The organism is Streptomyces alfalfae (genome assembly GCF_004127445.1).
Lineage (GTDB): Bacteria > Actinomycetota > Actinomycetes > Streptomycetales > Streptomycetaceae > Streptomyces > Streptomyces alfalfae.
Genome location: NZ_QEXM01000013.1, coordinates 1 through 57,469 on the forward strand (window position 1 = coordinate 1; position 57,469 = coordinate 57,469).

Consider the following 57,469-nt stretch of genomic DNA (forward strand, 5'->3'; position numbering starts at 1 on the left):
CGCCCTAGTACTGCAACGGTGCTTGCCGTGACTGGTGGCCAGGTCAGGGGATGTGTCCGCGTTGTTTGTAGTGACTGGTGCGGGCCTGGTGCTGTCGTCGTCGGCGCCAGGTCGACCAGTGCAGGATGTGCTCGACGGGTGTGGGCCGGCGGTTGGTGAGGCGGGTGATCAGCCGTCGTACCTCGGCGAGGCTGAGGTGGATGAGCTGGGAGGATCCGTTTCTGCTTTCCCTGCGTCCAGCTCTCGGGCTCGCAGGACGGTCAGGCAGGCACGGGCGGCCATGGCGAGGGTGATGTGGCGGTGCCACCCGGGATAGCGGCGGACTTGGTAGTCATCCAGTCCGCATTCCTGCTTGGCGCTCTGGAAGCACTCCTCGATGGCCCACCGGCTGCCCGCGATGCGGATCAGGTCATCCAGCGTGGTTCCGGCGGGGCAGTAGGCGATGTAGTAGGAGATCTCCTGCGGTCGGGCGATGCTGCGGCGGGCGATCACCCAGTGGCGGCGGTCGGGCCGGTGCCACGGTCGCACCTCGACGCGTGCCCAGTCATAGATTCGCAGGCCGTGAGCCCCGTTGCCGCAGGAACGACGTTTCCATTTCTGCCGGGCAAGGCCGTTGAACAGGTCGTGGACGGGATGGTCGATGGCCCAGCGGGTGACCACGGTGTCGTGCCGGGTGGTCGCCATGACGTGGAAGACGTCCGCCCGCTCCAGCTCGGAGCGCCAACCTTTGCTGAACCCGTAGGCGGCATCCGCGGTCACCCACCGAAACGGGATCTTGTCCGCGATCGCGCGGCGGACCATCGCCTTGGCCATGGCCACCTTGGTCTCGAAGGCGACCTCGTCGCCGATGCCGGCCCCGTGGCATCTTTCGCGGTCGTCGGTCCAGGAGGTGGGCAGATACAGACGCCGGTCGATCAGCGTCCGCCCGCGGTCGGTGGCATAGGCGAGGAAGACGCCGACCTGGCAGTTCTCCGTTCGCCCGGCGGTTCCGGAGTACTGCCGCTGCACCCCTGCCGACTGCGTGCCCTTCTTCAGGAAGCCCGTGTCGTCCACGACCAGGACGGCGCCGGGGTCGCCGAGGTTGTCGACCACGTACTGACGCACATCGTCGAGCACCTCGTCAGCGTCCCAATCGATCCGGTTCAGCATCCGGTGGATGCGGTCCGGGCCTGCGTGGCCGGCTTCTTCCGCCAGCGTCCAGCCGTTTTTCCGCTGCAGCGGAGCGATCAGGCCCCGCATATAAGCCAGTGCGGACTCCCGCGGCTCCGACCTGCTGAAACGGTGCACGAACCGCCCATGCACAGCTTCCAGTTCGCCCGCCCACAACCTGACATCAGCAAGGTCCCCACCCATAACCACACCAACGACCAACCTGGCCACCAGTCACGGCAAGCACCGTTGCAGTACTAGCATGATCACTGCGGCGGGTTGACCGGCGCTCCCATGAATGACGTGCGCAGGTACTCGTGTACAGCGGCTTCGGGAATGCGAAAGGACCGGCCGGAGGGGCCGGAGCGGATGGACGGCAGGTGTCCGCTCTGCACCAAGCGGTAGATCGTCATTTTCGACACCCGCATGATCGAAGCCGTCTCAGCGACGGTGAGGAGGACGGGCGCGGCCTGTGCTGCCAGGCGCGTGGCAACGACCCTGAGAGCCGCTCGTAGTTTCTGCGACGTAGCGGCGTCGAGTCCGTCCAAGGGCAAGAGGCTGAGGGCTTCCATAGCCTCGGGCAGGTCGTCGATCGCTTCAGTCCCTTCATGGGCATGAAGGCGGGCCATAGCGTCACGCAGCCTGCGCAGGCCGGTGTCGTCGCTGGTCAAGGAGTCGAGCGCGGTGAGGACCTCAGTGACGTCCTGCTCCGATACTGGGTTGGTTTTGTGGACGATGGTGTTGCGCAGATGGGTGATGGCGCGGATGGCTTGGGCGGTGCTCTGCGGGGTCCGCTCCCGGAGGCGTCGTGCCGCGTCAGTGCCTAGCGATGACGCGTTGAGCAGTGCGGTGAATTCGTCGTCTCGGCTAGTCATCACGGTCCCCCTTCCTCTTCTGCTTGGCTTTGGTTCTCCAGCGGTAGAGCGAGCCTTCGACGGCTCGGACAGTCGTGGCGTCGACCAGCTCGCGGATTTCGTCTTGTGAGTAGCCGTCCAGGGTCAGCGCGACGATGGCTTGGACGCGCGGGTCGGTGATCTCCCCCAGTTCGTCCAGGACGCTCAGGTTGCCCAGGACCTCCTGGGCGACGCTGAGTGTGCTGACGGGTGGGCTGTAGAGCTCCTTCTCCCGGCGTAGGGCGCGGTGCTGGCGGGCCTCGCTAGCCCTGTGGCGGCGGAACTCGTTGGGGAAGTCGTAGGCGCACGCCCCCATGAAGTAGGTGGTGATGCTTGCTCCGCCTTCGGGGGTCCATCCCTTGTCAACCAGGGCCTGCTGGCGGAAGCGCGGCAGGGCTCGGGCGATGGTCATGGTGGCCAGTTCCTCGCGCAGGTCGCTGTCGGCGGCAAGGTCCTCCAGATCGAGTTCGTGGGGGCTGAGATTGAAGCCGCGCTGGGCGACCAGGTCGAAGATGTAGCCGGAGTGCATCCAGCCGCGCAGGACAGAGATCCCGTAGCGGACGAGTTCTTCCACGAACAGGTCGTAGCGCGGGCCGGTGAAGCCGTCCTGTTCGAGCAGGGCCACCAGGCGTCCGTCGGCCAGCCGGCGGTCGATGTTCTCTTGCAGCCGCCGGGCGGTTTTGGCCTGGCGGCCGTTCATGGCACGCACGTCCTGCGGGGTGACCGGGGCACCGAGCAGCCGCTGCGCGTCGTGCGGGCCGTCGTTAGGTTGTAGGTTGCGGGCGCGCGCGGCCGCGACTTCCTCACCCGCGCCGTCGCCCTGCATGCCCTCCCCTTCCGGTTGTCGTCTCCGCCCCCTTTAGCTGTGCAAGGGGACGGCTCGCCACCAACCGCGCCAGCCCACTCGCAAGCTCCCGGGCCGCCGCGGCCGGCGCCGAGACGACCCCTTGTAAGTGCGCCCCCCGCGGCCACCCCACGGACTTTTCCAAGATTCTTTTGGGGCCCTCGGAGCCGGGAAATCAGGCCGTGGGGTGGGGCTCGGACGGGCACTTACGAGCGGACGTCACATCATCAACCTCTGGGGAGAAATAGTGAGTTCGCCCGCGCCGACGCCGCAAGGGCCGGCCCCGTTCCTGACGATCCACACGGCCGTCGTCCTTCTGATCGCGGTCGTCATCGGCCTGGTCGTCGGAGGGCTCACCTTCCTCAGCGGAGGTGCCGTGGCCGCTGCCGTTCTGGCCGGTCTGACCGCAGCCGGTGTCAGCGTCCCCGTGCTCCGCTCACTCATCGGCTGAGGTCCGGCCACGGTCTTCATCGATCTTCCGAAGGAGGCACCGTGGATCAGCTCCCCGCCGGGCTTCAGGACAGGGCGCTGCTCCTCGAGGTCTTCCGCCTCACCGGGGGATGATCAGATCGGTGAGCTGCCCCGCGGTTGGCATCCGCCCACGGTTGACGACGACCGCGACGAAGAGGACCACGACCGGCAGCAGAGGGATGAGAGCTGCGTCGGGCAGGCCGAGGAACGCTGCGCCAGCCATCACCAGGACGACCGTGAGCCCCACCACGATCGCCCGCAGACGCTCTCTCGGTGCGGCCGGAGTCACGCCTGCGAGGTGGTATGCGTCGAGAAGGTCGTCAATACGGCCCTCGGCGTAGCGTTCGGCGATGGTCAGGAGCATCACGGTTAGGGGCGCGTAGCCTGCATCATCCGGCGCTGTCCCGAGAATGCAGAAACTGGCAGGCAGGGCCCGGGCGATGCGGGAGAACTGACGCTACGGACTGTGGGGGCGCCAGCCGTGCGGGCTGGTCGCTTGGGGGGCGGACATGGGACAGATCGAGCAGGGACTGGAGCGCGCGTTGCGCACCCGGCCCATTCCCTCAAGCACTGACGCCCGCCTACGTTTTCTGCTGGCGAGGAACCGGGGTTCCACCCGGAAGGTGGCCACGATGCTGGGGGTCTCGCAGCGCACTGTGCAGCGGTGGGTGTCAAAGAGAGCCGAGGCACGTCGTCCGCCGGGTCCGATGCAGGTCCGGGCGATCGAGGAAGCGGTTCTGGCTCGGTGGCAGCCCCGGGTACGGGCCCGTCGGCGTGCCCAGGCAGAGGCGGAGGGCTTCGTCTTCCATACCCGTGCGCGATTCGGATTCGCGGCTCCTGCGGGGTCCTCGGACGACCCGCGGGTGCGATGGATCACCCAGGACCTGCCGGGAGAAGTAGCCCGGGAACTGTTCGCCGCCCGGGATGCCGGCGCAGGCGAGCAGCAGCAGACGGTGATACTCGCCCGTGCGCTGGGACACGCCTACTTTCGCGAGTGGGGCCGCCGCGCCCACGGCCTGCACGTGGCTTTCAGCGACGTCGAGTTCGCCGACTTCTCGATCGGCTGAGCCTGGCCCATCGAGCGAGCACTGCAGGGTGGTCAGCGTCGCGACGGCCTGGCGCGCCTGGCCGGTATCGCTTCGTACCTCTCGGCTTCCTGCCGCTCGCGCCAGTCCCACTCCACACATCCGACCGGGCCTTTGCGGCGGGCTGTTGGCGGCTGGGGCGGGCGCAGTCTGGCCGTCTCTGCCATGCGCAGTAGGTGCCCGCGGTCACCTGGCGCGGCGAGCAGCTCCTGGTCCTCGCCGGAGAGGAGCCGGGTGAAGCAGGCCGCAGCCCGCAGGAAGACGCCTGCCCAGGGCGGCACGGGGTAGGCGGCGCAGCCGTCGGTGTAGCGGGCGCGGTCGTGCAGGGCGAGCGTGGCCGCGGCAGTGTCGTAGTCGCGGGGGCGGGCGGTGGCGAGTTGCTGGAGGGAGGCGCCGGTGAACAGCGCGGCGGCGACGGCCGCGGCCAGGCGAGGATGTGCGGTCGCCGCGTGCAGCCGGTGGGCGACTCGCTGGGCGGTGGGCGCGGTGAGAGGAGCGGGCGGTGGGCGGTGCCGCCAGGCGATCGGCGGTGGCCCGCACGGGTCGGCGCAGGGGCGGGGGCTGTCGTAGGAGACGAGGCGTTCCAGTGCGGGCAGGGTGAGCCACCGGCCGGTCGGCCCGGCGGGCTCGTCTGCGAGTGGGGGTTCGGTGACCGGTGTGCCGTGGTAGTGGCGGCGGGCTGCGTCGAGGTCGGTGGTGAGGGAGTAGTCGGCCGTCTGCAGGGCCTGGTGCAGGGCGGCGGGAAGGTGGGGGGCGGTGGCAGACCAGGGTCAGGTGGATACCGGTGAGGGCACGCAGCTCCAGGAGGCGAATTGTGCGGCGGGTGGTGAGGCGGTGGGCGCGCAGGACGGTCAGCCGGGTGACGGGCAGGGCGGTCATCCAGGCGGCAGCGGCTTCCCAGGCGGGCTGACGCCCGGCGGGGAAGCGCCCGGTGAGCAGGGGCGGTTTGCCTAGGGCGGCGAGAAGGTCGTGGGCGAGGCCGGTCTCGCTGGTGGTGCCTGGGCCGGGGGGCAGCGTGATCCGGCCGGACGGCGGATGGTGGGCGGCCAGGGCGGTGTGGATGTGGATGACGTCGTCATCGCGGTCGATGACCACGATGACGGACGGCGGCCGCGCGGCGGGAAACATGGCGGTGTGGTGGTCAGCCAAGGCGGCTGAAGGCCCAGCGCAGCAGCTCCTGATCCACGCGGGGACGGCCGGTGCGTGCCAGGGCGGTGCGGGTGTGCGCGGTCAGCTGGGCCCAGGCGCGGAAGTTGCCGTGCGCGGCATGCTGGTCGGCGAAGGTGATGTCCTCGGGGTCGGCATCGGCCCAGACCGGGTGGAACAGAGGGATGACGTCGAGGACCTCGTCGGGGGTGAGGCGGGTGAAGTGCTGCCAGATGAAGATGCGGGAAGAGAGCATCGGTTCGCGGCGCAGCACGGTGTGGCAGCCCTCACCGCCGACGAAGATGATCGCCAGCTGGGTGGAGGGCTCGTCCCACAGGTAGCGGAAGTACTCGAACGCCTCCCCGTTGAGCCACTGTGCTTCGTCGACGAGGAAGGTACGGGGGCGTTCGGCCAGGGCCGTCTTCAGCAGACGGTCGAACTCGCTGGGGTGACGCGGTGGCTCGCCGGCCAGGTCGAGCGCGGTGAACAGTTCGTAGCGCACCGCGCGGGCGGTGGGCCGGGCACGGAAGGTGATCTTGCGGACGTCCTCGTGCGGTTCGAGTGCGCGCAGGCAGGTGTTGACGGCGAGGGTCTTGCCGAAGCCGGCGCCGCCATGGATGCACATCATCGCGCGGGCGGCGACCGTGTCGGTGATGTTCTCCCGGGCGGTGAGCAGGGCGCGGGTGGTGACCACGGATGCGTCGGGCAGGTCGACGTACTGGTAGGTGGCCGCGGTCACGAGGCGTCTCCGTCTTCATCGGTGGTGGGAGGTGCGGCCCGCCGGTGGCGGCCGTCCGGGGCGGAAGCACCGTCACGGCCGTACGGGTACCGGATGGGCGGGCCTGGCGTGGTCAGCGCGGCCAGGGAAGCCGGGGTGCGCCAGTCGGCCGGGGGCGCGGCGGGCGGGATGAGGTCTGGCATCGCGAGCTGCGCGAGGTCGGTGTCGGCAGCCTGGGCGAGTTCTGCCTCGGCCTGCGCGGTGGTCAGCGCGCCGAGCCGCTGAGGTGCCTCGGGCTGGGTGGCAGCGGCGTAGCGCTCGCGCTGTGAGGTCTCCAGGTCCTTCTTCAGGCGGCGTGCGCGAGCGGACCGCGCCCTTCGTACGGCGCTGATCTGTTCGTCGGTGGCCTGGTCGGCCAGGTCCGCGGGGCCCAGATAGCGGCCGGTGGCGGCGTGGTAGACCTCGATGCGGTGGTCGTGGTGGGGCATGAAGCGGATACGGACCTGGATCCCGGCCTGGCCGGTCATCCACGGCCCCACATAGTCGCGCCTTTTGAAGCGGATGCCGCGGGTGGTCAGCGTGCGGGTGCCGGTGTCCTCCAGGGTGAACGTCCACAGATCCGCGGCCGGCACGTCCCGCAGCGGGGTGGGATCGTCCTGCCATGCCTGAAGCGGAGTCTTGCCTCGCAACGGCGCCGGGCGGTGCTCGGTGTTCCACCAGAGCGTCCAGGCCAGAAGCTGGGTGGTGAAGTCCTCGAAGCTGAGCAGGACTTCGTCCTTCGGACGGGAGGAGCGTTTGCCGGGGCGCGGCTGGCGGGCGTAGCCGGGCAGCGCGGCCAGGAACATGCTCTCCACCGCCCGGTTCAGGCCCTCCACGGTGCCCTTGAGGTGAGGGGTGTAGGCAGGCAGGTCCTCCACCGTCACGTCGAGGAGATCGAACGCTGCGGTCACCGTCCGGGACAGGAAGTCCTTGCCGCGGTCCACCCGCACTTTCTCGGGCAGGCCGCCGAACGGGCCGTAGGGGTCCTCACGCAGGACCGCGGAGCGCAGCGCGGCCAGCACCGACTCCCGCGACGGATGCACCGGCGTGACCGCGACACCGGTGATCGCGTTGGTCGCGCAGTCGGTGAACCACGTGATCCACGGCCTGCGGGCCTTGCCGTCGACGTCGACCAGCACCGGGGCCTGCATGTGGTCGGTCTCCCACACCTGGTTGCGCCAGCCCCGCGGCCGGGCCAGGAACACGTCGTGCTTGCGCGCCGCCCGTTCCCCTCCCGCAAGTCCGGCCCGCTCCCCCGGCGTGAGATCACGGCGGATCGCCCGGTGCAGCGTCGTCAGCGACGGTGCGCCTGCAGGCGAAGACTGCCTGGCAGCACGCAGAACCAGTTCGCGGTGGACCGCCCGCACGTTCCCCTTCCACAGCGCCAACAGCCCACGGACCTCGGGCGTGACCGTGAACCTTGCATCGACCCGGGAGCGTGCGCCGGGGTTGGCGGCCGCGGTCTCATCGCTCTGAGCGGTGGCCAGCCAGCGCCACACCGTGCGCTCCGACACTCCAAGCGCGTCCGCGGCCACCCGTACATGGACTGCTGTCAGCTTCTTCCCTGCCCGCAGTGCGAGCAGCCGCCGCACGGCCGGACCGCGCAGCGCCGTCCTCGACGCCGCAGGCAGTCCGCCGTCTGGGCGGATGGCGTCGCCGTCCTTCATGTCAGCTCCCCTCACGCGGGTGGGACGTCATGTGCTTGCCGGTGGCCGGGGAGCAGGCGATCGCCCTCCCGTCTCTTGCAGGAGCGCTCCGTTCACAGTGGCGGCGCGACCCGCTTAAACAGCCGCCTCAGCAAGGCCCGATCGATGGATGCATCAGCGGTGGTGAGCAGCGCGTTCTGCAGGTGCGCAGTCAAAGCGGCCCACGTGCGGAACGTGCCGTGCGCGCACGAGTGGTCGATCCACGTCAGGTCCGGGGCCGGGGCGGTGCGCCACAGCGGATGGAAGCCGGTCACCACACTCGCCACTTCCGCTCCGGTCAAGCGTGGAACCTCCTGCCACGCCACCACCCGCGATGCCAGCTGCGGCAGCCGGGACAACGCCCGCTCGCTGCCCGCCCCGACCAGCACCAGCATGATCCGGGTGCCGGGGTGGTCCCACAGGCTCTGCAGGTACTCCAGGCACGGCACGGGCAGGCGCTGTGCCTCGTCGACCACCAGCACCCGCGCCTCACTCAAGGCCCCCGTGACCGCGGCGTCGGCCAGCGCCGACGTGTGCGGGAAGCGGCCCGGCAGCGGCAGCGCGTCGAATACCGCACGCCTCATGCCGGCCACCGACGGGCGCACCGGTACCGGCACCCACGTCACCTTCCAGCCCGGGGGCACTTCGCCAAGCGCCATCCGCACGGCCGCGGTCTTGCCCCGGCCCGGGTCGCCGAACACACACGCCGCGCCCTGGGTCGCCATCGCCTGCCCGACCGCCTCGGCCACCGCCCGCACCCACGACGTCCGCACCAGCCGCGCGCCCGCCGGCAACGCCACACCCGCCAGCGCACCGCTCTCCCCCACCGGCAAGCCGCTGGTCGCCTCTGGTACGAGACGCGGCAGCCGGCGCGCAGCCACTTTCGCCGTGCCTGCCTCACTCGGTCCGGCCAGGGCGAGGTCAGCCAGTGCCTGCCGCGTTTGCTGCTCATCCCGCTCCCGCCGCGCCACCGCGCGGTCCGGCAGGACCCTGCCGGCCTGAAGGTCCCGGCGCACCACCCGGTGCAACGACGCCAGGGAGGGCACCTCGCCCCCGGCCGCCTTCAGATGCCGGTGCAGCGCCGCAACGTTCCCGCCCGCCTGAGCCAGTGCCTCCCACATCTGGTCGGACAACTCCAGCCGGGCCCGCGGCCTGCGCTCGACACGGCCCTCCGTCCGCGCCGCATCCAGCCAGCGCCACACCGTGCGCACATTCACCCCGCCGACCTGGGCGCCCGCACGCACATGTGCCGTCGTCAACGCCCCGGCCGCATCCAGCTCCAGCAGCCGGGCAACCAGCACCGGCCTGGACACCCTCAACCCCGCCGTGACCTCACCCCACGCGCCCGGCTCTCCCACCCCACACCCTTCCGCCCGCGGACACCAACACCCACCACGGTGCAGCCGCGCAGCCCAAAAAGGATCAGAAGTGCCGTTCTCAAGACAGTGGAGTGGAGCGGGGTGTACCGCCCCGTGACAGCCGCGGCCGCCGCACGCACCGCCCCACGGCAGTGATCCCGCCCTTCCTCAACACCCCACCAGCGAAAACGCCCAGTTCTGACGTGCCGTCACTGACACCCAACCACCGACACCAAACCGGCACATCGCACGTAGACCAGGCCCGCGCGCACCAGCGTGACCTCGGGGGCCACCCGGTTGCCCGACTTGTCGGGTAGTGTCCACCGCTCTTTGCAGGTCTGGGTGTTGTAGGCGACCACCGAGTCCACGCCGGTGCAGATCGTCGTGGAGCGGTCGTCACAGTCGCAGCTGTCGGCCGCCATGATCCCGTCGTAGGTTTCGATGCGCTTGCTGCTCGCAGCGTCGAGCAGGACCGACCCGTCCCTGCTGTCCTCACTGCTCACATACCCGCCCACGATCACGGTGCCTGGGCTCGCCGCGTTCAGTGTTTCGGCGGATACCTCGTCGATGGCCCACTTCTGGCTCCCGTCGGCCGGATTCAGCCCCACCGGGCGCATGTCGCCGTCCGCCTGGTCGGCGCAGGACGGCCTTTGGCACCGTCACCGCAGGAACGTCGTTCCCATGCCTCGTCGGGAGCGTCGGCGATGGCCTGGTCGATACGCCCGAAGGGAGCGTGCAATTGCTGTGACTTCGGCACGGCCAGGACGTAGCCGACACCGGCTTCCTCCAGGGTTCGGCGCATGCGCCATTCCTGTCCGTAGGCGCAGTCGCCCGTCACCCAGGCGATGGGAAGGGGCGAAGCAAGAGCCCGCAGGATCATCGCGCGGGCCAGTTCTCCCTTGGCCGCGAAGCCACGACTGTCAGGAACTTTCGCTGCGCGGCACCGGCCCGCCCCCGCGGTCCAGGACTTGGGCAGGTATAGCTCCCGGTCCACCAGAGCCCTTCCCCTTGAGGAGGCATACGCGGCGAAGACCCCGATCTGGCAGTTCTCGGTGCGGCCGGCCGTGCCCGAGTACTGCCGCTGCACGCCGGCAGAGGTGATGCCCTTCTTCATGAAGCCGGTGTCGTCCACGATCAGTACCCCGTCCGGGGTGCCGAGCCGCCCGGCCACGTACTGCTGCAGATCATCCCGGACCGCGTCAGCGTCCCAGGAGGCACCGTTCAGCAGATGCTGGAAGTCGGCCGGTACGCGGTGGCCTGCATACTCAGCCAGCCACCGAAGATCCACCCGCGAGAACCGGCCCGCCACACAGGCGAAAACCGACTCCAACTCGCCAGCCCACAGGCCAGCTTCACCCATCCCCACCACGCCTGGAACAACGAGGTCGACCAGCTCAGGCAACGATTACTGACTGGAGTACTAGGCCGACTCGGCTGGCGTCTCAGATGATCTGGTCCGTCAGGATTCGTGCACCGGGCTCACCTGGCCTGGCGGGGTCTCACGCATCTCAGGCGGTGGGGCCTTTCGAGGGTCAGGGAACATCTCTGTCGGATCGTGGGCCCATCCCGCTTCTGCCCTGGATCCTCGAACCTGGCCGCCGTCGAGTTCCGGCCGGGCTCGTGGTGGTGAGTGTTCCGGGCGGTTTCACCCGGAACGCTCACCACGCCAGAGCGGCAGTTGGCTTACCTGGCGAGTTCAACCGGTTCGTCAAGTCTCGTCAGCTTCCGCGGGTTCCTCACCAAGTAGACCCGGGTGATCTGCCCGTTCTCCACCGCGAGACTCACCGCCGTGGCCAGCTCGCCGTCGATCTCGATCCGGCCCGCAGGTGCTCCGTTGAGCCACACGGCCGTCGTCGCGAGCGGGGCCGCTTCCGCCCGGTTCGTGCGCGCGAGCACCTGCGCCACGAGTTCTACCCCGTGGATCGGAGCCAGAGCGGCGGCCGCAAGCCCGCCACCGTCGGCGATCAGGACCACGTCCGGCGCCATGACCTCCACAAGTTGCTGCAACTGCCCGGTATGCAACGCGAGCAGGAACCGCTCCACCACGGCCTGCTGCTCCGACCGGCTCACCCGCACCCGCGGCTGCCGGGCCGCCACATGCTCGCGCGCTCGCCGTGCGATCTGCCGCACCGCGGCCGCGGACTTCCCGATGGCCTCGGCGATCTCGCCGTACGGCAGCTCGAAGACCTCGCGGAGCACGAACACCGCCCGCTCGGTGGGCCCGAGCGTTTCCAGGACGGTCAGCATCGCGATCGAGACGCTCTCCGCGAGCTCTACGTCCTCGGCGACATCAGGGCTGGTGAGCAACGGGTCCGGCAGCCACTCGCCGACATAGTCCTCGCGGCTGCGTGCCAACGTCCGCAGCCGGTTGAGCGCCTGCCGCGTGACGGTCCTGACGAGGTACGCCCGCGCGTCGCTCACCCGCGACTGGTCGACGCCTGCCCACCGCAGCCAGGACTCCTGCAGCACGTCCTCCGCGTCGGCCGCGGAACCGAGCATCTCGTAGGCGACCGTGAACAGCAGGCTGCGATGGGCGACGAACGGGTCCTCGGTCACGCTACGCCGGACGTCTGAGGACGCCCGGCCAGCGGGATCTCGCAGGCATCGGAGTAACCCTGCGAGGTGATCCCATGCGCCGTGTTGCACCTGGTCGCCAGGTTGGCGAAGCCGATGAACACGGTGAGTTCGACCAGCGCCGCCGGGCCGAGCCGGCCGAGCAGACTCGCCGACAGCTCATCGGTGACGGTCGTCGGCGTGTTCGTCATGGCCTCGGCGTACTCCATTACCTCCCGCTCCAACGGCGTGAACACCTCCGACTCCCGCCAGCGCGGCACCTGGCTCGCCTTGGCCAGGTCCAGGTTCTGGTTCAGCGCCGCGAAGTAGTTGATGTCGAGGCACCAGCTGCAGCCCACCTGTGCCGCGACGGCCATGTGCGCGAACGTCTTGAAGCTCGCGTCGGCCGCGTCCCAGGTGGCCACCTTGGCTGCGAACTCCTGGTTGTCCTCGGCGAGCTTGGGGTTGTTCCACAGCACCTCGTTGGGCTCGGGCACGGAACCGAGCTGCTTGATCAGGTTTTCCCGGAGCTCGGCGGGGAGCTGGGCCTTCGGGACGCGTAGCGCCATGGTGTTCTCCTTGGACGTTTGCCTGTTTGGCATGAAGACACCGCTGTGCCCACGAATGTGACAACCACCATCGCCACTGCGCATGGGTCGCCAGCGCGCATAGACCGACCCTCGGCCGCGCTCAAACAGCAGTGACCAGAAGGTCATTCTTCTGTGGCGGGTCAGGAGGCCGGGGCCGTCCGGTGAGGACCACAGCGTGCTGGTCGTCGGCTCCGGCCAGGCGGCCGGCTCGATCTCTTTCTTGCGGCGCCCCTGGCTGCGGGGCCGCATGGTCCAGGGCCAGTAGTGCTCGGCTTCCTCCAGGAGCAGGACCCGCTGTCCGCTGTATGCCCAGGCCGCCGCGATCCCGCCGACCAGGTGGTAGAGGGAGCGCTTCGCCAGGAACCGCAGGACGTGCGGTGGGCGCGGCGTGTCGTTGGTCGCCGCGCGGCGCAGGGCTTCGGTGTGCTTGCCCCCGCTCTGGCTCGCCCGGCGGGCGCTCTGCGTGGCGGTGGACTGGTTCTTCGGCATGACGTACTCCTCTGCCGGACCAGGCCACGCCCCCGGGACCGGCGCGTACGACTGTCGTAGATCACGACGGAACGCAGAACGGTTGGGAGCGGGCCCGCAGGACCTTGACCTCCGCTTCCGGCGGCGTGGCTCCGGTCCGACTGGGGCAATGTCCCTTTGATAGGGGCAAAGCCCCTTCGATAGTGCGACTATCGCACCGGTTTGATTGCTCCATTTCGTCCCACCTCTGGCCGTGGTCCACTGGAAGTCGGCCGTCCGCCAACTTGGTGGCAATGCCTCTCGAGCACCCGCGGGCGCGAGAGTCGCGGCCCGGGACGCCCGGCCCTTCCGGGCGCACAGTGGAGGTGCCGATGGGACGGTCACACCGACCCAAGCAGCAGCGTCCGTGGTGGCAGAGGGTTCGTGGAGCTTGCGTCATCGTGGCGGCCGTCATGGCGGCTGGTGTGTGGACGCTGCGTTTCGTGCGGGAGTCCCTACTCCTGTACGGCGCGGGTCCCTGGCTGTGACCAGGGACCCCGCAACCGCATGACGCGTGGGCCCTCAAAGGTTGGACGCCACAGGGGCCCGCGCCGCTTTTTCACCATCGCACGCGGTCTTGGGCAGGCGCTACCTCACCCGCGCCGTGCGGGAGACGGAGGTATCGCCTTGGTTCCTGCGGCAGAGCACAGCGAGATCCCCACGCCAAAGGCGCGGGGAAAGGGAACTTCCGAGCCACGACAGCTGACGGGGACACGTCCGCATGCTCGGTCACCAGAGGTGCTCCTTCATGCGGGAGCGCCCCCCCCGTAGAGGTACCGGCGGGCTGGCACCGCCTTCAGGCCGCTGCCGACGGACCGACTGTCTCGGCGGCCCGGCGGTATTCGGCGTTGATGCGCTGGGCCTCTTCGAGCTGGTCCTCGAGGACGATGATGCGGCAGGCGGCCTCGATCGGCGTGCCCTGGTCGACGAGTTCGCGGGCGCGGGCGGCGATGCGCAGCTGGTAGCGGGAGTAGCGGCGGTGGCCGCCATCTGAACGCAGCGGGGTGATGAGGCGGGCTTCGCCGATGGCGCGCAGGAAGCTCTGGGTGGTGCCGAGCATCTCGGCTGCGCGGCCCATGGTGTAGGCCGGGTAGTTGTCGTCGTCGAGACGGCCGAACGAGTCGTCTGCTGTCATTGCACCTCTCTGTGGAGCACATGGAGGGGCCCGGATGCCGTACTGGCATCCGGGCCCCGAAGGAACTGCTACACCATCTGCCGGCCCTGATGCTGCGCCAGCCTTCTGTTTCCGCGTGCCCGACCTGGATGCTGTCGGGGGTGCGGGGATCGCGGTTGCTTGACCGGAGACCACCTCACTATCGATGTCCTGCGGTACCCGGACTCGAAACTTCCGCCCGGGCGATCCTGATGGTGCCTCGTTCCTCCGCTCTTCCCTCTGGTTCAAGCACTTACCAAACGGGAACTGCACACTTCTGATCTTGCAAACTGCTTGTACTACTGGTGGCCTGCGCTAGCGCCACTTCGGCAGCCAGCCCCGTCGCCCGTCCTGCGTCTGCTCTGGCTTAGAACCCCGCTGCCGAACCTCCCGGTGCGCGCGCCCGCAGCCGGCGCCTTCACCGAGGTACTGCTCACTGACTTCACTGCTGGGTACCGCGGTACTTCTCACGGCGGCCCCTGATCACTGCGGGCCGCCCGGTCCGGTCACCAGTCCCGTCGCCATCCTGCAACTGCTCTGGCTCCGACACTCCGTCACCGCACCGTCCTGCGAACTGCAACTGCGGGTACTGCTGCCCGGCAGTTCATCTCTGCCGAGCCCTGCGGTCCTTCTTGGTTACGAGAGAAACCATAACCACACCACCACCCAATGTCTACTGTGACCGCCACAGATTTCTGCGCGTTCGGAGATGAGGTAATCGACATCGAACAGCGGACACTGAAGGGCGCAGAGGCGGCCCCCGCCAGGTCGGCCGCCACCGGCCGGGGCACAAGCACGGACAGACAGGCCGGGCATCGGTGGTCCCGAGAACAAGGTGGTTACTGACCTTCAAAGCGTGGTGTCGTCAGGGCTGACGTCTCATGGTCCCTGCGGTATGCCGACTGCATGAGGTGTGCACAAGGGGGCGGGCTGACCGACGAACGGCCATCCTTCCGCGAGAAGTTGAGGATGGAGGCGGCCGAGCGGTTCCGGCAGGGCGACGAGAACCCGATCATCGCTCACGACCTGCGGGTCAGCGTCCGGTCGGCACAGCGGTGGCGCAGGGCCTGGTCGCAGGACGGTCCGAGAGCCCTGGCCTCGAGGGGCCCGGCATCGCTGCCGCTGCTCGGCGACGAACTGTTCGCCGTGCTGGAGGGGGAGCTGGCCAAGGGGCCGGTGGCACACGGCTGGCCGGACCAGACCTGGACCCTGTCGCGGATCAAGACGCTGATCGGACGCCGCTTCCACAAGAGCTACACCGTGCAAGGGGTGGCCGCCCTGCTCAAGCGGCACGACTGGAGTTGCCAGGTCCCCGCCCGGCGGGCGATCGAGCGGGACGAGAACCTGGTGGCCGGCTGGGTGAAGGAGACCTGGCCGAGCGTGGAAGGACCGTGGCGGTGCTCGACGCCTGGCTCGTCTTCGAGGACGAAGCCGGATTCTTGATGACGCCGCCGACCACCCGCACCTGGTCCCGCCGCGGCCACACCCCAGAGATCCGCGTGCGGGGCCGCTCCCGCCGCCGCTTATCGGTGGCCGCCCTGGCCTGCTACAAAACCGGCGAACCCTCACGACTGATGTACCGGCCCTACCCAGACGCCCGGCCCGACGGGCGCAAAAGCTTCTCCTGGAAGGACTACCGCCACCTGATTCAGGCTGCCCACCAACAACTCGGCGGCCCCATCGTGCTGGTCTGGGACAACCTCAACACCCATCTCTCCGCCGACATGCGCCGCTACATCGCCGACCGCGACTGGCTCACCGTCTCCCCACTGCCGCCCTACTCACCCGACCTCAACCCGGTCGAAGGCATCTGGTCCGTCCTACGACGCACCACCACAGCCCACCACGCCTTCGCCGACCCCGCCGACCTGAACACCGCCGTCCGACGCGGCCTCCGCCAGCTCCAGTACCGCCCCGACATCCTCAACGGCTGCCTCACCGGCACCGGCCTCCGGCACCAGCCACCATGACGACATCACGCATGCAAGGTCAGTAGGAAAGCAGCCCTTGGCCCAGGCGGCTGATCGAACCCGGCCATCTCACCACCTGCCTCTGACATCACAGCCGGTGAGCCGCCACACGAAATGGGCCAGAGCCGTCCAGGGGCGCCAGCCGTCGGCTGAGTTCGAGGACCTTCTCGATGGTTCGGGGGCCTTCGGCGGCACGGAAAACGGGGGCTGGACGGGCCCCGGGCCCGATGAGCACGCCGGTCTGCCCCTCCAGTGAGGCATCGGTGGCCGCAAAGACGGACGGCGAGGCGGCCGCCGACGCGGGGCCGGCGGTGGCGCGTGTGAAGGTCCGGCGCACCAGCGGCCACAACAGGCGCAGTGGCGGGGAGACGATCTTCGGTGAGGTCATAGTGCCGTCGGTCATGCTGGTGGCGGCGCCGGCCCGCACGATGGATCTCATCCCTCACTGCAACTTGATCAGTCCAGGCCAGCCCACCCGCTTCTGATCACAACAACCGCTCCCGGACACTCGCCGCCCTCGCCGCGCTGGGCATGGAGTGGGCGGGCCCCGTCCCGGCGCCCGAGGCCGCCTCGGAGCCGCCCGTTCAGGAGTCGCCCGCCGCGCAGCCCGCGCCGTCGGCGGCCCCGGTGAAGCGGGCGGTGCGCGAGCACCACGAGGAGTGTGACGAGGAACTGTACGAGGGCGGGAACTGCACCTGCTGGTCCATCAAGCGGTTCGGGCCGCCATCCGAGCGCGAGGCTACGGGGACGACTTCTGACCACTCCCCCATCCCCCTGAGACCCCGGGCCTGCCGAGAGGGCCCGGGGTCTCGTGCGTCACGGCGTGACGGTGCGGGCCGCTACCAGCGGCGCGGGATGGTGACCCGGACCTCCGCCAGGACGACGCCGGTCACCGGGTCGCGGTGGACCGGGACGTAGAGGCCGGCGGTGTCGCCGACCGTGAACCAGCCGCCGGACCACCGGGCGGCGGTGGTCTTCAGCCCGATCCCGGCGAGCGGGCCGCCCGCGAAACGCACGATGGTCATAGCCATACCTCCTCCGGCGGGACTTTCCCGCCTCACCCCTTGGTGGGGCTCGCCGCCCGGAGGACAGCACCAGGGTGTCGGCGACTTCCGTCCCGGCCCGGCCGCCGGGGCCGACGGCGGGGGGCGCGGCGGGCCCGGCCGCCGCGCAACCGGATGAGCGCGCCCCGGTCCCCGGCCGCGGCCGTACCGCCCATCCGCCCGTCCTTTACTCCTTCACTCCAGCCAGGAGAGATGGGCAGAGCGGCCGCAACGGGGATGTCAGCACCCCGGCCACGGCGACACCGGGTGGTGACCAGCGCGAACGCGAGGGAGGCCCGCCGGGGTCCCGCAACTCGTGGCGCAACCTTCAGCGCAACGCCCGGCGCAACCCCGGGTGCAACGTCGTGCTCCTGGTGGACCGGGGCGCCCGGGTCAGGCGGCCCGGACGGCTCTGTGGGCGCGGACCAGCTGGCGCAGCTCGGACCGCGCGGCCGGCACCGAGGGCGCCGTCTCCCAGTGCGGGTGCCACCACAGCCGTACGGACAGGAGCAGCAGGCGGCGGCGCAGGGCGGTGGTGTCGCGGGGGCGGGGTGCGGCGAGCGCGTCGTAGGTGGCGTTCCAGGCGGCTTGCGTCTGCACCAGGTCGTCGGGGAAGTCGGTCGCGTCCATCCCGCCATTAGATCGCTTGTTCGAATTATGTGTCACTTCGGACGCGCCGCCGCCGTGGCGTAGCCGGTGTCCCGTGTCACCGAACTTTGACGCGTGCCATCGAACCTCGACGGACGCGAGTTCATGTCATCGAGGATTGATCGCGCTGGTCAAAGCCCTGACAGCGATCATCCGGCCCCATCCATAACCGCGCCACCACACCACCGAAGCGCCGACCGCCTCACGGCAAGGGCATTTCCTGCTCAATCCAGTTCGTGATCGATGGGTGTGAGGGGCGCCAGCCGAGGTCGTGAGCCCGGGTGGCACGTACGCGGCTGTTGGCGCCGAGGGCGTACCGGGAGAAACCCTCCCCCCACGTGGCCGCGGCGGAATCCAGATCCCACGGCTCCACCGGCCCCAGACCCAGCCGATGGGCGATCGCCTCACCGATATCGGCGAACGAGGCGTCCTCACCGCCCTCCACGAAGTAGAGGCCCGTGGCCGCGGGGTCGGTGAGCGCCAGGTGGTACAGGTCGGCCATGTCATCGAGGTGCACTGTCGACCAGCGGTTCAGGCCGCGTCCGACGACGCGGACGGTCTTGCTGGCCTGGGCCTGTGTGACCAGCGGCGGGATCAGCACGGTCTGCGGGCGCGGTCCCGTGCCGTTGCCGTAGATCAGCGAGTTGCACAGCACCACCGAACGCACTCCCGCCGCACCGGCATCGACGACGGAGCGGTCGATGGCGTACCGGGCCCGCCGGATCTCGTGGTCCCCCGGGCTGAAAGGCTTCGCGTCGTCGAAGACCACCTCGGATTCGTACTGGCCCTGGGCGTCGTCACCGATGACGCTGGTCCCGCTGGTGTGGATCAACACCTTGCCCGAACCCCGCAGGGCGTCGACGAAGGCGTCCACAGCGCCGCGGTGATCGCTGTGCGCGGCATTGATGACCGCGTCGGCGCGGTCGGCCTCTCGCTTGAGCAGCGCCGCGTCGTCGAGGTCCCCGACGACCGGTGCGATGCCGGCGGCGGCGAGAGCGTCGACCACGCCGGGCGTGCGGGTCAAGCCGCGCACCGTGTGCCCCTCGCGGATCAGACGGCGGGCTACAGCTCCGCCGATATAGCCGCCGGCACCGGTGAGAAAGACGTCCATCATGACTCCTGACGATGTTGGGGTGGTGGGGGTGTCAGCTGCGGAAGCGGCCTGCGGCACGCAGGGCTTCGTCCAGCGGCAGGCGCTGCTGTCGGTCGCCGAACTCGCAGATGCGCGTGATGCGCCCCTCGTGGACCGTCACCTGGAGGCAGCGTGAAATGCGCACCGGGCTGCCGTTCTCCCATTCGCCCGAAGCGGTGGCGGCCAGAGCGAAGCCGTGGTGGTCGACGTGGAGGGACCAGATGCGGTCGGCGTGGTTCCTCACGAGGTCGGCGGTCGCACGGAGCATCCGCAGCATCGCACCCGCGAACTCATCGCCGGGAAGTGACACGGTCTCGTGATCGAAGCTGTGCCAGACCTCCACGGTCTCGGCGAAGAGCAGATCGAACTCCGGGTCCACCTGCGTAAGGCCGTATGTCCTGGTGAACCGGTTGGCGACTTGGCGCACAGCGGCCAGGCAGGCGGACGACTCGGAGTCCTGCTCCTCGGGTTGGCTCGCAACGGCTGCGGCTATGTCACTGCTGGTCATCGTTGCCCTCTCGTACCTACCCCCATGCAGTTAGGGGCGCTCGAGAACCAGCGTCCGTGTAACCGGGCCAATGCGCGAAGGCGCCTTGCTGCTATGGCAAATTTGCCGATCGGGTGGTCTCACGTGACGCGGTGGCACATGTCCCTGGGGCGACCATGGGCCTCTGGCCTGCCCATACCCGCCGGTCTCTTTCCCACAAGGCCAGAGGAAGCACACGAACTGCCCTGAAGGTGACTCTCGTGGGCTCGCCCGCCCACTGCCACGACCGCACCTGCCGCCTCTCGTGACCTGCGCCACTCGAACTACGATGGCACGCGCTCAAATTTCGATGGCACGGGACAGCCGAGTGTCGGGCAGCGCCTCCGTACGAGGGCGTGCCCGGCGGCGTCCTACTCCGGGCCGGGGTCGCGCAGCGGGTTGCGGTGACCGCAGTCCCAGCACTTCACGGTCTCCGGGAGCCGCTCGTAGCGCGTGCCGGGGACGCCGAAGGAGCCGTCGATGCGGAATCCGCCGCATCCCTGGCAGGGGGTTGTCGAGCGCGGCCGTCAGCTTCTGCTCGCCCGTTCGTCCCAGCCGCCGCCACACCTCCGCGTCCGCGCCGTGCTCCTGGAGCTGCTCCAGGGTGGTGACGACGACGGGCGCCGCCTGGCGGGAGTCGAGCGCGGTGACCGCCTTCGCGTAGAGGGAGCCGTAGCGGCGCGGCGCCCAGTAGCGGCGGCCGTCCTCTTCCAGCACGGCAACCGTGCTGGTGACCTTCCCGTGTGTGCTGCAACAGCCCTTCCGCCTCTGCCGTGCGCCGGTAGTGGACGCTGGCTCCGGCCCGTGTGCGGGCCAGCAGCCCGGCCCGGTACAGCCGGGTGAGGTGGTACGAGACGGTGGACGGGCTCAGGTGGTGGCGGGCGGCCAGTTGGGTGGTGGTACGCGGGCGGCACAGGCTCGCGAGAAGCATCAGCCGGGTGTGCCCGAGTACTTCGCCCAGCACTTCGGCCGTGCCCTCTGCGGCTGGCCGCCGCGGGATGCCCGAGCGGGCAGTGGGGTAGATCAGGTAGCGGCCGTGCGGGCAGTGGGGATCGGGGCCGAGGTACCAGCGGTGTGCGAACCACGAGGGGATCAGGGTGACGCCGCCGACTTGGTCGGTTTCGTCGACGTCGCCGTCGAGGCGGATGGTGTGCTCGTCATAGGCCACTGCCGGGTGCAATGACGAGATGGCGGCCCCCGGGCCGTGCCGGACGGTGATGCCGGCCCGGTGGGTGATGTCCGCCTCGGCGTGGTCCCGAATTTCGGACCAGTGCGGCGCGAGGCACTGCTCCCAGAAGATGGCGAGCTCGTCGGCCAGTTGTCGCGCGCAGGCGTGCTCCCCCGCGTCCAGGAATGAGCGCAACGAAGACTGCGCTTCCTCGGCTTGTCTTGCGTGTCGCCAGTCGCATCCGTTCAGCAGCTCCTGCAACAGCTCGGCGAAGTGCGGTGTCGAGGTGTCGAGGTGTCGGCAAGCTGATGCGATTCGGCTTGGATGTCGGAGCTGATGACCGGCAGATCCATCAGGAACAGCTCCGGCGGCAAGCGGTAGCGGCCAGTGAACAGAGCGGACAACAGGGGCAGTCTGCGCCCTACTGCCGGGTCTCTCGCCGCGCGCCCCCAGGGGGCTCCGTGCGCACAGGGCGGGGCGTGAGGTGGTGGCGTACCGCTACCGCGGTTTCCACCACAGGCGACACAGCGAACCGGGTGTCTGCGAGCGCGTCCGGGTTCATCTGCAACCGAATCATTGAGCCGATCCCCCTCTTCAGGCTCTTTGTGCCGACGCACTGCGGGTAGCTCGCGCATGCGAGTGCGTCGTCCTGTCCCTGCCGTGTCCGGTCTCGCACGACCTGCGTCAGGTCCCGCGTTTGGCGTGGCGGGACCTGGCTGCCCCGGGCCCCGGGGCGTCGGTTCAGCCCGGGCTCGGGGCCTTGGTGACCGTCTGGAAGGTGCGCCGGGAGAAGACCATGGGGTCGGCTTCAGGACGTTGGATGCGGGCGTCGGTCGCTGTGCCGATGACCAGGGTGTGATCGGCCACGGTGACGCGCTGCCGCAGGCTGCAGTCGAGTACGGCGAGGCTCTGGGTGAGGACCGGATTCCCGGTCACCGGCGAGGGCCGCCACGGCACCTGGAGAAAGGGGTCCTCCTCGGGGTCGGAGCGGGCGAACAGCAGGGCGAGTTCTGTCTGGTCGGCGGCGAGGATGTTGACGGTGAAGCCCGTCACGGACTGCAGGATCCCGTGCGTGACGGTGTCACGGTGCACGGCGGCCAGAACGGTGGGCGGATGCAGCGAGACCGACATGAACGCGTTCGCCGTCATCCCGTGCGGGCCCGCGGGGCCTGTCGTGGTCAGGACGGTGACACCGGTCGGGAAGTGGCGCATGACATCACGGAAGCCCTCCCCCGAGGCGTTCCACACCGGCGGCGCGACGCAGCGCTTGGCGGGTTCGGCGGACCCGGTCACCATGCGGGCGCCTGCGGCTCGGGGCCCGCAAGAGCGGGGAAGTGCGGGACGACCTCCTCGATGAGCTGGGCCACCGCCTCGGCCGCGGGACGGCGGCCGTGCTGCACGCCAAGGGCGGCGTGGTTGACGCCCCGCTCCTGCCACCGGTGCAGGTGCTCGATCAGCGCCTGGGTACCGATCCGCAGGACGAAGCCGCCGCGCAGGGACTGCGGCGCGGTGTGCGGGTCCTCGGCCAGGTCGAGCCACTCGTTGGTGGCGACCGGCTTGAACCGGCCCCCGGGGATCAACTGCCGCCAGGCGGCCACCTTGCGCCCCAGTGCGCCGATGCCCGCGACGGAATTCGGTGAGCCCGGGTGGATCAGCCAGCCGTCCGCCTGTTCGGCGATCCACTGCGGCTCCTGCTGCGAGGAACCGGTGACCAGCAGGGGGATCCGGCCGGTGACGGGTTTGGGCAGTACGTCCAAGCCGCCGCCCATGCGGCCGAGCGCGGAGGAGATACCGGGAGCGGTGTTCTGTGTCAGCTCGCGGAACCAGTGAAAGGCCTCCCGATAGCGCTCCGCGCGCTCGGAGTGGTCGATACCGTAGGCGGGGAACTCCGAGCCCCGGTCGCCCGATGCCGCCCCCAGGACCAGGCGCCCGCCGCTGAGCTGGTCGATGGACGCGCTCTGCTTGGCCAGGTCGATGGGGTGGCGCAGGGTGAAGACCGCGCTGCCCGCCGCCAGGGAGAGGCGCCGGGTACGCGCGGCCAGCCAGGCGAGATAGGTCCAGGGGTCATAGACCTGGCCGACGTCGCCGAACCCGGGGTCATACAGCGGGACATCGCGCACCCACAGCGCCGACAACGGCGAGGCGTCAGCACGCTGGATCACTTCCGCCTGGCCCGCCATGGCCTTCATGTCGCCGCTGTAGGGCCACAGCGGCAGGAAGAGACCGAGGGTCAGCCGCCCGGGAGTGAACATGCGCGCGAACCCGGGATGGGCTGCGAACGCGGACACGTCGTCCATCACACCTCCACTAGATCGATCGATCTAGTGGAGCTTAGCAGACTGAATCGATCGATCTATTCGGTAATCTGGTGTCATGAAACCCGCAGTTCCCACAGAGCAGACGCCGACCGAACGGGTGGAGCCCGGTGACACCCGCAGCCGGCTCGTCATGGCCACGGCCACGCTGCTGCAGCGCCAGGGGTACGAGGGCACAAGCATCAAGCAGATCCTCCAAGAGGCAGCGGCCACCTACGGTTCCCTGTACCACCACTTCCCGCAGGGCAAGGAGGAACTGGCCGCCGAAGCACTGCGCTTCGGCGCCGCAGAATTCACCGATCTGCTGCGCCAGGGCCTGTCCAGCTCCGAAGACCCCGCCGAGGCCGTCGCCAACTGCGCCCACCTGATGGCCGACTCTTTGCGCGACTCCGACTGGGCCGACGGATGCCCCGTCGCAGCCACCGCACTGGAGATCATCGGCCGCTCCCCGCTCATCCAGCGGACCTCGGACGAAGCACTGCGGGAATGGCAAGAGTTGATCGCGGACACACTCCACCGCGGCGGGCACACGCAGGACCACGCCGCCGCGCTGGCCTGCACCATCCTGTCGGCACTCGAGGGCGCCGAACTGCTCAGCCGCGTCTCCAGCGACGACGCGCCGCTGCGCCTCGCGGCGCAGCACCTCGCCATCCTGACCCACGCCGGGCTATGACGGCCCCGGGCATCAGACGTCGGTGCATCCGGCCCCGTCGAGAACCTTCACCCATACCTGCTCTTGGAGAACCCATTTGGCGCAGCGAGGCCAGCTCGCCCTCGGGTGTCTTGGTGGGGGTGCCGGCTGCCACCAGGACCGGCTGGGCACGAGCGCCATTCACGTAGTGAGCCAGGATGGAGAAGGCCAGTCGCCCGCCTGGCTTGAGAGGTCGTTGTCTCCCGTTGTTTCATCCCGGAATCTGGTGATTGGCCTGCGATGTCGGGTCGCGCCAGGAGATGGTGTTCTCGCCGGTGAGACGGCGGGCCATGAGATCGGTCATGGCGAGGTGGACCACCGCTTCGGAGCGGGTGGGCAGGGTTTCGTAGCCGCGGGCCGGGCGTCGGTGGAGCATGAGCCAGCCGTAGGTCCCCTCGACCGTCCACCGTTTCGGGATCGGTGTGAAGCCCCTGGTGCCAGGCTTGCGGGCGGTGATTTCCATGTCGATGCCGAGGGTTGCGGCGTGCTCGACGAGGTGCTGGCGGTAGCCGCCGTCGACCCAGACCTTGCGGATGCCGGGGTGCTCGGCGGCGACGTGGTCAAGGAGCCGGGCCGCCGGCGACGGAGTCCTGCACGCTCGCCGCGGTGACCAGCACGGCGAGGGTCGGTGACGGTGGTGGGCAGGCCGTCGCTGAGTCGGCGGCGGTTGATCGACGGGATCCGTTGGCGGGTGCGGACGGGTGCTCCATGGCGGGATCTGCCGGCTGAGTACGGTCCGTGGCAGGCGGTCTGCGGACTCTTCCGTCGCTGGCAGCGCGGTGGTGCCTGGGCAGTCGTCCTGACGGGGCTGCAAGCCCGTGCGGACGCCGCCGGACTGATCACGTGGGACGTGAACGTCGACTCCACGATCTGCCGCGCCCATCAGCACGCGGCCGGCGCCCGGCGCGACGGCCGAGCCCAGAAGGAATCCCCGGGCGGCCATCGGGCTGAGCCCGACGACCACGGGCTGGGCCGCTCGCGCGGCGGCTGGGCCACAAGGAACCACCTGGCCTGCGAGCAGCGGCAGAAACCGTTGACCGTTCTGGTCACAGCAGGTCAGCGGGGTGACAGTCCGCAGTTCACCGCCGTGCTGGAGGCCATCCGGGTTCCCCGCCTCGGGGTGGGCCGGCCGCGGGTCCGGACGTTGCGGGTGCGGGTGCGGGGTGACAAGGCGTACTCGTCGCGGGCGAACCGTGCCTACCTGCGTCGGCGCGGGATCCGCTGCACGATCCCGGAACCCGCTGATCAGGCCGGGCACCGCAAGCGCCGGGGACGGTCCGGCGAGCGGCCTCCGGCGTTCGACCGCGAGGAACGCACCCGGCACGCAGCCCTGTGGCCGCACCTCACCGCCTGGGCAGATCACAGCCTCATCGCCAGCAACCTCGCCAACCAGCGCGATGGCCAGCACCACAAGGCCCCGCTGAGTGACGAAGAACAGCAGATGTGGACCGAGCGGGCCCAGGCCGCGCAGCAGCGCGGCGAGCTGGACCGGACCGAGTCGTGGTACGCCGCCGGCGGGCAGCCGATCACCCCCGCCCACCTGGTCGAGGACGACGACTGCACCGTGGTCGCGCTACGAGGCGACCCGGATACAGATCGAGTTCCCCATCCGCGAAGTCGAAGAGGCAGCCGAGTGCCTGGGCGCGGCCGTCGCCGTCCTGCCCCCGCACCGCACCCCCGTGTTGCGCACCCGCCCGCGCCCGGCCGTGGACACCACACCGCCCGCACCGCCACCCCGTGCCAGCACGACCACCCGCCACCGCTAGGAGTTGTCGCCAGATATCACTTCGCCTCGCCTCACCTCGCCTCGGCGCGGAGGGTGAGGGCGGCCGGGCTGACGTTCCAGCTGTCGTAGGTGCCCGGTGAGTCCTGGACGACGGTCAGGGTGCGGTTGGGAGTGCTTTCCCAGGTCACCGTGCCGGTGGGCGAGCGCTTGATGTACTTGTACTGCACGGTGGTTCCAACGGGCAGTCGGACACTGGTCGACCAGCGAGGATAGGAACTCGCGGTCGTGCCGAGAGGGACGGCCTCGGCCGGGTCCCAGGAGCCCAGTTCCGGAGCGTCGCCGGAGATGAACAGGGTCTCGCCTTCCGTGGTGGCCTGCACCCGGAAGCTGATGGAGGCGCCCTGCGTCGTGGCTGCCCGGGCATGGGGGGCCGTGCCGACGAGCAGTACCGCGAGCAGTGCGACGAGCATGAGCGTCGACCGCCAGGCGGCCGGTGCGTTGTTGCGTATGGAGAGCACGTCATTCCCTTCTGCGCATGAGGCGGTTGGTACCGCCGCGGGGGGGGAGGCGGATCACGCCCGCCATCCGCGCACATCCCAACACGAGTTGGAGTCTGGAGGTGGTCACGCGCGCTCTTTACGTTCAAGTAAGTGAGTCATTCGGCCACGTATCCCAGATACCTGTAGGGCATTACTTCAAGTCCTATACGCATGACGGACGTTGAGGTGAGGATCACTTCCAGCTGGTTGATGAGGGTGCTGGGCCGGCCGAGGCCTCCGGGGGTTCATCGGGGCGTCACATCAGGTATGCGATCCGGACCTAGCGAGCGACGCCCCGGGCTTACGCAAGTTGTCGCAAAACTTTTCACGGGTTGCCCGCCCGTGAGGGTTGTATGTGCGCTTTTGGGGGCCCGGTGTGTGCGTCGGCGGCCAGGGGTGCGGGAGGCGGAACATGCGTGAGGCTGACCCCGCCTGCACATCCCGCAACCGTGCGCAATTTTTTTCCGGTGATGACGCTGTAGGCGTCCTGCTCGGCGCGGTCGCACTTGGTGTGCGCTCTCCGCGCGAGCGGAGGTGAGCCGTACGTCGGCGACCAGCCCGTCCGCCGCGCCTCGTGCTCTCCGCGCGAGCGGAAGTGGAACACCCACTCAGATGATGATTTCCCTGCTGGACGCGGCACCGTGGGGGCCGTCTTGACTGTCATCGCGCTCGCCATCCTGGTGTTCGGAGCGGGCCTCATCATCCGTGTGATGTGGCCTCAGAACACCTGCCTGATCCGCAGTGCTGGTAGAGTCGCGATCTTCGGGCCCGAGCGGCCCGGAGTTTCGGTGAGGCACCACTGACCATGACCGAACCCGGCCTGGCCGCCCGCGCACGGCTCGACAGAGCACTGGACCGCCTGGACGCCACCTTCCGCGGGATGACCGCCAAGTCCGACGAGGTCCAGTGCGAATGCCACTGGGGCAGCCCGGAGGAGCTCGCTCTGCTGAAGCTCCCCGACACGGAACTCGACCCCGACCTCCTGCACCGCACCTGGAGCGCATCCGACTGGGATGACCACGGCGCCGTGCTGCGCCGTGTCCTGCCGCAGTTCGCCCGCGAACTGACCGGAGGCCTCGGCGCCTATGCGTGGGACATCGACAACGTCGGCGCCTCGTTCCACCGCGCTGACTGGCAGCAGTGGCCCGCGCCGCAGAGCGGAGCCGTGCGGGAATTCCTGTATGCCTGGTGGGCCCACACCCTGCTCACCCCGGACCCCGCCGTCCCCGTCCCCGAGCCCCTCGCGCTGTGTGCCGAGGCATCCGCCACCATCGGCCCCTGGCTGGCGGTCTGGGAAGCCCTCCGCCACCCGGTCACCGACCAGCACCTCACCGACACCGTCGGCCGGTGGGAGTGGGACCTCTTGGAAGACACCCTCCCCTGGCGGTCGTGGGCGTTCTGGCCGGACGAGGAAGCGGAATCCGCACGGGCGGAACTGGCCACCTGGCTCGTGCGCGAGGCCCCCGCACGCCTCCGTGCCACCGGCGCCCCCGCCGAACTCCGGCACGCCGTACGTCTGCTCGGTCTCCCCCATGCCGACCGCTGGGACGACCCGCACGCACCGCGCCATCGCTACGCCTGACGTGTCCGCCCGCAGGCTCACGTTCGCCATTCGTTGTTTTTCCGGCGAGTACTGCCGGGACCCCGCCCGACACGTCGGCCCCTGCAGTCAAACGATGATGAACTCGTGTGACAAGGCGTGCCTGTTGCACCAGGCGGATGCCGCGGGATGCCAGCCATCACCGCAGGTGGCGGTAGTCGTATCCGTTTTTCTCCGTGCAGTTTCCCCGGCCGTCGGCGTCGCGGGCCGCGACGGGAGCGGATGGGCGGGATGCCACGAACCAGCTGTCCGGTGGCCAGCTGGATCCCGAGGAGACCAGCCAAGACGCCGCCGTGTGCGAGCTGGAGGAAGAGACCGGCGCCACCGTCCCGACCGCCGAACTCCGGCAGGTCGGCGCCTTCGCCAGAGCGGTGGTGTGCAGGCCCGCCCCGGCCTCGGTCGCGGCCTGCTCGACCACGTCCCCGGCGTGTTGGTTGGCTGCCTGAAGAGAGGCCTCGCGCCGGGAGTACCGCGCCCGGCGGAAGGCCCAGCTGACCAGCCCCCGCGTGTTGTCCACGCGCTGCTCCCACGCCTGGTACGTGCGGAGTGTGCCCTCGGACGCGGCGGCCCACTGAGTGGTCCGCCGCCGGCGAGACCGAAGAGTGGGACTGCGGCCTGACCAACCGGGCAGCATCGTCTAAGAGGCCCTAACAGAAGTTGCTGATCAAGTGGCCGTCGGCTTGTGCACTCGTTGGTCGGGGCATGGGGAAGCGTCAGTCGCGGCCGTGGATCGTGTCGGAACTGTGGTCGCTGATCGAGCCGTTGTCGCCTGAGCCGGGGCCGAAGCTGGTGGCGGGCCGGCCGCGGGTGCCGGACCGGCAGGCGTTGTACGCGATCCTGTTCGTGCTGCACACCGGGATCCAGTGGGAGTACCTGCCGCAGGAGCTGGGCTTCGGCTCGGGCATGACCTGCTGGCGGCGCCTGGCCGCCTGGAACGAGGCCGGCGTGTGGGAGAAGCTGCACCTGGCGCTGCTGAAGAAGCTGCGGTCGGTGAAGCAGCTGGACTGGTCGCGGGCGGTGATCGACTCCTCCCGCATCCGGGCGGCCCGCAGAGGCCCAAAAGCGGTCCCAGCCCGGTCGACCGCGCACGACCGGGCAGCAAGCATCACGTCCTGGTCGACGGCCAGGGCATCCCGCTCGCGGAGTCGCTGACCGGCGGCAACCGCAACGACGTCACCCAGCTGACCCCGCTGCTGGACAAGGTCCCACCCGTGGCCGGCACGGTCGGGCGGCCACGCAGACACCCCGACATGCTGTTCGCCGACCGCGGTTACGACCACGACAAGTACCGGCGACTGCTGTGGCAGCGCGGTATCCGCCCGGTGATCGCCGAACGCGGCCAGCCGCACGGCTCCGGCCTGGGCATCTTCCGCTGGGTCGTCGAACGCACCATCTCCTGGCTCCACGGCTTCCACCGCCTGCGCATCCGCTGGGAACGACGAGACGACATCCACGAGGCCTTCCTCGGCCTCGCCACCTGCCTCATCACCCACCGACACGTCCAACGCCTTTGTTGGGACCTCTTAGTCACACCGGGGCGCACGGGCCGTTCGGGGTACGGCTGCTACAGGTCGAACTCCAGGTGTTCGATGTCCGTGAAGCGGACCTCTTCCAGGCTGCCGGCGCGGCGGCCGCCGTCCTGGAAGTACACCTCCCTGAGTCCTTCGGCCACGATCTCCTGGAGTTGCTGGTCGGGGGCGCCGGTCTCCTGGGCGTCGAAGAGGCGGGCGGCGTAGACGGGCGGCAGGGCGACGGTCAGGTGCCGGATGCGGTCCTGGTCCGTCGACCCGATCGGGGCCGTGTAGCCCATGCGGGCGCGGGTGTCGATGACGATGCCGCCCGTGCTGGCCGCCTTCTGCCGGGCCTTGGCCCGGATCTGCGGCTGCCAGCGCTTCTTCACCTCGCGCTCCAGGCGCGCGGCGAGGCCGGGGCGGGGCTTTTTGATCTGGTCCTTCACGTACCGCTCGACGGTCCGCTGGGAGACCCGCAGCATCTGGGCGACCTGCTTGGTGCTGCCCTTCATCTGCCTGACCAGGTACCGCATCTGTGCGCCGGCCGACTTCGGCGCCGGGCGGGTGAACGCCTTCTGCACCGCGGCCTCCAGGCCGTCACCGAACAGGCTCATCGTGGCCTACTCCTACTCTCCGTTGTCGACGTCGGTGACGGTGCCGTCCTTGATGTACCGGGCGAGGTTGAGCTCAGGGGCGTTGAACCGCTCCCGGACTCCCTCGCCCCACAGGACGTCCTGCGTGCCCTCGTGCTTGACCAGGCCGGGGTTGATGCCGAGCTTGAAGCCGCCGGGCAGCGGCTTGCCCTCCCGGTAGGGCAGGAAGTCCAGCGGCGAGGGCCCGTTGGAGGCGTACACGACGCAGTCGGAGAGGATCGCGATCGGATACTGCCCGGTGAACGACGCGTGCTTGACGATCTTGCGGTGCAGGTTGATCCGGGTGCGGGAGATGACCGCCGCGCGGATGTCCGGCCGCCACGTCGGGCGGTACATGGCGCGCCACGGCTCGCCGGGCTTCCAGCCCTCGCCCCGGGGTCGTTCGCGCAGCTTGCCCAGACCGCCCTTGACCGTCGCCTTGATCGCGGACGTCACGATCGCCAGCTCGGGGTCGCGGTCCTTGTAGCCGTCCATCGCCGTGAGGAAGTCGGCCGGGGCGAGGTCGGCGTCGACGCCGAGGTCGGCCATCGTGGCGAGGTAGGCGTCGCGCAGCCGGGTGTACCAGGCGTCCAGGTAGCGGCCGTTGTCGTACCGGACCCACGCCTCGATCGGGCGCACCTCGTAGCCGAGTTCCTGCGCGTACGCGACGGTGGGCGTCGCGTACCAGGCCGGTCCCTCGGGGCGCTCGCCCTTCGGCGTGAACGGGGAGGGCAGCAGGCTGCCGTCCAGCTCCACCCACTCCTTGCCGGCCTTCACGCGGGACAGGTCGACGTGGGAGAGGTCGACCAGCCAGGAGCCGGGCAGCTTCGGGTCGAACACCGGGGCCGTGACGTGTGTCGCCTCACCGAGGCCGATGTTCAGGCCGTTGGCGCCGGCGGCGAAGGCCATGTTGACGTCGATGCCGACCAGGTGGCGCAGGGTGCACTCCGCGTCGGTCATCGGACGGGCCCAGTCGTACGCCTCCTCGAACAGTTTCTCCGCCGGGCCGCGCACGTGGAAGCGGGGCAGGTCCTTGAGGACGGGGTGGCCGTCGGGGACCTCGCACGGCGGCCAGTTCATCGGGTCGATGGCGTCCTTGCCCAGCGAGCCGGGGTTGTGCTCGGAGTGCCGCTTGCCGTCGGCGTCGGCCTCGGAGGCGCGGGTCGGCGGGTGCAGTGCGGTCATCAGTTCCAGGCCGGTGACGGCGGTGGAGCCGCGCGGCGTCATGACCCGGGAGGCGTACACGCCCAGGACGCGGGCGAGTTCGGCGGGCGGGAGCTGTCCGGCCTGGCCCCAGTGCCGGGTGTCCAGCGCGTTCCACGAGGGGATGCACAGCTGCAAGCAGGCCCGCTCCGAACCGGTGGCGGGGCGGTAGATCCGCGCCCACGGCCCGAACCCGCGCTTCGTCAGCTTCCAGTCCGCGCGCACGAGCTGCTTGATGACCCTGTGGCTCTCCGGGATCCGCCCGGCGTGCTTCTCCTCCTCCGTGAGCGTGACGGGCAGGCCGTAGCGCTCCAGCGCGGCCTCGGTGAGGACGATGAGCGGGTCGGCGTCCTTGCCCGGCCCGGCGAGCTTCGGCTGACCGAGCTTCGCTTCACGCAGCGTCCAGTCGACCAGGGCCGGGATGCTCTTGGCGGGCACGTCCAGGACCGGGCCGCCGATGCAGTACGCCAGCACTTGCCCGTCCTCGACGTCGACGACCGCGAGCGGTCCGTTCTCGAACCGCGGATCGGCGCCGCCCGCCGGGGCCCCGGCCGGGGCCGCCTTCTTCACACCCCGACGGCGCGACGTCGGCGACGTCCTGGTGGTGCGCGCCGGACGGGTCGTGGCCGCCGGAGCAGCGGCGACGGGAGTACGGGCGGGGGTCTGAGTGTTCTCGGCGGGAGTCGTGTCCGCAGCCTCAGAGGCCTCCCCCATGGAGAGAGTCCGCGCTTCCGCCGGGGCGGGTGTGGCGGTGAACGTGGTCGGCGCCGCGGCGTCGGGGACGGGCGTGGCCGTGTCGGCCGGGGCGGCGGGGTAGAGCTCCGCGAGCTTGTCCAGCAGCCGGGCGTAGGCGTCGCGCTCGGGCGGGCGGGGCTCGGTCTTGCCGTTCTCCCAGCCGGACACCGTGGCCCGGCGCACCTTCAGTGCGGTGGCCACTTCGTCGATCGTCAGGCCGTGCGCGGCACGCAGCCGCTTGCGCTCCGCCGGTGGCGGCAGCGTGGCGCGGGACGCGAGCAGTGCGTCGACCGCGTCGAACAACTCGGACATGGAACACCTCCCGGCCGAGATTCTGCCCCATGAAACGCACGATCCCCGTACGTTTCGCGTATCTATGGCGTATGAACAGCGTTCAGTAGCGGTAAGGGGGCCTGGCCAGGAAGGGCTGGAAACCGTCGCGTCGCCCCCGAGTGCCCTGGGGAGATATGGGCGGTCATATGCGCGGAGTAATCAGGGGGTCACGTGGGGTGGAAAGACGCGGTCGGCGATGCCATGAAGGAACTGGAGGCGATACGACAGCAACTCGCACGTCTCGATGACCCGAGGGTCGGGCTGGCAGCGCTGCACGGTGACGTCACGCAGGGCCGCCTGAAGATCCTGGAACAGCTTCAGGCCGGCGTCACCGGACTGCGTGAGGAGAACCGGGAGGTCCGCCGCCGTCAGGACCGGATGATCAGCGACCTGAACGAGACGCGGGGGGAGCTCCGGCAGCTCCTGGACCTTGTCGACCTGCTGCGTCACTTCGCACCTCCCGAAGGGACAGGTGACACCTCCAGCAAGGGCACGCGGAAACGGGAGACTGCCCAGCCGCCCGGACCCGAGGCCGACTACGACTCCTCCGCCAGCGCCGAAAGGCATCCACCCGTATCAACCGACAACGACTCCCAGGGGGAAACCGTGGAGAACGCCGAGCACCGGCCGCAGCCTGAGACCGGCGAGCACCAGGACCTCGCGCTGAAGCGTGCCATCGAGGCCGCCTACCAGGGCGCCGGCGCTTCCGCCGGCCAACCCGCCGCTGCCACGTCGCAGGCCTCCGCCGACGCGGAAGATCCGCAGGTCGCCCACGGTGTCCTGCTGCTGACGGCCGCCGGTGTAGCCTCCGCCAAACTGATCGCGCACCGCGACACCTGGGAGTGGCTCACCGCCCTGGCCGTCGACCACAGCCACTTCCGCACCCCGCCCTCAGTCGAGGACATCAAGGAAGGCCGCGTCCAGACCGTCCTGTCCGGACGCTCCCTCATCGCCCTGCTCATCGAGCTGTGGAACACCCGCTCCACCGCCACCCCGCTGCAGGGCGACTGGGCACTGGCCATGACCACCTACAACCGCATCGCGGCCGAACTCACCGACGTCAACGGACAGGGCGAGACCATCCGCATCGTCCTGGACGACGGTCTCCCTAACGAGACCGGCGACTGACCGGGAGCAGACGACGGCCGCCCGGATCAAGCCGGGCGGCCGTCCTGATCCGCGAGCTGGGGGCCCGCTGGAACGGCGTCCACACCTGGTGGTGGGCGGCGAGTGCCACGCGGAAGCCTTCGGAGACGTCGTCGCGGGTCTTCACCGGTCCGGCAGGCGTGGACCCGGGCGCCGGGCCGGTGACAGGGACGGGGGCAGCGGGGAAATTGCCCGGCTGGCGGGCCCGGACCGCGCGCACGAGGACCGCCCCGGGTGCCTGCTCGTTGACGGCGGTGATGATCCGGAGGTTCATCAAGCGCAGTTGGGTGGCGGATGCGGATGAGTCGGGGAGCGGGTCGAGCCGGCCGGTGGCGGGGTCGAGGGCAATGGCGGTGGTGTGGGCAGCGAGTTGGGGGCGACGGCATACTCGTCCGGGGCGAGCCGGTACCAGGGCGTGACGTGTTCGCCGCCGGCGGCCAGGACTTCGCGGCGGGTCTCGTAGTAATGGCGGGCCAGGGGCAGTGTGATGGGCAGGGTGGTCATGCCGGTGGGAACGCCGACGCGCCGGGTTCTGTGACAGCGCGCCGGGTCTCGTCCTTCCGTCGCGGCTACTGGCGGGCCCCTGCCTGCTCGTCTGCGGCCGTGACCGTGGCGGGCTTTCCTTCCTGCAGCTGCTGAAGTCGCTTCAACGTCGCGGAGAGCATGGTCTGTGCGCCAGAGGGGTCGCCGCCGGTGGCGCCGTCGATCTGCACGCGGATGTTGACGCGGCCGGAGCGGACGTATCCGTCGACGCTGTCCTCGCTGGCCCCCGGGTTGATCACGAGTGTGTTCTCGTCACCCACGGGCTGCTCGGGCTTCTGCTGCTTGTTCGTCTCATGGCCCTTCCACGCGGTGTAGGCGCTGTGGGCGTCTTCGGCTGTATCGAAGAGGCAGATGTACAGGGACGCCATGTTGAGCGTGGAGCCGTTGTACTCATAGTCGACGTCCGAGCCGCGGACCCACCCCTTGGGGATGGAGTCGTCGTCCCTCTCGTTGCAGTACTGCCCTTCGGTCGTCGACTTGCTGTCGTGCACGGTGTACCCGTGAAGTGTTTCGCCATCGCCCAGCAGGGCCTGGGTCAGGTGAGCCTGGCTGAGGTTCTTCGTGATCGGCTTCGGAGCTGGAGAAGAGACCGGCTTGTCTCCGCCCGAGGCGGGGTCCGGCTCATCGCTGCTGGAGGAGGAGCAGGCGGTAAGCGCGGCCGCTCCGGCGAGGACAGTGACAAGGGCGACTCGCACACGTGACATGAACACAGCCTAACCACCTTGATCACCAGCGAGCCACGCCCGGTGGTTCGCAGTCGAGTCCTCTGTCGAGGGATGCCAACGGCGCCTGAGCGGAGCGAAGGCTCCGTAACTGCTCGATGGCCTCAGAGGACGTCTGGCTCGTGCGTTTTGCGGATCATTGCCATTTATGCGGCTTGCCAGATTGAGGCGGTTTCGCCGGTTGCTGGTTTGGCGACGGTGGATACGGCCGCGAGGCGGTCGGCCCGGGCCTTGGTGATCGTGGGGTGGGCGGCCGCAGTGCGGATCAGGAGCTGTTTGCCGGCTTCGTTGCCGGAGGCGCTGGCTGCGGTGACCATGACCAGCAGTAACAGGCCGGGGTGTCGACGACGATACTGCGTTTGCGGCCCACGATTTCCTTTCCGGCGTCGATGCCCTGGGTGGTGGTGTGGGGCACTGTGGGCGGTTCTGACGGACTGTGAGTCGATGACACAGGCGGTCGGCTTCAGATCTTCACCTACATCGCCAACTACGAGAACGCACACATCGCCCGCGCCTGGATGCTGGGCGTGAACCCCCAGCTCGACGACGACTCCCCCATCGAGGCGATCGCCGACGGCCGCGCCAAGGACGTCATGGCCGCGGCACGCTCGTTGCAGCGCGGAGACCTCTGATCCTCCGTGCCACACAGTCACGACCGGCGGCGCCACCCAGAACCCCCGGCGGGTGGCCGCCCCCGCGGGCCCGGCCACCGCCCCGTGCGGTCCCGCCCAGCCCTGGCCGTGCGACCCGGGCCGGCTTCGGCCGACCGCCCACCCCCGCGCGACCGGCCCCGTACGACCCCGCGCGTCCCCGGTCGGGTTCACGGACGGGGCCAGGCGCAGGCGGGGGCCGTCAGACGGTGTGTCCCACCTCACCCCGTGTGCTGCGCCGGGCCCGGAACATTCATGTAGGCGGCATCGTTCTTCTGTATGTGGCTGCGGAGGGGACAGTGTCCCCGGGCCTCACCTATAGCCCATGGGGAAGATCGTTCGGCTGAAGCCCCATGGAGCCCCCCGCCGAGAGGCGACCGCCCTCCGCTTGCCACACCAATGCCGCCCCGGCTGGTCTCCCCCGTCCAGCCGGGGCTTTTTTTACCCGCCCAGCGGCCCAGCCCCCCGTCATGTTCTTCGCGGCTCTGCAAGAGGGCCGCTGGCCTCCGGGCCCGGTATGACTGTGTCCCCTGTCGAAGTCCATGACCTGGGGGGGGTGGTGTCACCGGGCCCGGCAGGTGCCGTCGGAGACGCTGATCAGAGGTCCGGCCACCGTCCGGTTAGGCGCAATGCCGGACAGCTCGCGGGCGGCAGGTCTGCATAACGTGGATGCGCGAGTACGACACCCGAGCCGAGGCCGGCACGTTCGACACCCCTGGGAAGGGCGCGATGTTCGACACCGAAGACGTGGACGTGTTCCTGGGTCTGGACGTCGGCAAGAGCGCCCATCACGGCCACGGACTCACCCCGGCCGGCAAGGCAGGTCTTCGACAAGCAGCTGCCCAACGGCGAGCCGAAACTGCGGGCCGTCCTCGACAAGCTGGCCGCGAAGTTCGGCACCGTCCTGGTGATCGTCGACCAGCCCGCCTCCATCGGCGCCCTGCCCCTGACCGTCGCCCGGGACGCGGGCTGCCAGGTCGCCTACCTGCCCGGACTGGCCATGCGCCGGATCGCCGACCTCTACCCGGGCGAGGCCAAGACCGACGCCAAGGACGCCGCGGTGATCGCGGACGCCGCCCGCACGATGCCCCACATCCTGCGATCCCTGGAGCTGACCGACGAGATCACCGCCGAGCTGACCGTCCTGGTGGGCTTCGACCAGGACCTGACCGCCGAGGCCACCCGCACCTCCCACCGGATACGCGGCCTGCTCACCCAGTTCCACCCCAGCCTGGAACGCGTCCTGGGCCCACGCCTGGACCACCAGGCCGTCACCTGGCTCCTGGAACGCTACGGATCCCCGGCCGCCCTGCGCAAAGCCGGCCGCCGCAGACTCGTGGAACTGATTCGCCCGAAAGCCCCACGCATGGCAGCCCGGCTGATCGACGACCTCTTCGACGCGCTCGACGAGCAGATCGCCGTCGTCCCCGGCACCGGCACCCTCGACATCGTCATCCCCTCCCTGGCCGCCTCGCTCGCCGCCGTCCACACCCAGCGCCGGGCGATGGAAGCCCGGATCAGCACCCTGCTGGAGGCTCCCCCTCTTTCCCCGGTCCTGACGTCGATGCCCGGCGTCGGCGTCAGGACCGCCGCCGTGCTGCTGGTCACCGTCGGCGACGGCACCAGCTCCCCCACCGCCGCCCACCTGGCCTCCTACGCCGGCCTCGCCCCCACCACGAAGCAGTCGGGAACCTCGATCCACGGCGACCACGCCCCCCGAGGCGGCAACCGGCAGCTCAAACGGGCGATGTCCCTGTCCGCCTTCGCCTGCATGAACGCCGACCCTGCCTCTCGCACCTACTACGACCGCCAGCGAGCCGGCGGCAAGACCCACACCCAGGCCCTCCTCCGCCTCGCCCGCCACCGCATCAGCGTCCTGTTCGCCATGCTCCGCGACGGCACCTTCTACGAACCCCGGACACCGAAGGACGTCGAGCTCGCCTCATAACCCCCGCAACACCGAAACACCCCAGACCCGACAGGGATGCCTTGACGGAAGACATAGAGGCACCCCCCACCAGGCTCCACCCGGGCTGCCCCGGGTCAGGTATCGCCGCCCGCGGCCGGGGCCGGTTCCGGTTGGGTGGAGGCCGTGGACTTCGTGTGGAGCAGGTCGCGGCCCTGTTTCGCCGCGCGCGTGATGCTCTCCGAGACGAAATCGACGTAGCGGGCGATGTTCTCCAGACGGATGGCGGCCGGGGTGCCGGAACCCAGCACGCTGACACCCTGCCGGGCCGCCACGACGAGCTGGGCGGTGGCGCGGGCACTGGCCATCATCGACTGGTACCAGACGTCGTCGTCGACGACATACCGCTCCCGGCGGCGCTCGTCGCGCTCGCGGCGGACCAGTCCCTGGGTCTCCAGGTACGCGATCGACTTCGAGATCGACGCCGGACTGACCTGCAGGTGCCGGACGAGCTCCGCGGCGGTGAGACTGCCGGCGTCGGTGGTGTAGAGGCACGTCAGCACGCGCGACATCATCTTCGGCATGCCCGACTGCATGAGGACGGTGGTGAACATCTCCTCGTACGCGCGCACCGCCTCCGCGTCACGCCCGTGCGCCAGCGGCTCCGGCCCCCGCGGCACGGCCTGCCTGCGCCGGTGCGAACGCTGTTCGGTGGCGCGGTGAGCGAGATCGGCCCGGTAGGCGGCGGGCCCGCCGTTGCGCATCACCTCACGCGTGACCGTCGAGGTCGGGCGGTCCAGGCGCCGCGCGATCTCCGCATAGGCGTGACCGTCGGCCAGCCCCAGCGCGATCTGCTGACGTTCCTGCTGGGTGAGCCTGCCTCCCGGCATCGCGGCCTTCCTCCTTCATCGGCAGTGAGAGACCCAGCATAGCGTTCACCATCACTTCATTGCAACGACAGCGCGGCAGGTTGTTGCGTTCCACGCACAATCATTGCAATGAAATTCCCGCCTTGACCTGCATTAATGCTCATTGTGTGCAACATTTTTGTTGCTTGATCTATGAATGCAACGTAGCGTTTTCCTCATCAGAAAGCGGCGGGGCCGGTTCGGCGCCACCGCCCGACATCCAGGGAGACACCCCATGCACACGTTCGACACCCCCGCCGCCGTCTCGGCCGTCATCGACCTGCCCGCCGGCCGCATCCAGCTCATCGCCGCCGACCGGACCGACACCACCGTGGAGGTACGGCCCGCCGACCCCGCCAGGAACCGCGACGTCCAGGCCGCCGAACAGGTCACGGCCACCTGCGCCGACGGCGTCCTGCACGTCCAGGCCGCGCCGGCGAAGAACCGCGTCCTGGGCCACTCCGGCTCCGTGGAAGTGACCATCCAGCTCCCCGCCGGCTCCCGCGTCCAGGCGAAGTCGGCCAGCACCGAGTTCCGCGGCGTCGGACGCCTCGGCGACGTCACCCTCGCCAGCGCCCAGGCCGCCGTCAAGATCGACGAAGCCTCGGGCGTCCGCCTCGAACTCAGCGCCGGCGACGTCACCCTCGGCCGTCTCACCGGCCCCGCCCACATCAGCACCCAGAAGGGCGACATCACCCTCACCGAGGCCGTGCGCGGCACCCTCACCCTGCGAACCGAAGCCGGCGCCATCTCAGTCGGCGCCGCCCGCGGAACCTCCGCCACCCTCGACGCCGGCACCGGCTACGGCCGCGTCCACAACACCCTGCGCAACAGCGCCGGCGCCGACGCCGAACTGCACATCCACGCGACCACCGGCTACGGAGACATCAGCGCGCACAGCCTCTGAACACCCCGCGGCCCGCGTCCGCCAGGTGAGCGCGCCCTTCCCGCAGCCCGCACAGCCCGAACAGGAGCACCTCCCATGACCAGCTCGGCCATCGCCGCGAACGGGCTGCGCAAGTCCCACGGCGACCACACCGTCCTGGACGGCATCGACCTCACCGTCCCCGAAGGCACGATCTTCTCCCTCCTGGGCCCCAACGGCGCGGGCAAGACCACCGCGGTGAAGATCCTTTCCACCCTCATCTCCCCCGGCCCCGGCCCCGGCTCCGGCCCCGGTCCACGTCGGCGGCCACGACCTCACGGCCGGCCCCCAGGCGGTGACGCCGCTTTCATCGGCGTCACCGGACAGTTCTCCGCCGCCGACCCGCTGATCACCGGCGAGGAGAACATGCTCCTCATGGCCGACCCTGCACCACCTCTCCCGCAGGCAAGGCCGCCGCACCGCCGCCGAACTCCTGGAGCGCTTCGACCTCACGCAGGCCGCCAGGAAACCCGCCTCCGCCTACTCAGGCGGCAGGAAACGCCGCCTGGACATCGCCATGACCCTCGTCGGCGACCCCCGCATCATCTTCCTCGACGAACCCACCACCGGCCTCGCCCCCCCCCGGAGCCGCCACACCATGTGGTCACCGGCGGCGTCACCGTCTTCCTCACCACCCAGTACCTGGAAGAAGCCGACCAACTCGCCGACCGCATCGCCGTCCTGGACAACGCGAGGATCGCCGCCGAAGGCATCCCGCAGGAACTCAAACGCCTCATCCCCGGCGGACACCTCCCGCCTGCGCGTGGGACTCGCCTCCAGCCTCGCCGTCACCGGCCTCGCCGCCCTCATCCCCTGAGTCCTGGCCCAACGCGCTGATCACCGTGGCCTGCACCCTCCTGGCCACCGAACTGCACGCCCGCGTCACCTTCGGCGCCGGCCGGCGCCACCCGGCGCCAGCACACCCAGTCGGCCGGCTCCGCAGCAGCCGCCTACGCCCTGACCTGCCTGGCCGTGCTCGCCCTGCACCACCTGACCGCCGAGCCCGGCGCCCTCCTCCAGCAGGGCGTCCACCTCACCGCCTCCGCCCTCGCCGGCCTCGCACGCTTCGCCGTCCTGCGCCTGGTCGTCTTCGCCCGCCGCCCCCGGAGCGGGCTCTCCACCGGCTCACGAGTGGTTCTCCAGGGCGCCGGAGCATACTCGTACTCGTGAGCCACACAAGCAGGGTCACAAACCCTCAAGGCACACCGAACGCCCGTCGTCGCCCCACATCCCCCGAGGGCGACGGCGGGCAGAAGCACGTGCCGGCCCGTCCGGCGCGGCTGTGTCCCGGGGCCCCTCGGCTCACCGGCCCCCGGGGGCCGGCCGCCGCCGCAGGACGGCGAGTTGCGCCAGCACGATTCCCGTGAGCATCAGGGCGGAGCCGGCCAGTTGCTCACGGGACAGCGCCTCTCCCAGGAACATGTAGGCAAGTCCGGCTCCGGCGACCACTTCGAGGCTCAGCATGAGGCTGGCCGAGGCGGGTGGGAGCCGACGCTGTGCGGCGGCGCCGAGCGCGAGGCCGCCGGCCATGCCGATCACCCCCACCCAGACCATCAGCACCCAGACGGGGACGGTCCAGCCGTTGAGCTCCGTGCCGCGTCCGAGCGCGTCGAGGGGGAAGGGGTCCGCCAGGGTGACGAGCGTGAGCGTCGCGGCGCCCGCGGTGGCGCCCCAGGCCGACATGACGAGCGGCTCGTAACTGCGCAGCCCCCGCTCGGCGAGCAGGAAGCGGCCCGCCAGGGTCAGGGCGGCCAGGAACGCCAGCCCCAGTCCGGGCCCGTCGAGCCCGCCCCCCGACCACACCTCGCCGGTGAAGGACAGGCCGGCGAGGGTGAGCGCGATCCCCACCCACACCAGGCCGGAGACGTGTTTGCGCTGGACCAGCCGCACCCACAGGGCGACCAGCAGCGGGGAGAGGTACTCCACCAGCAGAGCCACGCCCACGGGCAGCCGTGCCAGGGACATCGTGAACACCACCTGGTTGAGGGCGAGACTGACGGCGCCGTAGAGCAGGACCAGCCACACGTCGCCCGCCCGCACGCGCAGGTGTCCGCGGTGCACGGCCGCGGCGACGGCCATCAGGAGCACGGCTCCCACGAGCGCCCGTGCCTGGATGATCTGGACGGCCGTGAGTTGCGTCGTCCCCAGAGCCTTCAGAGCCGGCGCCGCGCCGCCCATGGCGACGGCGGCCCCGACAGCCAGGCCGAGTCCGGGCAGGAGGCCGCCGGTCCGTCGCCGGCCGCGCGCACGAGGCGGGGCTTCGCCACCGCGCTGTTTCAGGGTCGCCACCGTACGGCTGCTCCCTCGTCCTCGTAGGTGTCCTCATCAGGTGCGGTGCCAGGCGCGGTCGCGGGCGCGCCGGCCGGTCTCAGTCGCGCAGGTGCCGGCACGACCTGGTCACGAATGTGTCGTCGAGTTCGGCGACGGTGGTGATGCCCATCTGCAGCAGGGCGTCGCTGAACTCCTGGCGCAACAGGTCCAGCACGCGCTCCACCCCTCGCTGACCGCCGAGGCCGAGCCCCCACAGATACGGCCTGCCGATGCACACCGCTCGGGCCCCGAGCGCGATGGCCTTGGCCAGGTCGACGCCGGAGCGGATCCCGCCGTCGAAGATCACCGGATGTCCGTGCGGCACCGCCGCGACGACCGAGCGCAGGGCGAACAGCGCCGGCAGGACGCCGTCCAGTTGGCGGCCTCCGTGGTTGGAGACGATGGACGCGTCCGCGCCCAGGTCGACGCAGCGCCGGGCGTCGGCGGGCCGCAGCACGCCCTTGACCAGGAGCGGCAGCGAGGTCCGGGACCGGATGCGTTCGAGATCGTCCCAGGTGACGGGGATCTTCTCGTGGCGCCCGCCGGCCGGTGGGTCGCCCCGCCAGATTCCCAGGGCCCTGAGCGTTCCGTAGTCGATGTCGGGGGGCAGCCGGTAGCCCGCCCGCGCCGTGCTCAGCCGGCGGGCCGCGAAGGACGCGTCGACCGTGACGACCAGCGCCGAGGCGCCGCACTCCTCGGCGTAGGCGACGGTGGCGTCGACGTCCGCGCGGGAACGGTAGGGGAAGAGCTGGAACCATGTGCGGCCCGGTGCCGCCTTCGCGATGTCGGCGTAGGGGAAGTGTGAGTCGGTGCTGACGATCGAGAGGAGGCCGTGCCGGGCCGCGGCTCGCGCGGTGGCCAGTTCGGCGTCCGGGTGCACCAGCCTTTGCGGGCTCGTGGGCGCCAGCATCAGCGGCATGGCGAGGGTGTGGCCCAGCACCGTGACCGACGTGTCGAGGTCGGCGGGGCCGTCGTGCAGTCCGCGCGGGCTGAGCCAGACGTCGTCGAACGCGGCCGTGTTGGTGGCGACCACCCGGTCCGAGCCGGCGCCGCCCGCCACGTACTGGGCGACGGGCCGGTCCGCGTGGGCCATCCACTGGTGCTCGAACTCGTCGAGTGACAGGAGCGTGTCGAGGTCGGCCGCGTGCTTCTCCCGCCCTTTCACCAGATGCCTTCGATGGCCGGGAGGGGCGGGACGACCCGTGAGCCGTCCATCATCTCTCGCACGGAATGGGGGATGGACTTGATCGCGTAGAAGCGCCGCAGCCACCGGTCCTGGCCGTCGTAGCGGGGGGTGAACGCCGAACGGCCGTGGGTGGCGATGTTGTTGTTCAGGACGGCGCAGTCTCCCGGCCTGAGAACGACCTCGTGGCAGACGTGCTCCAGGGCCTCGGCGAGCACGCGCAGAGCGGCGCGGCCCGCCTTGTTCAGCGAGGTGGTGTTGTGGGAGTTGAAGCGGATGAACGGCTTCTCGGGGCTGCCGAACAGCACGGGGTGGGGGCCCGAGGGAGCGGGTTCGACGGTGGAGTCCCTGGTGAACGAGCCGGGGTAGTTGCTGTGGAACTGGCACTGCCGCAGGGAGCGCACCGTCTCGGGCTTGAGCAGCTCCAGCGCTTCGCGGCACGAGGCGATGCGGGTCGACGCGGTGCGCTCGTGGTCCTGCCGGAGACAGATCAGGCCGATGAAGTCCGGGCGGAGCGGGTGGTGGACGTTCTCGATGTGGAAGTCGAAGGCGACCGATCCGGAGCCTTCGATCCGCGTCTCCTCGCCGGGCAGCGGCTGGACGTTGTGGACCAGGGCGCCGCTCTTCTCGTCGGCGTAGCCGATCATCGTGCCGAGTGTCTCGGCGATGAGCATGCCCAGGCCCGCCGTGCCGTGTCCCGGCAGTGTCGCCGGTTCACCGTCGGAGTGGGTGGGGGGCAGGACGCCGACCTCCAAGCCGCGCAGCAGCATGTAGCCGGTCTTGCCGGGGTCACGGCCGAAGTCGTGTAGCGCGTCCTTCACACGGGCGGGCAGGGCGTCCTCGCCGACACCATCCGGGCCGTGGTGGACGGTTGTCTCCGCCTGTCGCCACAGGGCGGAGCGTTCTTGGTCGGTCAGTTCGAAGAGCGGCGCAGTCATCGGTCTCCTCGGATTCCCCTGCCCTTTACGGCAGGTGAGCGGCAGCTGGTGGCGCCTGCGTGCCGTGCCGCGTGACAGCGGACGGCCGACCGGAGCAGTCAAAACCGACCATCTGGTTTTGTCAAGGCATCCTATGCCTGCCGGAAAGCGCTCAGCTCACGCCGGATGACTAGTCATAGCGGCAAAAAGGCACCTTTTCCGGCCCTGAAGGTACGGAAACAATAAACCGACTGTCCGGTTGTCTTTTTGGAGGGGCCTGGCTACCTTCGTCGGGTCGGCGCAGCGCCACAGGGGTGCAACCACTGGAAGGACAACCCATGGCACGCTTATCGCCCGTACTGAAACCAGCGACTCCGGTCACCGTCAGCCATGCCCGTGGGCTCGACGTGTACGGGGACGACGGGCGGCGGTATCTGGACTTCACCGCCGGGATCGGGGTCACCAGCACCGGCCACTGCCACCCGGCCGTGGTCAGCGCCATCGCAGGCCAGGCGGAACGGCTGCTCCATGGTCAGTACGTGACCGTACGGCACCGGCCCCTGCTTGACCTGTGCGACCGTCTGGGGCAGGTGCTTCCGGCCGAACTGCAGTCCCTGTTCTTCGCCAACTCCGGCAGCGAGGCCGTCGAGGCGGCGCTGCGCCTGGCCCGGCAGGCCACGGGACGCCCCAACGTCATCGTCTTCCACGGGGGCTTCCACGGCAGGACCGTGGGAGCCGCGTCCATGACCACATCGAGCCCGCGCTTTCGCACCGGGTACGCGCCGCTGATGGCCGGCGTGCACATCGCGCCGTTCCCCTCCGCGTACCGGTACGGCTGGAGCGAGGACGAGGCCACCCGGTTCGCCCTGCAAGAGCTCGACTTCCTGCTGGCCACCGTGACCGCCCCCGAGGACACCGCGGCCCTCGTCGTGGAACCGGTGCTCGGCGAGGGCGGGTTCGTTCCCGCCCCCGCCGCCTTCGCGCAGGGCCTGCGGGAGCGCGCCGACCACCACGGGTTCTGCCTGGTGATGGACGAGGTCCAGACCGGGTTCGGGCGTACGGGGCGCTTCTGGGGCCACCAGCACCTGGGCGTCGAGCCCGACATCCTGGTGGCCGCCAAGGGGCTGACCAGCGGTCTGCCCCTGTCGGTCATGGCCGCGTCGGAGAAGCTGATGAGCATGGCCCCCGCGGGCTCCCAGGGAGGCACCTACGGCGGGAACGCGGTGGCGTGCGCCGCGGCGCTGGCCACGCTCGAGGTCATCGCGGAGGAGGAACTGGTGGCCAACGCCGCCGCCCAGGGGCTGCGGCTGGCCCAGGGGCTGCGGCGGATCGCCGAGGACCACGCCGTCCCGGGTGACGTCCGCGGGCTCGGCCTGATGCTCGGCTGGGAGTTCTCCGAGCCGGACGGCAGGCCGGACGCGGCGAGGGCGCTCCGCGTCCAGCAGGAGGCGATCGCCGCGGGTCTGCTGCTCCAGATCGGCGGACCCATGAGAAACGTACTGCGGCTGCTTCCCGCGCTGGTCGTGGACGAAGCCCAGGTCGACAGGGCAGTCGGCGCGCTGTCCCGGGCCGTCGCCTCGGCCGCCGGGTCCACGTGCGCCGACCGGACGAAGGAGCACGCGTGATGACACTGTCCACCACCCCCCGCCCGATGAAGATGCGGGCGGTGCCCGGCGCACGCCTGGCCCATCTGCCGCAGGTCCAGCGGATGGACCCCGCCGTCCGCCGGGACATCGAGGTCGTGAGCTCGATCCTGCCGTTCAAGGTCAACAACTATGTGCTCGACGAACTCATCGACTGGGACAGGGCGCCCCACGACCCGATCTACCGGCTGACCTTCCCCGACCGCGCCATGCTGCCCGAGGCGGTCTTCGGCGAGGTCGCCGAGCTGATCGACCGCGAGGCCCCTCGCGCCGAACTGCGCGGTGCGGTCCACAGGGCCCGGTCTCAGCTCAACCCCCACCCCGGGGACCAGTTGCAGGCCAACGTCCCGCAGGCCGGCACGGAGTCGCTCCTCGGCCTGCAGCACAAGTACCGGGAGACGGTGCTGGTCTTCCCCGGCCAGGGCCAGACCTGCCACGCCTACTGCGGATACTGCTTCCGCTGGGCGCAGTTCATCGGCGTGGCGGAGCTGAAGCAGGCCGTCCCCGGACCGGAGACGGCCCTTGCGTACCTCGCGGGCCATCACGAGGTCTCGGATGTGCTGTTCACCGGCGGAGACCCGATGATCATGTCCACCGACCGGCTCCGCGGCTACCTCGCGCCGCTGCTCGAACCCCGCTTCGCGCACATCCGCAACATCCGCGTGGGAACCAAGGCCCTGTCCTACTGGCCCTACCGCTTCACCACCGACGACGACGCGGCCGACCTGCTGCGGCTCCTCGAACAGGCGACGGCGGCGGGCCGGCACGTGGCCGTGATGGCGCACTTCTCCCATGTCCGCGAGCTGGAGACCGCCGCCTGCCGGGAGGCCATACGGCGGATCAGGGACACGGGCGCCGTCATCCGCGCGCAAGCGCCCCTCGTACGTCACGTGAACGACGACCCGGCCGTCTGGGCCGAGATGTGGCGGACGATGACGTCCCTCGGCGTGGCGCCCTACTACATGTTCGTGGAGCGGGACACCGGCGCCAGCCAGTACTTCGAGCTGCCGCTGCACCGGGCCATGGCCATCTACCGCGAGGCCCTCTCATCGGTCTCGGGCCTGGAGCGCACGGCGCGCGGCCCGGTCATGTCCGCCTCGCCCGGCAAGGTGGTGGTCGACGGCACCGCCCGCGTCGCCGGTCAGGACGTGTTCTGCCTCCGCTTCCTCCAGGCGCGCGATCCGCGCTGGGTCGGCCGGCCGTTCTTCGCCAAGCACGACGAGCACGCGGTGTGGTTCGACGACCTCAAGCCCGCGTTCGACGAGCCGTGGTTCTGGCAGAGCGATCCGCCCCGCCAGGGCAGTTGAGAGCGGACGGTGGGGGCCCGGCGCCGGCACGGCCCCGGACCCCCACCCCGGGCCGTCACTTCGCCGGCTCCGACTCCTGCTCCTGCTCCGGGTCGGGACGCAGGTCCGGTATCCGGGTGCGCCTCATCGCCATGACGAAGTGCAGGAAGGCCGCCGCCAGCAGGCACACCGAGATCCACAGCCCGCTGCGCGCCCCGAACAGCGACCCGAGGCCGCCGCCGAGCAGCGTGCCGGCGCTCAGCGGCCCGTACGCGACGAGACGGGTGGTCGCCGCCACGCGGCCGCGCAACCGGTCCGGCGTGAGCCGCTGGCGGGTGGAGGTGCTGAAGACGTTGTAGACGGTCAGCCCGAATCCGTAGAGGACGAAGGAGAGCGACCAGATCGTCACGGTGGCCGCGGTGGGCCGCGTGGCCAGCGGGATCAGCACCGGCGCGAACGAGGCGATGGCCATGCTCACCACGACGACCCGCTTCAGCCCCCATCTGCGTTCGGCCTGTTCGGCGGTGACCGCGCCCAGCAGGGAGCCCACGGCGCCGAGCGTCACGGTCAGTCCCAGCAGGGCGGGCGTGACACCGACGACGGACGCCGCGTAGACGGTGTACAGCGTCAGCATCGCCTGCTCGAAGAAGTTGAACAGCGCGGCCTGTCCGATCAGCGTGCGCAGCACGGGCACGGACAGCAGGAAGCGGGCCCCCGCCGCGATCTCACTCCGCACGCGCTGGGGGGCGACGGGTGCGAGGACCGGGGGCTCGCGCCGTCTCACGCCGCACAGGACGAGCGCGGCGAGCAGATAGCAGACCGCGCCCGTCAGCACCGCTCCCGAGCCGCCGAGCCAGTTCATGAGCAGCCCGCCGAGTCCCGGCGCGGCGACCACGACCAGTGTGAACACCGCTTCGAGCCGTCCGATCGCGGCGACCATCTCGGAGCCGCGGACCAGGCTCGGCAGATATGCCTGCGCGCAGACCTCCGCGATGGCGACGAGCGAGCCGAACCCGAACGCGACCGCGTACAGGACGCCGAGGTGGAACTCGTCCAGGCCGCTGAGGACCGGGACGAGAAGCAGCGCGAGGCCGCCCGCCACATCGGTGAACAGCAGCGTGGGCCGCCGTGGCCGCCGGTCGAGCCACACGCCGATGAACAGGGTGACCACGAGCACCGGAACGTACTGGGCGGCGGCGACCACACCCACCTCGAAGGGTGTGGCCGCGAACGAGATCGTCGCCAGGAGGGGGAAGACCATCGTCATGCTCTTGGAGGCGACGCCGGTCAGCACCTGGCTCAGCCAGAAGCGCGCGAAGTCCCCGTTGAGCAGCAGGCGGGGCGTCAACAGAACTCCAGCCACTCGTCTTCGACCACGGCCTTGGCCACCGCGGTCGAGGACTCGGTGAGCTCCCGCAGCTGTGCGGCGTTGTAGGCGCGGATCGTGTCGTTGTCGGTGGCGTCGCCGAACACGTCGAGCATCCACAGGGGGCGGACCTCGGCGCCGCGCATCGCCTTGGTGTCGGTGGAGGCGATACCGGCGTGCATCCAGCGCCGGCCGTGGCGCAGCGCGTCGCGGACCGGTTCGTAGTAGACGAGGTTGAAGTACTCGGCGACGTCGACCAGCTGGTCGTAGTGGAAGCCCGCGCCCTTGAGGAAGGTGGCGTCGCCCCAGCGGTAGAACAGCAGGAACCCGACGGGGGGCCCGTCCTTCCTGGCGCACATCAGCACGCGTGCCGCGTCGCCCATCGCTTCGGCCTGGACGCGCAGCGACTCGGCGAGCACCGCGACGTCGGCGGGCTGTCCGTAGCGGGCCTGCGTGCCCTGGGACATCCGAGCGGCCTCCTCGTAGCACTCCGAGAGGGGCAGCTCGCTGAAGTGGTATCCGGCGGAGTCGAATCGCCGCTGGTCGCGGCGGATCAGCTCGCCGCGGCGCTTGGACGGCAGGGTCCGCATCCAGCCGTGCCAGTCCTCGCCCTCGGTGCGTATCCACGCGTCGGCGGCGCACAGCACGGGCTCGGCGCGGACCCCTGCGGCGCGCAGGGCCCGGACGTCGGTGCTGTTCATGAACATCGCGCGGCAGGGCAGTTGGTCGGCGCGGTCGTAGTCGAACAGCCGGTCGGCCACGGCCCGGCGGCGCAGGTCCGCGAGTTCGTCCAGGAGGGCCGATGCTCCTTCGGTGCGGTCCAGGCCGTCGCTGATCAGCAGATTCGTCTGGTAGCCGCGGCGCGGGCCGACGAGAAGGCCCTGCGGGGCCGCGGCGGTCAGGCCGGCCTGGGACAGCAGCCGGCTCCACTGGTAGAACCCGTTGTTCTCCTCCCAGACCGCGGTGACGGGAACGGCCGCGGTGCCGCCGGGCAGCCGGGCGTGCACGTTGCCGGTCAGGGTCCGCCCGCCGGGGTCGTCGACGCAGAAGTCCAGCCAGCCGCTGGTGGCGTAGAGGTGGTCGCCCGCCAGGCGGTCCCACTCTTCCACGCCCAGCCCCTCGGTCGGGGTGTCGAAGCCGGCGGTCCGGCCGCGGCTCAGGGTCATGTTCATGTCGGCCTCCACCTCGGCGGATCACACGCTCTGCGGCGTCGCGGGGACCGCCAGCGTCCGGACCTGCCTGCCCGCCCTGGTGCGCAGCACGACGTGGGGCCGTCCCCCGTCGTGGACGACCTGGACGGTGCGCTCGTCGGTCCAGCCCTGGAAGCGGAACTCGTCGTCCCCGATGTGGACCAGCCCCGCGTAGGGAGCGCCTTCGTAGGACAGCACCAGGCCGTCCCCTTGCGTCCTGATCTCGGCCGGCACCCTCGGCTGGTCGGTGAGGAACTCGCCGTCGGCCTCCTCCCAGTCCGTGAAGGACTTGGGGACCTCGAAGGCGACCTGGTGCCGGGGGGAGGGCCGCAACGGCCGCTCCTCGCGGTTGAGCATGATCCTGTCGAACGGCAGCTCGGCGCGGACCTTTGCCGGGAACAGGTCGAACAGCGCCTCGGTCACCTGCACGTCCAGCACGAAGTGCACGCGGTGGGTGCTACCGCTGTTCTCGATCCGGTGGGTGCGGGCGAAGTTGCCGAACCACAGGGAGCCCGCCTGCCATACGTACGGGGTCTCCCCGAAGAACAGCTTCGCCTCCGGCAGAGTGATCACCGGTACGTGCAGTCGGGCGATGCCCCAGGTCAGCGCGTACTTGTTGTCGAAGTGGTCGGGGCCGTAGGTGTCCGGTCCCAGCGCCATCAGCCGCACGGAGCGCAGCGGCGAGGGGATCGACCGCATGACCGCGTGCAGGTGCGGGGCGAGTTCGGTGTGGGAGGTGTCGGCGAACGGCGCCAGGCCCGGTCCGCCCGGGTCGGTGCGCGCCTTGTCCCCGCCCGTGCTGCGCAGAGGCATGATGTGCCAGTCGAGTTCGGTCTCGACCAGTTCGTCATCGGTGACGAAGGTCTTCTGCAGTCTCCAGTCGGCGGCCTGCTCCTTACGCAGCGCCTGGACGTCGCGCACCAGGGGGGCCACGTCGAAGTCCGGCGTCAGCCGGACCACATCGGGGATACCGGCCTGTGCATCCGCAATCGTTTCAACAGACACGTCTGTTACTTCCTTCGCATGGCTGGATGTGCTGACGAAAGGGCTGTTGGGCGGGGTTCGCACGGTCCTGGCCGCACACGCACGGCCATAGAAAACCAACCGCGCGGTTCTGTCAATGCGTTCCATCGGGGCCTGAACACCGCCGTCCTCACCTGCTTCACGGCGGTTCCAGGGGCCGCCCCAGCGGGCCGCCGTCCAGTTCGGCGTAGGCGCGGCGGAGATTGCCCACCAGGCGCTCGGCGCGGCCCAGGTGGCTGAAGGGTCCGGCCGGAGCCTGCCCGGCCATCTCGGCCGGCGACAGGCCCCGTTGCCAGCCCCGCATCGCGACGACCTGGACCCACCGCAGGTAGGCCTCCGTCTCGTCGAGGACCCGCGCGTCCCTGATCGGCCCCCGGCCGCAGACGACCGTACGGGCGCCGAACGCCCGCAGCATGCCGATGGCGCGCAACGCCCCCTCCACGGAGCCCATCAGGGTGCAGGGCGCCGCCCCCGCGAGCACCACGTCCCCGGCGAACAGCACCCGGTCGCCCGGCAGCCACACCACCACGTCGTTGGTGGTGTGCGCGGGCCCGCAGAAGACGAGCTCGACGCTCCGGTCGCCGCTGTGCAGGGTGAGCCGCTCCTCGAAGGTGACCGACGGCAGGACGGACCGGACGCCACCGCGGCCGGCGCCGGAGCACGGCCCTGTCGGCCGCGGGCCCGCACCCGCCATCTCGCTGCGCGTCAGCGCGTGCGCGATGACGGTCGCCTCGGGGAAGGCGTCGCCGTCGCCGTGGGCATGGCCGCCGTGGTGGTGGGTGTGGACGATCCTGCGGACCGGCCCCGCGCCCAGGGACTCCACGGCGGCGCGCACGGCCCGCGCCCGCGCCGCTGTCGCGACCGCGTCGATGACCGTGACACCCTCGGGCCCCGTGATGATGCCCGCGTTGGCCGGGCACCGGCCGTCGTCGTAGGGGACGTGAGCGAACACCCCGTCGGCGATCCGCCTCGTACGCGGCTGTCGAGGTGCCCGCGGGCGGTGCCCGGGGTGGAGCGGGTGCGGCTCGGTCATGCGGGGCTCCTTTCGGTGACGGGCGGCCGGCGCGCGGGAGCCCGGGGCCGTGTCGCGGGCTCGCCGCCCGGCCCTGGGCCGCCCGGGTCAGACGGGTGAGCCGACGGCGACCGCCGTCCTCTTGGTCGTCCCGCACGGCTCGGGCACGGGCATGAACTCCCCGTGCAGGACCGCCACCGCGCGCGAGCAGTCCGCTTCGCCGACCGTGGCGGAGATCCGGCTCTGCGAGGTGGAGAGCGACAGGGGGTCGATGCCCGCGGCGAGCAGCGCGTTGAGCATCCGGGCCAGGGTGCGGGTGTCACTCATCAGTCCGGCGCCGACCAGCGACACCTTGGCCACGGCGGGATCGACAGCGACCCGGCAGGGCAGGGACGTGAGCAGGCTGGTCACGGTGTCGACGTCCGCGGCCGGCACCGTGAAGTCCCAGCCGTGCCCGTGCGAGGCGTCGGTGAACCTGCTCAGCACGTCGATCGGCACCGACGCGTCGGCCAGCAGGGCGAGGACTTCGGTGCCCAGCAGCGGGGCGTCGGGGGATGTGCCGACGGCCGTGACGCGGGCGCTGTGCGGCTCGTGCGACACGGCTGTCACACGGTCTTCGGTCTCCAGCATGGCGATATCCGCTCCTTCCTGTCCGGAGACCACGACGGTCCCCGGGTTGCGGCTGAAGGTGCTCCGTACGTGCAGGTCGACACCCGCGCGGCCGGCCAGTTCCACCGAGCGCGTGTGCAGGACGCGGGCTCCGGCATGGGCCATCTCCGACATGACGCCGCTGCGCAGGAGCGGGATGGGCCGCGCTCCCGGCACGATGCGCGGGTCCGCGGAGAAGACGCCGTCGACGTCGGTGTATATCTCGCACTGGGCGGCGCCGAGCGCGACGGCCAGGGCCACGGCCGAGGTGTCCGAGCCGCCCCTGCCCAGAGTGATGACGTCGCCGGCCGCGTTCACGCCCTGGAAGCCGGCCACGACAGCCGCTTCCCCGCGCGAGAGGGCCTGGCGCACCCGCGAGGTGTCCACGTCCTGGATGCGTCCGTTCGCGTGCCGGCCGGACACGGTGAATCCGGCCTGCGATCCCAGCAGCGACACCGCGGGGACGCCGAGCCCGTGCAGGGCGATGGCCAGCAGGGCGGCCGAGCCTGCCTCGCCCGTGGCCAGCAGTTGGTCGAGTTCCCTGCCCGGCGGGGCGGCGCTCGCCGAGCGGGCCTCGTCGATGAGCCGGTCGGTGCGGTCACCGCGGGCGGAGACGACCACCACGACGTCGCTGCGCGCGTGGGCCGCGGCGACGATGCGCGCGATCCGGGCCAGCTCTTCGGGGGTGGTCCCCATCGAGGTCCCGCCGAACTTGAGGACTCGGACCGGCCGTCGGGCGCCGGCGGAGCGCGGGGTGATGGAGAGTGCGGAAGCCACGATGTCCCTTTCCGTCAGGACGTGGAGTCGGCGGTGGGCCGGACCGCGGGTGCGGACGCGGCACTGTGCGCCAGGGCGCCCTCCGCCATGGCGGCGAAGCGGCGGTGGCATACGGCGACGATGACGAGGGCCGCCACGGCCGCGGCGGCCCCGAGCAGGAACGTCACGGGCCCGAGGCCGGCCCCGATGAGCCACAGTCCCGCCGCGACGGCGAGGGACTCGGCCAGCCCCCAGACGAAGGTCAGGGAGCCGACGGCCAGGCTCGTGCGGCCCCCCGCGACGGCCACGGCCAGCGTCTGGTAGACCGGGCCGTAGAGCATCTCGCCGACCGTGATGGCGAGGACGGCGCACAGCATCAGCGCCATGCCGCCGCCCGGCGCCACGAGCAGGGCGGTGCCCGCCCCCAGCGCCAGGTTGGCGGCCATGATGAGGACCGGCTCGCCCCTGTCCCTGCACAGTCTGGTCACCAGTGCCTGTGTCACCACGATGGCGAAGCTGGCGAAGGCGAACAGCAGGCCGACGCTGCGCGCCCCGAGGCTCGGCGTGGCGTAGACGGCGAACACGCCGTAGAACTGCGCGTACGTGATGTGGGTCAGGAAGTTGACCCCGAGCAGGACGGGCATCCCCGCGGGCAGGCCCGTGGTCTGCGGGGCCTTCGCCGCGGGTTGCCGCACCGGCACGCGGCCGGCGGCCAGACGCGTGGCCAGCACTCCCGCGAGCACCGCGAACCCGATCGGGGCCAGTACGTAGAACCGGCCTGTGGCGGCGTAGGCGAGGGAGGACACGAAGGGGGCCAGGCCGCCGGCGGCGTTGAGCGCGACGTTCTCGCAGGAGAAGGCCCTGCGGGCCTCCCCGGGGCCGAACCGGTGGACTATCAGGGTGAGTTGGGCGAGGGTTGCCAGTGACCCGGCGAGCCCGAAGGCCGCCGAGACCAGCGTCCAGGCGAGGAGCGAGCCGATCTGGAGCACCACCATGGCGCACAGCAGGCCGGCGGTCGCCGCCATCGCGAGCTGCGAGCCGATGATGGCGCCTCGCTCGCGGCCCGGCGGCAGGACGCGGACGAACGCCAGGGAGCCGAGCCGGTTGGCGAGGACCGCCGCACCGGTGATCAGGCCGCAGTCCGCGGTCGAGAAAAGCCCCTGGTCCAGCAGCCACACGGTGTAGAACGGGTACAGCACGCCCCAGGTGCTGTAGGTGAGGAAGCGGACGGCGTAGATCGTCCAGCCGCCGGGCGGCGTCGCGCGGCGGACCTTCACGACGGCGCCACCCAGGCGGGGCGGCGCGGGCCGTCGGCGGTGTGCACCACGACGCCGCCGATCTCGCGTGCCACCTCGCTCGTGGGCCCGGTGAGCATCCCGACCCATGCGGAATCGCCCGCCCCCACGGGATCGACGCGGCCGCCGTCCGGCACGACCTGGGTGTGCAGGCAGCACCCCCCGCTGGGCGCGGTCACCGAAAGGACCTTCCCGCCGCCTTCGATGCCGTAGTAGTACGACAGGGTGGAGGTGCCGCTGCCCTGGGCGCGATAGGCGGGCGCCGGGCTGGTTCCCGCGGCCGGCAGGCCCAGGGTGAGGACGTGGGCGAGGATGTCGGCGGGGTCCAGGCCGTGCACGAGTGCGAGCTGCTCGACGATGGCACCGCCGCCGACCCGTCCGATGTTGGCGTCGATGAGGTACGGGCGCCCGCCGTCGACCAGGAATTCGCAGTGGAAGTAGCCCTGCGTCAGGCCGGAGCGTTCCACGAGCGTGGTGACGGCGGTCTTGCACAGGTCCTCGGCGCCGGGCGGCAAGCGGTGGCCGGCGGGGAGCAGGTTGCTCACCTCCGTCCAGGAGATGCGCCCGCGCTGGGAGAAGTCGATGAAGACGGTCCGCCCGTCGGTGACGTAGCCCTCCAGGCTGAACAGGGACCCGTGGATGTCCGCTTGCAGCACCCAGGGCCGGGTGGCGTCCTGGGAGAGGCCGGTGGCGGCCACGGCGTTCCACAGGTCCACCGGCCCCGCCCCCTTGGGCAGACGCGCAGCGCCGCGTGCCCCGGCCTGCTCGGCGGGCTTCACGATGGAGCCGTGGGGCGCCGGGGCGAGGGTGGCCGGGTCCACCGCGAGCCGGGCCGCGTCGGCGCCCGTGAAGCGCAGGGTCGGCGGGCTGAACTCCGGCAGGAGGGCCGCGACCACGGCCTTGGAGGCCAGCCGCACCGCGGCCGGTTCCGGCCCGTGCAGATCGTGGCGGGCGGCGATCTCCGCGATGAGCGGGAACTTCTCGTCGTACAGGCCGGTGATGGCGAACGCTTCCTCGGTGATCGAAGGATCGTCGGCCAGCAGGCGCAGCACCGCCTCCCGGTCCTCGATGTCGGTCGCGAAGCAGACGCAGTCGCGGAGGCTGTCCGCGGCCTGGCCGGCGAAGCCTTCGGGGTCCGCGAGGAACACGGGCTCGAATCCCGCCGAGCGCAGCGCCCGGGGCACGTACTTGGCACTGGTGGCGTTGACGCCGAGGACGATGACCTTCTTCACGCCGAGTACTCCCTCTCCTGCCGGCCCATGGCGGGCACGGTGGCCCCGCGGCCTCCGGTCTCCTCCAGGACGCCGATCGCGTAGTCGATCTCCTCCCGCGTGGTGCGGGGTCCCACGGCCAGCCGCACCGCCTGGGGGATGCCGGCCCGCAGGAGGTGGTTCGGGGTGTGCGCGCCGTCGATGAGCCAGCAGGCGACACCCGCGCGGCACAGCGTGTGCCACAACCGCTCAGGGGTGAGGCGCTCGTGGGTGACGCACAGGATGCCGGTGTGGTGGGTGCCGGGCGCGTGCACGCGCAGCCCCGGAATCCGCCCGGCCCGCACGCGCAGGTGCCGTGACAGGGCGGCCGTGCGGTCCCAGTCGTTGTGGAGCGCCTGCCGCAGGGCGGTGTCGAACCCGACGAACGCCGGCACGCTCTTCTCTCCGAGCTCGAACCTGCGGGCGCTGTCGGTGAGGCGGCGGATGCCGCCGCCGGGGGCGAAGGCGTGCGTGTGCACGTCGACGCTGACCGGGTCGGCCGACGCACGGAACCGGGGCGACATCACCGCGAACCCGGTGCCGCGCGGCGCCAGCAGCGACTTCTTGCCGTTCGCCGTCAGCAGGTCCACGGGGGTGGCCGTCAGGTCGATGGGCACGTTCCCCGCCGACTGGCAGGCGTCGACGGCGAGCAGGGTGCGGCGGTCGCGGACGAGTTGCGAGAACGGCCCCAGGGGGGTGACGGCTCCCGTGCAGGAGGGCATGTGCGTCACCGAGATGAGGGCGACCCGGTCGCTGATGTGGCGCCCGCACCAGTCGACGTCCACGTCCCCGCACGGGGTGAGGGGGATCTCTTGGATGGTGAATCCGGCGCTGCGCTGCAGATTCTTGAGCAGGAGGAGGTTGCCGGCCCATTCGTAGGGCGTCGTCCATACGATGTCGCGTGCGGTGAGGGTCAGTGCGGCCACGCCGCTGTGCCAGGCACGTGTCGCCGAGTCCGACATCGCCACGGCTTCGCGCGGACAGTTGAACAGCCGCGCGACACCGCGGTAGACGCCCTCCTCGATCAGTTCCGCGTAGGCGCGTTCGGCGAAGTAGGAGCCGACCGTCCCCTCCAGGGTGAGGTAGTCGGCCACCGCCTCACGGGTCTCACGGCTCTGCAGCCCGGAGCCGGCCGTGTTGAGGTAGGAGCGCCACCGCGCGGTGTAGGTCCGATCGGTCATGAGTGCCTCCTCATGGCTGCCGCGCGGGCCGCGTGTGCGCGAGGGTGAGGACCTCGGCGAAGGTGGGCGAGGCCGCCTGGGGAACGCCGCCGGCCCGGCGCCAGGCGCGGTACTTCGCGGCGTACGTCACGACTGTCTCCGCGTCGTCCCTGTCCTTGCCGCGGGTGACGATGCCGCCCCACAGCGCGTCCCAGCGGGCATAGGTCGGATCGTCGAGCAGGATGCGGTGGGCGCGCTTCATGTTCCAGAACGGGATGCTCATGTTGAGGTGGTGCACCAGGTGGTAGTTGTCGTGGTGCCGGCCGAGAAGGTAGTTCTCCAGGGCCCAGCCGTGGCGGTTGCGCGTCATGAGCAGCTGGGCGCGCTCGCTCTCGGGCATCGGGAAGTGCTCGGCCAGTTCCGACAGCCATCCCACCGCGACGGCGCTGGTGAACAGGGGGACCATCCAGAAGAGCAGCAGCAGGTGCAGCGTTCCCGTGGCGAGGCAGACGCCCGTGATCAGCAGCCACTGGGCGGCGAAGACCAGCCTCTCCGTGTTCAGGCCGACCGGCATGGAGACGTTGGTCCGCGGTCCCCGGTAGAAGATGCGGTCCCGGACGATGTACCGGACGTAGGCGGCCGTCCGCAGGCCGAGGACGGCCAGCGCGATGTTCTCCAGGAAGAACCGCGCGTCCGACTTCGCCGGGTCGTACAGCCCGAGTTCGCGGTGGAACTCATAGTCGGGGTCTTTCTGCGGGTCGCCCAGGTAGCGGTGGTGGAAGCCGATGTGGCTGGTGCGGTAGGGCGAGTACAGGTGGAAGACGAGATACCCGGAGAACACCGTCCCCAGCAGCAGGTTGAGTGCCGGATTGCGGCTGAGGACCTTGTGTGACGACTCGTGCAGGAGGTTGACCATCGCTCGCTGGGTCGAGCCGATGAACAGCAGCGCGAGCGGATACAACCACCAGGAGACGTGCAGGCACACCCAGACGGCGACGGCGACGCCCGCGTAATCCATGAGGACCGCGAGCACGGCGTGCCAGTTGTCGAGGGCGCCCAGGGGTCGAAGCCTTTTGCGGACATCCGGCGCGACCTTGCTGAAGTCGTAGTCGACGTGTCCTCGCATCGTGGGTGATGGACTCAAGGGCGCCATCGGCGTTCCTCCCTGGGGAGTGGGGGGCCTCGCCGGCCCGGGACGCCGAAAACGTAGGCGCCAGGGGCCGCCCGGCCGGTGGCGCTACGACTTCTGTCACATGCCGGCGCGCTCAAAGGCACATGGGCGCGGAGCCGTCGGGCCCGGAGGGGGCGTCGTCCAGGGCGCCGTTCACCGGTACTCGTGAAGAGTTCATATAGGCCCGGCCGAAGGCCGGTCGCTACCGTGAGGTGCGCAGAGCGATCCGTGAGAGCGAGCGGAACCCCGCGCGACGTGCCGCCGGAGACGCTGTCCGGCCCATGCCCTCTCCGCCGCACCGCGAGCCCGAGACGCATCCCGTTTCCCCGACCTGTGAAGGTCCGGCGCGCCACCCCTCCACCCGGCCCGGAAAACAGGAGTACTGCCTGCCATGTCCCACGCATCCGTACGCGTCGTGGTCGCAGACGAGCAGCGGCTGTTGCGCGAGTCCCTCTGCGCGCTGCTGGACACGGAGCCCGGCATCGAGATCGCGGGC

At 70.4% G+C, this 57,469-nt stretch carries 47 protein-coding genes and 11 pseudogenes (1 of these 58 cut by a window edge); 16 read left to right on the top strand and 42 right to left on the bottom strand.

Translation table 11 applies throughout. The features are described 5' to 3' along the window. Positions 1-168: 168 nt before the first annotated feature. The 3 genes from DCW30_RS03915 to DCW30_RS03925 all read right to left on the bottom strand — a co-directional run bounded on the left by DCW30_RS03915 (position 169) and on the right by DCW30_RS03925 (position 2,868). Positions 169-1,353, bottom strand: a complete 1,185-nt coding sequence (locus DCW30_RS03915; protein ID WP_076688319.1) for an IS701 family transposase — start codon at positions 1,351-1,353, stop codon at positions 169-171. A 62-nt stretch (positions 1,354-1,415) separates the two neighbouring features. Beyond that, on the bottom strand, positions 1,416-1,631 hold the full coding sequence (locus tag DCW30_RS37240) for a helix-turn-helix domain-containing protein (protein WP_055470006.1): 216 nt from the start codon (positions 1,629-1,631) through the stop codon (positions 1,416-1,418). A gap of 385 nt (positions 1,632-2,016) precedes the next feature. Further along, positions 2,017-2,868, bottom strand: a complete 852-nt coding sequence (locus tag DCW30_RS03925; protein WP_076681583.1) for a hypothetical protein — start codon at positions 2,866-2,868, stop codon at positions 2,017-2,019. A 265-nt stretch (positions 2,869-3,133) separates the two neighbouring features. On the opposite strand from DCW30_RS03925, the gene DCW30_RS03930 reads away from it, so the two are divergent. Beyond that, positions 3,134-3,337, top strand: a complete 204-nt coding sequence (locus DCW30_RS03930) for a hypothetical protein (protein WP_076681586.1) — start codon at positions 3,134-3,136, stop codon at positions 3,335-3,337. A 99-nt stretch (positions 3,338-3,436) separates the two neighbouring features. Here DCW30_RS03930 and DCW30_RS03935 read toward each other — a convergent pair whose 3' ends face one another. Beyond that, on the bottom strand, positions 3,437-3,721 hold the full coding sequence (locus DCW30_RS03935) for a hypothetical protein (protein WP_237283264.1): 285 nt from the start codon (positions 3,719-3,721) through the stop codon (positions 3,437-3,439). A 145-nt stretch (positions 3,722-3,866) separates the two neighbouring features. On the opposite strand from DCW30_RS03935, the gene tpg (DCW30_RS03940) reads away from it, so the two are divergent. Continuing rightward, positions 3,867-4,424 carry a telomere-protecting terminal protein Tpg gene (gene tpg / locus DCW30_RS03940; protein ID WP_076681595.1) on the top strand — a complete coding sequence of 186 codons (558 nt, stop codon included), beginning with the start codon at positions 3,867-3,869 and terminating at the stop codon, positions 4,422-4,424. Between the two features lie 1,159 nt (positions 4,425-5,583). Here tpg (DCW30_RS03940) and DCW30_RS03950 read toward each other — a convergent pair. The 8 genes and pseudogenes from DCW30_RS03950 to DCW30_RS03990 form a co-directional block, all read right to left on the bottom strand. Further along, a complete protein-coding gene (locus DCW30_RS03950) occupies positions 5,584-6,327 on the bottom strand; it encodes an AAA family ATPase (RefSeq protein WP_076681598.1) in 744 nt (247 codons plus the stop codon). Further along, positions 6,324-7,937, bottom strand: a complete 1,614-nt coding sequence (locus DCW30_RS03955; protein ID WP_418347327.1) for a Mu transposase C-terminal domain-containing protein — start codon at positions 7,935-7,937, stop codon at positions 6,324-6,326. The genes DCW30_RS03950 and DCW30_RS03955 overlap by 4 nt, the downstream gene beginning before the upstream one ends. A gap of 167 nt (positions 7,938-8,104) precedes the next feature. Further along, entirely contained in the window at positions 8,105-9,331 is a 1,227-nt protein-coding gene (locus DCW30_RS03960) for an AAA family ATPase (RefSeq protein WP_237283265.1), read from the bottom strand. Between the two features lie 266 nt (positions 9,332-9,597). Continuing rightward, complete coding sequence (locus DCW30_RS03965) at positions 9,598-9,996, bottom strand: hypothetical protein (protein ID WP_206740252.1); 399 nt, start codon at positions 9,994-9,996, stop codon at positions 9,598-9,600. Positions 9,997-10,034: 38 nt separating this feature from the next. Next, positions 10,035-10,748: pseudogene (locus tag DCW30_RS03970) on the bottom strand (IS701 family transposase); the annotation flags it as partial. Positions 10,749-11,071: 323 nt separating this feature from the next. After that, positions 11,072-11,944 (bottom strand): RNA polymerase sigma-70 factor, encoded by an 873-nt coding sequence (locus tag DCW30_RS03975; protein WP_076681611.1) that lies wholly within the window; start codon positions 11,942-11,944, stop codon positions 11,072-11,074. Continuing rightward, a complete protein-coding gene (locus DCW30_RS03980) occupies positions 11,941-12,510 on the bottom strand; it encodes a carboxymuconolactone decarboxylase family protein (protein WP_076688321.1) in 570 nt (189 codons plus the stop codon). The genes DCW30_RS03975 and DCW30_RS03980 overlap by 4 nt, the downstream gene beginning before the upstream one ends. Before the next feature lie 1,324 nt (positions 12,511-13,834). After that, positions 13,835-14,173, bottom strand: coding sequence for a MerR family transcriptional regulator (locus DCW30_RS03990; RefSeq protein ID WP_076681612.1), 339 nt, complete (start codon positions 14,171-14,173; stop codon positions 13,835-13,837). 924 nt (positions 14,174-15,097) lie between these two features. Here DCW30_RS03990 and DCW30_RS38185 point away from each other — a divergent pair. Beyond that, positions 15,098-16,161 (top strand): IS630 family transposase gene (locus DCW30_RS38185; protein WP_422125967.1). Its coding sequence is split into 2 segments (ribosomal slippage): positions 15,098-15,541 and positions 15,544-16,161, totalling 1,062 coding nucleotides; the frame shifts between segments, so codons are not numbered across the junction. Between the two features lie 88 nt (positions 16,162-16,249). Here DCW30_RS38185 and DCW30_RS37250 read toward each other — a convergent pair. From DCW30_RS37250 to DCW30_RS04045, 10 genes and pseudogenes are all read right to left on the bottom strand, one after another. Beyond that, a pseudogene (locus DCW30_RS37250) lies at positions 16,250-16,579 on the bottom strand (SDR family NAD(P)-dependent oxidoreductase); the annotation flags it as partial. A 166-nt stretch (positions 16,580-16,745) separates the two neighbouring features. Further along, complete coding sequence (locus DCW30_RS37875; protein WP_257788556.1) at positions 16,746-16,868, bottom strand: hypothetical protein; 123 nt, start codon at positions 16,866-16,868, stop codon at positions 16,746-16,748. Between the two features lie 132 nt (positions 16,869-17,000). Continuing rightward, positions 17,001-17,186 (bottom strand): hypothetical protein, encoded by a 186-nt coding sequence (locus DCW30_RS04015; RefSeq protein ID WP_076681619.1) that lies wholly within the window; start codon positions 17,184-17,186, stop codon positions 17,001-17,003. A gap of 411 nt (positions 17,187-17,597) precedes the next feature. After that, entirely contained in the window at positions 17,598-17,834 is a 237-nt protein-coding gene (locus DCW30_RS04020; RefSeq protein WP_076681621.1) for a hypothetical protein, read from the bottom strand. A 220-nt stretch (positions 17,835-18,054) separates the two neighbouring features. Then, positions 18,055-18,966 carry an NAD-dependent epimerase/dehydratase family protein gene (locus DCW30_RS04025; RefSeq protein WP_205576566.1) on the bottom strand — a complete coding sequence of 304 codons (912 nt, stop codon included), beginning with the start codon at positions 18,964-18,966 and terminating at the stop codon, positions 18,055-18,057. A 31-nt stretch (positions 18,967-18,997) separates the two neighbouring features. Then, complete coding sequence (locus tag DCW30_RS04030; protein WP_123985549.1) at positions 18,998-19,492, bottom strand: hypothetical protein; 495 nt, start codon at positions 19,490-19,492, stop codon at positions 18,998-19,000. Between the two features lie 318 nt (positions 19,493-19,810). Next, positions 19,811-20,227 (bottom strand): hypothetical protein, encoded by a 417-nt coding sequence (locus tag DCW30_RS37255; protein WP_237283267.1) that lies wholly within the window; start codon positions 20,225-20,227, stop codon positions 19,811-19,813. A gap of 109 nt (positions 20,228-20,336) precedes the next feature. Next, positions 20,337-20,441: pseudogene (locus DCW30_RS38190) on the bottom strand (ArsR family transcriptional regulator); the annotation flags it as partial. 978 nt (positions 20,442-21,419) lie between these two features. Then, positions 21,420-21,974 (bottom strand): flavin reductase family protein, encoded by a 555-nt coding sequence (locus DCW30_RS04040; RefSeq protein ID WP_079249784.1) that lies wholly within the window; start codon positions 21,972-21,974, stop codon positions 21,420-21,422. After that, positions 21,968-22,975 carry an LLM class oxidoreductase gene (locus tag DCW30_RS04045; protein WP_076681630.1) on the bottom strand — a complete coding sequence of 336 codons (1,008 nt, stop codon included), beginning with the start codon at positions 22,973-22,975 and terminating at the stop codon, positions 21,968-21,970. Before DCW30_RS04045 ends, DCW30_RS04040 begins: the two co-directional genes overlap by 7 nt. Before the next feature lie 76 nt (positions 22,976-23,051). On the opposite strand from DCW30_RS04045, the gene DCW30_RS04050 reads away from it, so the two are divergent. Next, positions 23,052-23,666, top strand: a complete 615-nt coding sequence (locus DCW30_RS04050; protein ID WP_076681633.1) for a TetR/AcrR family transcriptional regulator — start codon at positions 23,052-23,054, stop codon at positions 23,664-23,666. 229 nt (positions 23,667-23,895) lie between these two features. Here DCW30_RS04050 and DCW30_RS04055 read toward each other — a convergent pair. After that, positions 23,896-24,307: pseudogene (locus DCW30_RS04055) on the bottom strand (transposase); the annotation flags it as partial. 5 nt (positions 24,308-24,312) lie between these two features. On the opposite strand from DCW30_RS04055, the pseudogene DCW30_RS36545 reads away from it, so the two are divergent. Next, positions 24,313-25,011: pseudogene (locus tag DCW30_RS36545) on the top strand (IS5 family transposase); the annotation flags it as partial. After that, a pseudogene (locus DCW30_RS37260) lies at positions 24,994-25,450 on the top strand (hypothetical protein); the annotation flags it as partial. The pseudogenes DCW30_RS36545 and DCW30_RS37260, both read left to right, overlap by 18 nt. Before the next feature lie 31 nt (positions 25,451-25,481). On the opposite strand, the gene DCW30_RS04065 reads toward DCW30_RS37260, so the two are convergent. Further along, the gene (locus DCW30_RS04065) at positions 25,482-25,928 is read right to left on the bottom strand and encodes a CBM20 domain-containing protein (RefSeq protein ID WP_076681636.1); all 447 of its coding nucleotides are present in this window, start codon (positions 25,926-25,928) and stop codon (positions 25,482-25,484) included. Positions 25,929-26,754: 826 nt separating this feature from the next. On the opposite strand from DCW30_RS04065, the gene DCW30_RS04070 reads away from it, so the two are divergent. Next, a complete protein-coding gene (locus DCW30_RS04070; protein ID WP_076681639.1) occupies positions 26,755-27,531 on the top strand; it encodes a hypothetical protein in 777 nt (258 codons plus the stop codon). A gap of 160 nt (positions 27,532-27,691) precedes the next feature. On the opposite strand, the pseudogene DCW30_RS37265 reads toward DCW30_RS04070, so the two are convergent. Further along, positions 27,692-27,800 (bottom strand): annotated as a pseudogene (locus tag DCW30_RS37265) (IS5/IS1182 family transposase); the annotation flags it as partial. Positions 27,801-28,251: 451 nt separating this feature from the next. Between DCW30_RS37265 and DCW30_RS04080 the strand changes: the two are divergent. Then, positions 28,252-29,072 (top strand): annotated as a pseudogene (locus DCW30_RS04080) (IS5 family transposase); the annotation flags it as partial. 41 nt (positions 29,073-29,113) lie between these two features. On the opposite strand, the gene tpg (DCW30_RS04085) reads toward DCW30_RS04080, so the two are convergent. Both tpg (DCW30_RS04085) and tap read right to left on the bottom strand, forming a co-directional pair. Then, the gene (gene tpg, locus DCW30_RS04085) at positions 29,114-29,674 is read right to left on the bottom strand and encodes a telomere-protecting terminal protein Tpg (RefSeq protein WP_076681646.1); all 561 of its coding nucleotides are present in this window, start codon (positions 29,672-29,674) and stop codon (positions 29,114-29,116) included. Positions 29,675-29,686: 12 nt separating this feature from the next. Beyond that, positions 29,687-31,942, bottom strand: a complete 2,256-nt coding sequence (tap, locus tag DCW30_RS04090) for a telomere-associated protein Tap (RefSeq protein WP_076681649.1) — start codon at positions 31,940-31,942, stop codon at positions 29,687-29,689. Positions 31,943-32,134: 192 nt separating this feature from the next. Here tap and DCW30_RS04095 point away from each other — a divergent pair, with 192 nt between their 5' ends. Further along, positions 32,135-33,091 carry a hypothetical protein gene (locus DCW30_RS04095; RefSeq protein ID WP_237283268.1) on the top strand — a complete coding sequence of 319 codons (957 nt, stop codon included), beginning with the start codon at positions 32,135-32,137 and terminating at the stop codon, positions 33,089-33,091. A 587-nt stretch (positions 33,092-33,678) separates the two neighbouring features. Here DCW30_RS04095 and DCW30_RS04100 read toward each other — a convergent pair. Further along, entirely contained in the window at positions 33,679-34,356 is a 678-nt protein-coding gene (locus DCW30_RS04100; RefSeq protein ID WP_076688327.1) for a hypothetical protein, read from the bottom strand. A 236-nt stretch (positions 34,357-34,592) separates the two neighbouring features. Next, a pseudogene (locus tag DCW30_RS04105) lies at positions 34,593-34,850 on the bottom strand (transposase); the annotation flags it as partial. Positions 34,851-35,753: 903 nt separating this feature from the next. Between DCW30_RS04105 and DCW30_RS04115 the strand changes: the two are divergent. Beyond that, positions 35,754-36,972 (top strand): annotated as a pseudogene (locus DCW30_RS04115) (IS110 family RNA-guided transposase). A 95-nt stretch (positions 36,973-37,067) separates the two neighbouring features. Here the strand turns inward: DCW30_RS04115 and DCW30_RS04120 are convergent. After that, entirely contained in the window at positions 37,068-37,820 is a 753-nt protein-coding gene (locus DCW30_RS04120) for a MarR family transcriptional regulator (protein ID WP_076681655.1), read from the bottom strand. A 253-nt stretch (positions 37,821-38,073) separates the two neighbouring features. Between DCW30_RS04120 and DCW30_RS04125 the strand changes: the two genes are divergently transcribed. The 3 genes and pseudogenes from DCW30_RS04125 (at position 38,074) to DCW30_RS38195 (ending at position 39,933) form a co-directional block, all read left to right on the top strand. Further along, positions 38,074-38,745: a DUF4097 family beta strand repeat-containing protein gene (locus tag DCW30_RS04125; RefSeq protein ID WP_076681659.1), complete on the top strand. Its 672-nt coding sequence runs from the start codon at positions 38,074-38,076 to the stop codon at positions 38,743-38,745. Positions 38,746-38,820: 75 nt separating this feature from the next. Continuing rightward, positions 38,821-39,516, top strand: a pseudogene (locus DCW30_RS04130) (ATP-binding cassette domain-containing protein); the annotation flags it as partial. A 219-nt stretch (positions 39,517-39,735) separates the two neighbouring features. Further along, a complete protein-coding gene (locus DCW30_RS38195; protein WP_123985551.1) occupies positions 39,736-39,933 on the top strand; it encodes a hypothetical protein in 198 nt (65 codons plus the stop codon). A 132-nt stretch (positions 39,934-40,065) separates the two neighbouring features. On the opposite strand, the gene DCW30_RS04140 is transcribed toward DCW30_RS38195, so the two are convergent. From DCW30_RS04140 to DCW30_RS04150, 3 genes are all read right to left on the bottom strand, one after another. Continuing rightward, on the bottom strand, positions 40,066-41,052 hold the full coding sequence (locus DCW30_RS04140; RefSeq protein WP_076681662.1) for a DMT family transporter: 987 nt from the start codon (positions 41,050-41,052) through the stop codon (positions 40,066-40,068). 79 nt (positions 41,053-41,131) lie between these two features. After that, on the bottom strand, positions 41,132-42,238 hold the full coding sequence (locus tag DCW30_RS04145) for an alpha-hydroxy acid oxidase (protein WP_234381430.1): 1,107 nt from the start codon (positions 42,236-42,238) through the stop codon (positions 41,132-41,134). Further along, positions 42,235-43,194 carry a TauD/TfdA family dioxygenase gene (locus DCW30_RS04150; protein ID WP_076681665.1) on the bottom strand — a complete coding sequence of 320 codons (960 nt, stop codon included), beginning with the start codon at positions 43,192-43,194 and terminating at the stop codon, positions 42,235-42,237. Before DCW30_RS04150 ends, DCW30_RS04145 begins: the two co-directional genes overlap by 4 nt. A 317-nt stretch (positions 43,195-43,511) precedes the next feature. On the opposite strand from DCW30_RS04150, the gene DCW30_RS04155 reads away from it, so the two are divergent. Beyond that, positions 43,512-44,798 carry an aspartate aminotransferase family protein gene (locus DCW30_RS04155; RefSeq protein WP_076681668.1) on the top strand — a complete coding sequence of 429 codons (1,287 nt, stop codon included), beginning with the start codon at positions 43,512-43,514 and terminating at the stop codon, positions 44,796-44,798. Then, a complete protein-coding gene (locus DCW30_RS04160; protein WP_079249786.1) occupies positions 44,798-46,123 on the top strand; it encodes a KamA family radical SAM protein in 1,326 nt (441 codons plus the stop codon). Before DCW30_RS04155 ends, DCW30_RS04160 begins: the two co-directional genes overlap by 1 nt. Positions 46,124-46,178: 55 nt before the next feature. Here DCW30_RS04160 and DCW30_RS04165 read toward each other — a convergent pair whose 3' ends face one another. The 9 genes from DCW30_RS04165 to DCW30_RS04205 form a co-directional block, all read right to left on the bottom strand. Further along, positions 46,179-47,450, bottom strand: a complete 1,272-nt coding sequence (locus tag DCW30_RS04165) for an MFS transporter (RefSeq protein WP_076681672.1) — start codon at positions 47,448-47,450, stop codon at positions 46,179-46,181. Then, positions 47,447-48,640 carry a peptidogalycan biosysnthesis protein gene (locus DCW30_RS04170; protein WP_107419625.1) on the bottom strand — a complete coding sequence of 398 codons (1,194 nt, stop codon included), beginning with the start codon at positions 48,638-48,640 and terminating at the stop codon, positions 47,447-47,449. Before DCW30_RS04170 ends, DCW30_RS04165 begins: the two co-directional genes overlap by 4 nt. A gap of 21 nt (positions 48,641-48,661) precedes the next feature. Next, a complete protein-coding gene (locus DCW30_RS04175) occupies positions 48,662-49,663 on the bottom strand; it encodes an aspartyl/asparaginyl beta-hydroxylase domain-containing protein (protein WP_162933527.1) in 1,002 nt (333 codons plus the stop codon). Between the two features lie 157 nt (positions 49,664-49,820). Further along, positions 49,821-50,714, bottom strand: a complete 894-nt coding sequence (locus tag DCW30_RS04180; protein WP_079249788.1) for an MBL fold metallo-hydrolase — start codon at positions 50,712-50,714, stop codon at positions 49,821-49,823. Positions 50,715-50,801: 87 nt separating this feature from the next. Then, a complete protein-coding gene (locus tag DCW30_RS04185) occupies positions 50,802-52,118 on the bottom strand; it encodes an aspartate kinase (protein WP_079249789.1) in 1,317 nt (438 codons plus the stop codon). 14 nt (positions 52,119-52,132) lie between these two features. Then, positions 52,133-53,374, bottom strand: coding sequence for an MFS transporter (locus DCW30_RS04190; protein ID WP_076681682.1), 1,242 nt, complete (start codon positions 53,372-53,374; stop codon positions 52,133-52,135). Continuing rightward, positions 53,371-54,624, bottom strand: a complete 1,254-nt coding sequence (locus DCW30_RS04195) for an ATP-grasp domain-containing protein (RefSeq protein ID WP_076681685.1) — start codon at positions 54,622-54,624, stop codon at positions 53,371-53,373. The genes DCW30_RS04190 and DCW30_RS04195 overlap by 4 nt, the downstream gene beginning before the upstream one ends. After that, a complete protein-coding gene (locus tag DCW30_RS04200; protein WP_076681689.1) occupies positions 54,621-55,823 on the bottom strand; it encodes an aminotransferase class V-fold PLP-dependent enzyme in 1,203 nt (400 codons plus the stop codon). Before DCW30_RS04200 ends, DCW30_RS04195 begins: the two co-directional genes overlap by 4 nt. Positions 55,824-55,833: 10 nt before the next feature. Next, complete coding sequence (locus DCW30_RS04205; RefSeq protein ID WP_206740253.1) at positions 55,834-56,946, bottom strand: fatty acid desaturase family protein; 1,113 nt, start codon at positions 56,944-56,946, stop codon at positions 55,834-55,836. Positions 56,947-57,364: 418 nt separating this feature from the next. Here DCW30_RS04205 and DCW30_RS04210 point away from each other — a divergent pair, with 418 nt between their 5' ends. Further along, positions 57,365-57,469, top strand: partial view of a response regulator transcription factor gene (locus DCW30_RS04210; RefSeq protein WP_076681695.1) — the 5' end (the start) only. It continues 585 nt past the right edge of the window; only the first 105 of its 690 coding nucleotides appear in the window; it begins with the start codon at positions 57,365-57,367; its stop codon lies beyond the right edge, outside the window.

Bases quoted from the DNA above. Each gene is read 5' to 3' on its own strand.
- DCW30_RS04020 (WP_076681621.1), bottom strand. From the start codon at position 17,834: ATGGACGCGACCGACTTCCCCGACGACCTGGTGCAGACGCAAGCCGCC.
- DCW30_RS04015 (WP_076681619.1), bottom strand. From the start codon at position 17,186: ATGACCATCGTGCGTTTCGCGGGCGGCCCGCTCGCCGGGATCGGGCTG.
- DCW30_RS04160 (WP_079249786.1), top strand. From the start codon at position 44,798: ATGACACTGTCCACCACCCCCCGCCCGATGAAGATGCGGGCGGTGCCC.
- DCW30_RS04050 (WP_076681633.1), top strand. From the start codon at position 23,052: ATGAAACCCGCAGTTCCCACAGAGCAGACGCCGACCGAACGGGTGGAG.
- DCW30_RS03980 (WP_076688321.1), bottom strand. From the start codon at position 12,510: ATGGCGCTACGCGTCCCGAAGGCCCAGCTCCCCGCCGAGCTCCGGGAA.
- tpg (WP_076681646.1), bottom strand. From the start codon at position 29,674: ATGAGCCTGTTCGGTGACGGCCTGGAGGCCGCGGTGCAGAAGGCGTTC.
- DCW30_RS03990 (WP_076681612.1), bottom strand. From the start codon at position 14,173: ATGACAGCAGACGACTCGTTCGGCCGTCTCGACGACGACAACTACCCG.
- DCW30_RS04070 (WP_076681639.1), top strand. From the start codon at position 26,755: ATGACCGAACCCGGCCTGGCCGCCCGCGCACGGCTCGACAGAGCACTG.
- DCW30_RS04170 (WP_107419625.1), bottom strand. From the start codon at position 48,640: ATGAACATGACCCTGAGCCGCGGCCGGACCGCCGGCTTCGACACCCCG.
- tpg (WP_076681595.1), top strand. From the start codon at position 3,867: ATGGGACAGATCGAGCAGGGACTGGAGCGCGCGTTGCGCACCCGGCCC.
- DCW30_RS37875 (WP_257788556.1), bottom strand. From the start codon at position 16,868: ATGGACCAGCAGGTGCAGTTCCCGCCCTCGTACAGTTCCTCGTCACAC.
- DCW30_RS03925 (WP_076681583.1), bottom strand. From the start codon at position 2,868: ATGCAGGGCGACGGCGCGGGTGAGGAAGTCGCGGCCGCGCGCGCCCGC.
- DCW30_RS04100 (WP_076688327.1), bottom strand. From the start codon at position 34,356: ATGTCACGTGTGCGAGTCGCCCTTGTCACTGTCCTCGCCGGAGCGGCC.
- DCW30_RS04025 (WP_205576566.1), bottom strand. From the start codon at position 18,966: ATGATGGACGTCTTTCTCACCGGTGCCGGCGGCTATATCGGCGGAGCT.
- DCW30_RS04180 (WP_079249788.1), bottom strand. From the start codon at position 50,714: ATGACCGAGCCGCACCCGCTCCACCCCGGGCACCGCCCGCGGGCACCT.
- DCW30_RS04120 (WP_076681655.1), bottom strand. From the start codon at position 37,820: ATGCCGGGAGGCAGGCTCACCCAGCAGGAACGTCAGCAGATCGCGCTG.
- DCW30_RS04040 (WP_079249784.1), bottom strand. From the start codon at position 21,974: ATGGTGACCGGGTCCGCCGAACCCGCCAAGCGCTGCGTCGCGCCGCCG.
- DCW30_RS03935 (WP_237283264.1), bottom strand. From the start codon at position 3,721: ATGCTCCTGACCATCGCCGAACGCTACGCCGAGGGCCGTATTGACGAC.
- DCW30_RS04155 (WP_076681668.1), top strand. From the start codon at position 43,512: ATGGCACGCTTATCGCCCGTACTGAAACCAGCGACTCCGGTCACCGTC.
- DCW30_RS03915 (WP_076688319.1), bottom strand. From the start codon at position 1,353: ATGGGTGGGGACCTTGCTGATGTCAGGTTGTGGGCGGGCGAACTGGAA.
- DCW30_RS04150 (WP_076681665.1), bottom strand. From the start codon at position 43,194: ATGACTGCGCCGCTCTTCGAACTGACCGACCAAGAACGCTCCGCCCTG.
- DCW30_RS04045 (WP_076681630.1), bottom strand. From the start codon at position 22,975: ATGGACGACGTGTCCGCGTTCGCAGCCCATCCCGGGTTCGCGCGCATG.
- DCW30_RS04200 (WP_076681689.1), bottom strand. From the start codon at position 55,823: ATGACCGATCGGACCTACACCGCGCGGTGGCGCTCCTACCTCAACACG.
- DCW30_RS04030 (WP_123985549.1), bottom strand. From the start codon at position 19,492: ATGACCAGCAGTGACATAGCCGCAGCCGTTGCGAGCCAACCCGAGGAG.
- tap (WP_076681649.1), bottom strand. From the start codon at position 31,942: ATGTCCGAGTTGTTCGACGCGGTCGACGCACTGCTCGCGTCCCGCGCC.
- DCW30_RS04125 (WP_076681659.1), top strand. From the start codon at position 38,074: ATGCACACGTTCGACACCCCCGCCGCCGTCTCGGCCGTCATCGACCTG.